Raw genomic sequence first — 57,671 nt, 5'->3', positions numbered from 1 at the left:
CCCCCTAATTACACTAAACGCTCAAATTAATGAGATTGGTGTTTTTCTTGGTGGAAGCAACTTTGTAGGTGATGTTGGTAAAACAAACTATATCGCTCCTGAAAAGTTAGCTTTTGGTATTTTGTATAAATGGAACAAAAGTCCAAGACATTCTTACCGTTTTTCATATACACAATCTACTGTTACAGGAAACGATCGTGAATCTGAAGAAACAGGGCGAAGCAATCGAGGTTACAGATTTGAAAACAATGTTAAAGAACTTTCTGCCGGTTTAGAATTTAATTTTTTTGATTTTAATCTACATGATTATCATCCAAAAATTACTCCTTATATATATTCAGGATTAAGTTACTTCATGTATGATGAATTATATATTTCGGGAGGTCAAACAAGAAAAGATAAAAATTCAAGTTCAATTGCTATTCCTATAACGTTAGGAATCAAGTCAAATGTATCTCCTAATTTTGTTCTGGGCCTTGAAGTTGGAGCCCGTTATACCTTTACAGACGATATTGACGGAAGTAATCCTGGTAACGATGCCTTATCATCTTTACGATTTGGAAATTTAAATAATAACGATTGGTATGTCTTTACAGGTGTTACCTTAACTTATACCTTTGGACAAAAACCTTGCTATTGCGCAGAATAATAAAATGAACCTAATAGACTCTATAGACAAAACAAACTTACCTAAACATCTGGCCATAATCATGGACGGTAATGGTCGCTGGGCAAAACAACAAGGGTTCTTAAGAGCTTTTGGTCACGAAAATGGTACAAAATCAGTAAAAAAAACAATTACCACTTGTGCAAAACTTGGCATTGAGTATCTAACGCTCTATGCTTTTTCAACAGAAAACTGGAATCGCCCAAAATTAGAAGTTGAAGCTTTAATGAAAATATTAATCAATTCATTAAAAAAAGAACTTGGCACTTTACAAGAAAACAATATCAGGCTTAATGCTATTGGAAATCTTGATAAATTACCAAAAACCGCTCAAAAAGAACTTCAGGACGTTATTGATAAAACAAAAAATAATACGCGCCTAACGCTAACATTGGCTTTAAGTTACGGATCACGAGAAGAATTGGTAAATGCCGTTAGAATCATCAGTGATAAAGTTAAAAATAATATAATTTCAATAGACACTATTGACGATTCAATTATAAATGAGCATCTTTACACGCAAAATTTACCTGACGTAGATTTATTAATACGAACAAGTGGAGAACATAGAATAAGTAATTTTTTGCTGTGGCAGATTGCCTACGCAGAACTATATTTTACTAATGTCTTGTGGCCAGACTTTAAAGATCAAGATTTATATGAGGCTATTATTAGTTATCAAAAAAGAGAACGTAGATTTGGAAAAACCAGTGAACAAATTAAATAATTTTTTAGTGTTACAAAAAAGAATACAAATAGTCCTTACCCTACTTCTTTTGGGTAGTTTTTCACAAATAAAAGCACAAGAAAGAGTTCCTTTTGATCAGGGAAAAAAATACATTCTTGCTAAAGTTTCTGTTGTTGGTAAAATAAGCTTCAATGAACAAACCGTTGTTACCTTTTCAGGTCTTCAAAAAGGACAGGAAATAGCCGTTCCCGGTGAAGAAATCAGTGGTGCAATTAAAAAACTGGGCAAACTTGGACTTTTTGATGAAATTGCTTTCTACGTAAATAAAATTGATAATGATAGTATTTATCTTGACTTAAATATTGTTGAACTTCCTAAACTAAACGAGGTAAAATTTGTTGGTATCAAGAAAAGTAAAGTCGAAGGATTAATTAAGGATAACAATTTAACCAAAAATAAAATTGTAAACGAAAACTTAATTACAACGACCAAAAATTATATTGAAAATAAATATAAAAAAGAAGGTTATTATAATACAAAAGTTACTATTACAAATACACCTGCTGACACTACCGGTGGAAATCAGGTCAATATGCTTGTTCGCGTAGACAAAGGCGATAAAGTAAAAATTAGTAAAATTGACTTCATTGGCAATGAAAAGCTTACTGATAATCAGTTAAGAGCAGCAATGAAGGACACTAAACAAAAAAACTTTCTGCGCATTCTAAAAAAGTCAAAATTTATTCCTGAAAAATACAAAGCCGATTTAGAAAAGGTTGTTGCTACTTACAAGGAAAAAGGATATCGTGATGCCCGTATTATTTATGATTCTGTTACCTATAATAAGGAGAAGAATATGCTGGCTATAAAAATCAATATGGAAGAAGGAAATAAATACTACTTCGGAAATATTAAATTTTTAGGAAACACAGTATACTCAGATCAACTTTTGAACCGTTATTTAGGAATTAAAAAAGGTGAAACCTATAATGGCGTTTTACTTGAAAAAAGAATTGCTGATAAAACAAAACCAGATGCAGAAGATATTACAAACTTATACCAAAACAACGGTTATTTGTTTTCAAACATCAATGCTGTAGAGGTAAGAACAGTTAATGACACTATCGATTTTGAAATTAGAGTTACCGAAGGTCCTATCGCTTATTTTAATAAAATATCAGTTGTAGGAAATGACAAAACAAACGATCATGTTATTTACCGTGAATTAAGAACTAAACCGGGAGAAAAATATAGTAAAGAACAATTAGTTAGAACTATTCGTGAAATTGGACAATTAGGATTTTTCGATCCTGAAGCTATCGATCCAAAATTCAAAAATGTTGATGCAGCTGCAGGAACTGTTGATATTGAATATCACGTAGTAGAAAAAGGATCAAGCCAGGTTGAACTTCAGGGTGGTTACGGTGGAGGTGGTTTCATTGGTACTTTAGGGCTTTCGTTTAATAACTTCTCTGTAAGAAATATATTTAAGAAAGAAGCTTATAGGCCTTTACCAATGGGGGATGGTCAAAAAGTATCTCTTCGTTTACAAGGAAGTACATATTTCCAGACGTATAGTTTATCATTCTCTGAACCATGGTTTGGAGGTAAAAAACCAGTACAATTTAGTTCATCTATCTCTTATAGTACGCAATTTCTTAATAATTACATTACCAGAGACGTTGATAAGAGCAAAAGTTTTAATATTTTTACAGTCCAGGTTGGACTTGCTAAAAGGCTAACAGTGCCGGATGATTATTTTGTGTTATCACAATCTATCAGTTATCAGCATTATGATTTAAATAATTATAATACAGGTTTATTTACCTTTGGTAACGGAGCGTCAAGAAACTTAGCTTATACTATCGGAATTTCAAGAAGTAATAAAGGGGTTAACCCAATATTCCCAACTTATGGTTCTGAATTTAGTATCTCTGCAAAAGTGACACCTCCATATTCATTGTTTAATGGAATTAACTATTCAGATTTACAAAATCAAAAGGAGTATAAAACGAAATATACAGGAACAGAAGTAATTTCAGGTGCAGATGGACAGCCAATTAGCCCTGGAGATTACACAAAAACTGAAACAGTAAACGGAACATCCGGTACTGTAGGTGTAGGATCTGATTATGGAAGCGCTGACACTGATGTTGGAAAAGTTGACCAAAAGAAATACAACTGGTTAGAATACTATAAAGTTAAATTTAAAGCAGACTGGTATACTAAAGTATATGGTAAATTAGTTTTAAGAACATTAACTGAATTTGGTTTCTTAGGAGCGTATGATCAGTCAAGAGGTGTTGTACCTTTCGAACGTTTTTATTTAGGAGGAGATGGAATGGCCAACTATTCTATGGATGGTAGAGAAACTATTCAGTTAAGAGGTTACCCAAATAACTCATTAACGCCGGTGAATTCAGCCGGAGATCAAATTGGAGCAACTATTTATAATAAATTCTCAATGGAGTTACGTTATCCAATTACGTTAAAAGCATCAGCATCTATTTATGCTTTGACCTTTTTGGAAGCAGGATCATCATATCCAACTTTTAAAGATTATAACCCATTTGATTTAAATCGTTCTGCCGGTGTTGGTTTACGTGTATTTATGCCTGCATTTGGATTATTAGGTATTGACTTTGGTTATGGATTTGACGCTCTGCCAGGATCTGTTACAAATAAAGCAAATGGATGGGAAACACACTTTATCATTGGACAACAATTTTAGTGTATTTTTTAGTACAAATTTTATTACATTTGGCTAAAAATTTCAAAATAAAGTAATGTTATGAGAAAACAATTTTTATTTATATTTTTAGCCTTGGTTGTAGCTTCTACAAGTCAAGCGCAGACAAGGACGACTAGGATTGGCTACATCGACATGGAATATATTTTAGAAAATGTTTCCGATTATAAGGAAGCAAAAGCCCAATTAGAGCTAAAAGCTCAAAAATGGAAACAAGAAATAGAAGCCAAAAAACTAGAAATCAATAAACTCAAAGAAAATCTTAAAGCCGAAAAAGCTTTACTTACTAAGGAGCTTATTGATGAAAGAGAAAGCGAAATTAAATTTCAGGAAGATGAAATGATGGACTATCAGCAAAAGCAATTTGGTGCTGATGGAAATTTAATTCGACATAAAGCAGCGTTAGCAAAACCTATACAAGATCAGGTTTTTACAGCTGTTCAGGATATTGCAGAAGCTAAAAACTATGATTTTGTTTTTGACAAGTCATCTGATTTAACAATGCTTTTTAGTAATAAAAGATTTGACATTAGTGATCAGGTTATACGTGTACTAAACAGAACTGATAAGCGAGAGCAATTGACTAAAAAACAATTGAAAGAGCAAGAAGTTAAAGAGAGCCGGGAAAATGCCATTGACGAAAATCCTGAAATGGCAGAAAGACAAAAGGTATTAGATGAAAGAAAGGCTGTAAGAGAAAAATTGATCGAAGACAGAAGGCTGGAACAAGAAGCTAAGAAAAAAGAATATGAAGACAGAAGAAAAGCGATCTTAGCAGAAAGAGAAGCCAAAAAAAATGGCACGGTTTCTGAACCAGCTAAAACAGAAGAAACAAAAACTGATGCTACAGCAAAACCTTCTTCAACAACAACCGAGCCCGCAGCTACAACAACGACACCAACAAATACTGCCGCTGACGCAGCAGCAGCCAAGGCCGAAGAAAGACAGAAGATTTATGAACAGCGAAAAAAAGAGTTAGAAGACAGAAAGAAGAAAATTTTAGAAGAACGAGAGGCTGCTAAAAAAGCAAAAGAAGCCGAAACACAGAAAACAAATACGACCAATAATTAATTAATATTTTTTTAAAAATGATGAAACAAATCAAAACTTTACTAATTGCTGCGATACTAGTTTTAGGAGCAAGTAACACAATGAATGCACAAGCTAAGGTAGCTCATGTTGATGTTAGCGAGATTATGTCGAAAATGCCTGCAATGCTTGATGCTCAAAATCAACTACAAAAATTAAGTGGTACATACGATACTGAATACAAAAAAATGGTTGATGAATATCAAGTAAAAATCAAAAAGTATGAGGCTGAAGCTGCTACTGTAACTGAAGCTGTAAACGGTGAGCGTTCTAAAGAAGTTCAAGACATGCAAAAAAGAATTGTTGACTATAGAGACAATGCACAAAAAGAACTACAACAAAAAGAAACTGACATCGTAAAACCATTAATGGAAAAAGTAAGAGCTTCTATCCAAAAAGTTGGAAAAGCTAAAGGTTTCCAATATGTATTAGATGGTTCTACTCTTTTATTAGCTGATGGTCCAAACATTACTGCTGATGTTAAAAAAGATTTAGGATTCTAAGAAATAATCTTATTATTAAAATGGCTCAACTTTTTAAGTTTGAGCCATTTTTTTTACTTCTATAATTTTATTTTTACTCCTCCGTTAATAGTAAAATCTTCTGTATATATGCATCTCCATATATCACCAAAAGTTGGTGCACTGTGCGGATCATTTACAACTCATTTATAGTTACTTTGTTTAGTATCTGTAAAATTCTTAAAGTTGAAAAAGAAAATTTTTACCATAATATTTTTTCAACCATAAATCCAAATTCCCAGTAAGCAGGAATTTTGTATACCATTGTATAAAAATTGCTCATCTGTAAAATATCCTTCCAATCCCATTTTAAAATTATTCTCTTTCTCGTAAATCAAGGCCAGATTAACTTTATTTATCGGCATTAAAGACAAAACCTGATTCGCTGTTAGATACTTCGCTTTTGCATCAGTAAAAGTATAAGATGCTTTTGAAATTGAAAACCAAATTAATTTCATGTCACAAAAACAACAAAATATCCAAGTATTTCTCAACAAATAAAAAAAGGAGTAATAAAACTCCTTTTGTACATTATGATTTTCTTAAATTCCCGGGCATAGAGTTGTTACTGGAACACAATCCCAAAGTAGATTCCCGTTACTATCTTCCCCACGATAGCAAACTTTACCAACCGGACAATAAGGAGCGCTTCCACCATTAATACTTTTAAGTTCTTCTTTTGATAATTTTTCGCAATTTTTAATAAATTTCATAGTTATAGCTATTTAAGGTTAATTGTAAATATAGTACTTTTTTTACATTTTCTTAACCGTTTTATTTAGCATCTAAATTGTAGAAAAACATAGAAATATGTAACTTTGTTCTATGACAAACAACAATCCTATAGGCGTTTTTGATTCCGGTATTGGAGGAACTTCCATTTGGAGCGCCATTCACGAACTACTTCCCAACGAAAAAACCATTTATTTAGCAGACAATAAAAATGCTCCTTATGGCCAGAGAACCAAAGAAGAGATTGTTGCTTTAAGTAAAAAAAATGTTGACTTTTTAATCGAAAATAACTGTAAACTAATTGTTGTTGCCTGCAATACTGCAACCACAAATGCTATTAGGGAACTTCGTGCTGATTATGATATTCCTTTTATTGGGATTGAACCGGCAATAAAACCGGCGGCCAATAATTCGAAAACCCAGGTTATTGGAATTTTAGCTACACAAGGAACTTTGAACAGCGAATTGTTTAATAAAACAGCCGAAATGTTTCAAAACACAACCATAATTGAACAAGTAGGTCATGGATTGGTGCAGCTTATTGAAGATGGAAATTTGAATTCTCCTGAAATGACTGATCTGTTAGAAACTTACTTGCGACCTATGATTGATGCAAATATTGATTACCTGGTTTTGGGCTGCAGTCATTATCCGTATTTGATTCCTCAGATTAAAAAAATTCTTCCGGAGCATATTCAGATTATTGATTCCGGAGAAGCGGTTGCTCGACAAACTCAAAATGTGCTGCGCGAAAAAGTTGGTTTTTCTGATGAAGGAGAAAGCGAACCTGTATTTTATGCAAATGCAAATCCTTCTGTTTTAAAATCAATTTTGAATGACAAATATGAAGTAATACAAAAGGATTTTTAAGTCACTATTCTATTTTTCGCTTGACGAACCAAATTCCGTCTAAAGACAAATTAAGGGATATTTTATGATAATTTTCTTTTATCAGATTTTCTGAAACTTTTCCTTTTTGTCCATAAGAATAGGAAATATTTAAGGCAGAAAAAGTATTTTCTATTGGTAATGTAAGCCCGATAGAAATTGATGCGTTATTAACTCTTTTTCCATCAACTTCAAGGTAACCGGTGTCAAAATTGGCTCCTGCAGCATATTGAACCCGATCCCAATATCTTCTGATATTCTTTTTGGCGCTATATGTAAATCCAAGTGCAAATCGGTCCTGATTAACAAAATCTCCGTATAACTCAGACTGATTGGTATTCTTCCAAAGGCTTTTTTCATAATCTGCAGTCATATTTAGATTATTCTTAAAACGTTTGCTAATTCCAACTCCTATTTCTAAAGGCATATAATAATCATCTGCATCTGAAGCAACATTCGATTCTACCGTAGAAACAACCTCATTGGTTAAAGTTTCGACACTTTGCACTTTTGAAGCTTTAACCTTTGTTGGCAATTTAAAAGTGGATGCAACCGTAAAAGTCGAATCAATTTGATATTGAGTGCCTAAAGTTGCGCGTAAACCACTATAATCTGTTTTTTTACTAATACTTGTAATAGAATTTGAGATTAGATAACTCCTGTCATCTGTTGTATTACCAAACAAAACAGTAGCTGAAGCTCCAACGGATATTTTTGTTCCAATTCTATAACCATAAGAAAAATCAAAATTATTTAATCCGCCAGAACCCGCCGCTGTTAAGTAATAATATTCCTGACTATCTGAGATAGGCAATTTTAAATTTGAGATTTTAAATGTCGCACTTGAATATGGTCGCAAAGCCACACTAAATCCTGATTTTTTTGTAACCGGAAAAGCAAAAGCAATATGAGAAAACTGAAAATTATTTCGTTTTTCAGATCTTGATCCGCTTTCATAAGTTGTTGCGATTGCTTTTCCTCCGATATCAAACATAAAATGATTTAGAGGCAAGTAAGCTAATGAAGCAGGATTTAAATTATTGATAAAGAGATCTGAAGGCAATGCTATTCCTGATGAACCAATAGATGGAATCGAACCAAAATCAGAGTCATACAAACTTCCTACACCATATAATGAATAAGGAGAACTTGAAATACTTTGAGAAAATGCAGTTAGCGACATTAGAATGAAGCAACTTAAAAAAATTATTTTATTTTTCATCTAATATGAGATATAATAAACTTTTAGTTGAATTTTATTGTTTGCGTGCTTTTGGTCTCCTAAAACAATTCTGTCTACAGATTTAGAAATTCCGGGCAATGTCAAAATAAGAGAAGATTTTGAATCGGATGTTTTCCACATTTCTTTTTGAAGAAACCCTCCTATCGGAATTGTATAACCAACATTTTCATTGAATTCGTCACTTTTTTGATTTAATGTTCCATACACAGTACTTCCTGCAGAATTTAATAGCGTGGCGCTAATTCTGTTCAAATTATCGGCTACATATACACGCAATGAATCTTCTAACGGATATTGTTCTGAATAAGAATTATTAACCGGTTTTAAAATCAATTGTGCATCGACAATTGCGCCTTTTTCTGAAATGTATTTGAGCTGCTTTATATTTGGAAAATCAATCCGGCAGGCCACTCCTGCTCCTGATTGAATATACCCTTGCCTGTCTGTTAATGAACTGGATAATTTACTGCTCGAAATGGGTAAATTTTGAATTACCGTTCCGGTTTTATCTGAGGAAATAGAGTTGAACTGCTTTGAAACATCTGCAATGGTAAAGTCTATATAATAAGAAGTTTCATCGTCGCTCTGATATTTGGAATAATACATCCTGACGACACTTGTAGTGGCATTAAAACCAATTACACTCGAAGAATTATCAATATTAGGAACCAAAACAAGTCCTTTTAAATATTCTGTTAAGTTTGTTAGCCCCGTAATCTCTCTTTTTTTAATTTTCTGGAAAAGCTCACTTCCAAAAGTAGCATCCATTTGAATATTAATCGAATCTTTTTCTGTTGGTCTGGGTTTATAGGCTATAGTTCCAAGACTTTCGGTTCCATAACTTAAAGTCGAGTTATTATAAAAACTATCATCGTCTGTATTTGGTTTTACTGTCTGAGTAATTCTATGAATATCAAACGTTTGAACTTTTGTTGTATCTCCATAATAGTAATTATCATATTTTAAGATCATCGAAATAGAATCGAAAACATAATTTACAGCTTCAGTATCAGAACCTGTACTTTCAAGAGTATAAGAACTTCCTGCTAATTGAAAATAGCTGTTTGATTTTATTTTCCCGAATAGAGGATCTTCATAATTACCAATTAAAATTCGGCTTTGACTTGAGGTTACAAGTGAATCAAAGTTTATGGTAGACATTTCGACCGTTACGGTATCAATTAAAATTACTTTATTGCTTACCGCCAAATAATCAGACCCAACAACAAACTCTCCGGCATCTGTATCAGTACCGCATGAAATCATTGTAAGAGCAAAAACCAACATCAATATATACTTATGCATAATCTTATTTTTTGAACAAATATAAAATGCACACTTCTGCACTACACTATAACATATACAGTCTTGCCTTTTTAGCCTATAAATAGCAAAAAATCATCTACGATAGGTTTCGCCAAACAAATAATTGGTTCAGCCATAAAAAAGGGTATTTAGTCTATCAAAAAGAGCCATACATATATCTTCTTTTTTTTAAAACCATTAGGCACCTACTTTTGAACCAATAATTAAGTAATGAAAATAAGGCTTTTAATAGGTTCTCTTTTTTTGATTTCGTTTTTGAATATGAAAGCTCAGGAAAAATTTTCAGTAAATGCAAATTTGAAAACAGAGCCAACAGATAAAATAGATTTTAACGAAACCGGTATCGGTATATCATTCAGTACAGCAATCAATTCGAAAAACAAAATAAAGAACACAGTAGAATATTCGAATTTGAGGGTGAATTATGATATTGGAAGTTTTGAGGCATTTGAAACTCTGGATAAATTTAGTCAGTTGAAGAATAAATTTGAAATTTCACACGAAATTTCAAATACTAAACTGAATCTTGCTTTGACACCAACGGCAAATTTTCAAAAGACTCTTGATTTTTCTGATGTAACGCTCTTAGGAAGTTTTGAAATAAGTCAGCAGTTAAATTTGAAGACCAATATAAATGTTGGAGTTGCAAGAACAGCAATATTTGGTTATCCGCAATTCCTGCCCACTTTATCCGTACAATATAAAGTAAACGATAAAAGTGCATTGATGATTGGATTTCCGGATTCGAAGATTTCGTATTCTAATAATATTCGAAATGCATTTAGCCTGACGAATAGTTTTAATGGTACTTTTTATAATCTGGATCATACGCTTATTGCTAATAATGGAACAAAAATTAGCACATCGCAAATGACATCTGCTTTTGAATATGAAAGAAACGTCGATAAAAATTGGTTTATAAATTTTAATGCAGGTTACGATTTTAATAAAAAATACAATATTCTCGATAACGACAATCATAAGGTTTATGATTTTAATACCGGAAACGGTTACATTTTAGGCATTGGCATCAAATACAAACAATAAATAAATTTAATACACTATGATGAATAATTTAAAAAATGGAATATTATTCGCGGCATTATTTTCGACCCTCTTTTTTATAGGGTGCAGTAATAGTGATGACGATGATGATTTAATAGGAAACTGGATTAAAAAATCAGCATTTGATGGACCAGCAAGATCTAGTGCCACTAGTTTTGTTATTGGTGATTATGCTTATATAGCAACAGGCTATACAGGAGATGAGTATTTAAAAGATTTATGGGCTTATAATTCAACTGGTGACTATTGGGAACAAAAGGCAGACTTTATTGGTATAGGAAGAAGTTCGGCTTCTAGTTTTACACTTAACGATAAAGGTTATGTTGGAATTGGTTATGACGGAACAAATAAACTGAAAGATTTTTACCAATACGATCCAACAAGTAATGCATGGACTCAAAAAACTGACTTTGCAGGTACAGCGCGTTACGCAGCGGTAGGTTTTCAGGTAGGCGGAAAAGCTTATATTGGAACTGGTTATGATGGAAATTACTTGAAAGATTTTTATCAATACGATGATCAGGCAAATACATGGACCCTTGTAAATGGTTTCAGCGGAAACAAAAGACGTAATGCAACTGTTTTTATAATTGATAATAAAGCTTATCTGGCAACCGGAATCAACAATGGTGTTTATCAGGAAGATTTTTGGCAATTTGATCCTGCTACAGATGTCTGGACTCGTAAAAGAGATATCGATCAGGATGATGACGATGATGATTCATTCAATGATGATTATGCAATTGTCCGTTCAAATGCTTCCGCTTTTTCAATGAACAATTTAGGTTATATTGTTGGTGGTGAAAGTGTAAAAACAGTTTGGGAATACAATCCTACAACAGATCTTTGGGTAGAAAGAACTCCAATGGAAGGTGCTACAAGAACCGATGCAGTTGGTTTTGCAATTAACAACAGAGGGTTCTACATGTTAGGTAGAATAGGTACTACTTATTTTGATGATGCATGGGAGTTCAAACCTTTAGAGGAACAAAATGACGATGATAATTAATATGAAAAAACAATTCTTCTGGAGTAAAATCCAGAAGAATTTATTGTTTCTTTTTCTGCTTTTGCAAATTACAGCCTGCACAAGAAGCGAAACACTCAAAACGGAATCTTTCAAAACAATTTCGGGCTGGGGATATTCAATTGCTTACAAAAACAAAACAATAATCAAACAATCTATTATTCCTGTTATAAACGATACAAAAAGTTTTTCGACAGAAGAAGATGCATTAAAAGTAGGGAATCTGGTGGCGCAAAAACTCAAAGAGAATAATTCGCCAACAGTAACGAAAAATGATTTAATTTTATTAAAAATAAAATTCTAAATGAACATAGGCAGCATCAAAAATACCAGCTCAAACAAAATTTTATTCCATAGTATTATATGGACTTTCTTTATCCTGACATCATTGATTCAGTTTTATGAAAGCCCTTTCAGGATCAATAACGATTTTTATGTACAATGGGCCACGGGAATTATTTTGTTCTATCTCAACTATTTTTATTTGGTGCCTGCCCTTCTTTTAGAAAAAAAATACTGGCTTTATTTTGCCTTTGTTTTTGCTCTCATTTTTATTTTCATGGTTATCAGGATCAATTACTTTATTCCTGAATTTAACCATGTAAGACCTGCAAATATGCTCCCTCCTAAAATGATGCCTCGTGATCCGCATGATTTTATTAGAGATGGCAGACATGTAGTCATGATGAGAAGACAGCCTTGGTTTTTTAAAATTGCACCTTCACTTTTCTATATTTTAATTATTACGATAAGTGCTATTATTAAAACACTAACTGAATTTTATAACAATCAACAAAACAAATTAATTGCCGAAACGCACAGAACAAATACTGAATTAATTTATTTGCGAAAACAAACCAATCCGCACTTTTTATTCAATTCTTTAAACAGTATTTATTCATTGGCACACAAGAAATCTGATTTGGTCCCTGATGCCATCGTAACATTATCAGAATTAATGCGCTACATGCTGTATGAAACTGATAATAAAACGGTGGCTTTAGAAAAAGAAATCAATTACATTCAAAACTACATCGAATTACAAAAGCTCCGCCTTAATAATATCGAAGACATTGTTATCAATGTTCACGGAAATACCAAAAATAAATTTATTGAGCCTTTGCTATTAATTTCATTTGTAGAAAATGCTTTTAAATACGGAACCGATTATAAAGGAGCGGCTCATGTAAAAATTAAGGTTTTTATATTAGATGATAATCTGGATTTCTGGATAGAAAACACCATTGAAAATTACGTTAAAGATCCTGATAATTCAGGAATTGGCTTAGTAAATATTCAAAACCGATTAGATTTGCTTTACCCAAATGCGCACGAACTTACTATTACACAAGACAATCAATATTACCGCGTGCACTTAAATTTAAAACTAGATAAAATTCAAACAGCAATAAGTTAATAATAAGGATTATGGATAGAAAAAAATTCATTCGAAATAGTATTTTAGGAATTGCTTCATTAGCAACAGCTACAAAAATGTTAGAATCTTGTTCTAAAAGCGACAATGACGATAATACTTCTGCTGATGGAAGCTGTACCGTTTCTCCTTCTGAAACCAAAGGTCCATTTCCTATAAAAACACCAAGTCAGTTAGTTTTAGAAAATATAAAATCAGACCGAATTGGGGTCGCATTGCTGATCAATTTAACTATTGAAAACCAAAACAAAGATTGTGCACCATTAGAAGGTGTTTTAGTTGATGTTTGGCATTGTGATAAAGACGGAAATTATTCTGAATACGGAGGAACTTCCATGCAGCAAACAGATTATACTTCTGTCCATTTTTTAAGAGGAAGACAAACTTCAGACGCAAATGGAGAAGTTTCGTTTATTTCAATTTTTCCAGGCTGGTATCAAGGTCGTGCTCCACATATACATGTTGAAGTTTTAAGTGCTTCAGGCTCTTCATTATTGGTAACGCAAATCGCTTTTCCTGAAAATGTTGCCAGTGAAGTATATTCAAGTACAAATTATGCTTCTCATGGTCAGGCTGACACTTCAAACACATCAGACAATGTTTTTTCAGACAGCTTATCTGATGAATTAGGTACTTTAACAGGTAATTTGACAGATGGTTACACATTAAGTAAAACCATTACTGTAAAAGCATAATTTTATGATAATAGAAAGGTAATTTATGATAATTTTAAAACTTAATTCACTGGTTTGAAACTACTTTTGACTGCCAAAACAAATTTAAAAATCTAATTCCGAGCAAATGAAATGTGTAATTATAGACGATGAACCTTTAGCGGTTGAATTATTAGAAGATTTTGTTCGAAAAGTAGATTCCCTAGAATTGGTAAGTACTTTTAACAATGCGATTGACGCCGTTTCCTTCATCAATCAAACCAATATAGATTTGATTTTTCTGGATATACAGATGCCCCATTTTTCGGGAATTGAATTTTTAAATACTATTGAAAAAAAGCCATTAATTATTTTTACAACTGCCTATTCAGACTATGCTGTTGAAGGATTTAATCTGGGCGCAGTTGATTATTTGGTAAAACCAATTCCGTTTCATCGCTTTTTAAAATCAGTAGTAAGAGCACAGCAAATTTTTAATCCAACAGCCACAGTTCAGGCCATTTCAGAAAACACTACAGCTCCGGAATTAGAACAGGATTTTATGTTTGTCAGGGCTGAATACGAAAATGTAAAAATGAATTTTGCTGATATTTTATTCATCGAAGGTTTAAAAGATTACGTAAAAATATATACTACAGATAATAAATTTACTTTAACCTTAATTAGTTTAATCAAATTAGAGAATCTGCTTTCCAGCAAAGGCTTCTCAAGAATTCACAGGTCTTATATCATCAATATAAAACACGTCAAATCTATCCAGAAAAATAAAGTTTTGATAAGTGACAAACGGATTCCGATTAGTGAAAGCTATAAAAATAGTTTTTTTGAAAGGATCAACTTATAAAGTTTAAAATTCCAAAATAAAAATAAATTCCAAATTCCAATTGAAGTTTGAACTTTCTGATTGGAATTTGGAATTTTTATTTTTTGGAATTTATTCATTCTTGAACCATCCCGAATACATAACGTAATTATTAGAAATTCGCTCAATTTCGCCTGCAAAATCTGATTGGTCTATATCTTTTACCTTTTTGGCCGGAACTCCTGCCCAAATACTTCCTGAAGTTACAACCGTGTTTTGAGTTAAAACAGCACCGGCAGCAACAATAGAATTACTTTCTATCACGCAATTATCCATTACAATAGCGCCCATTCCTATTAAAACATTGTCATGAACCGTACACCCGTGAACTATTGCATTGTGACCAATTGAAACATTATTTCCAATAATGGTTGGATGTTTTTGATAAGTACAATGAATAATGGCTCCGTCCTGGATATTTACCTTATTCCCTATTTTAATGAAGTGAACATCACCACGAATTACAGCATTAAACCAAACGCTGCAGGAATCTCCAAAAGTAACATCGCCTACAATAGTTGCGTTTTCAGCAACATAACAATCTTCAGGTATTACCGGAGATTTTCCGTTTACAGATTTAATTAGCATAATAAAAAAGTTTTAATTAATTGCCGGACAGTTACAATCGTAACGTTCCTTTGTACAAAATAAATTGATTCCTAAAGTAATCTGGTGATAAGCACCTGTATCAAATTTCACATCTCCCGTAACTTGCGAATAGGTATAAGCAAACATGAAATTTTTATAATTTACACCTATAATTGGTGTTATATATTGCAATTTTTGAGATTGTACGCCGTTTCCTAAACTGTATTGCGCGCCGTCAAAACTTCTTCTGTACGACAATGCCGCCCAAAGACTTCCAAAGTCCATATTCTTGTATGCTTTTAAATTCATATCAAGAGATTTCTCTTTTGTCTGATCAAATAACTGAAACAAAACAGAAGGTTCCCAGGTGATGTTTTCGTGTTTACCAAAAACATATCCTACGCTCAATAAAAACTTTCTTAAATTATCGCTTTCATAATCTGTATAGATTTCCCTTCTGGTTTCAAGCAAACCCTGAACAGTCGCATGAGCATAAAAATCCATATAGTTATAGGAAGCCCCTACATCAACATTAAAATAAGAATCTTTTTGAATCGCACCAAAAACAATAGGATCAAAAGTAGTTCCGAATTGTGTTTCATCCAATTGATTCTGAATAACTCCCCCACTAATACCAAACGAAAGCTGATTCAAATCTATTTCATCTCTCGAAAACATAATATGATGTGCGTAAGTAAGTTTCAGCCCTTTTTGAGAATGATATCCGTTTTTATCATTAAAAACAATAATTCCGGCTCCTGATCTTTCGCCAATTCTTCCATTAAAACTTAACGTTTGAAGTGAAGGTGCTTCATCCTGACCAAACCATTGCTTTCTCGCGGTCAATCTTATCTTGGCACAATTCGCCGCACCAGCCATCGAAGGGTGAATTAAATAATAATTATCCGACAAATAATCAGAATAAACAGGCAGCCCTTCTTGAGAATAACAAAAAAAAGAAGTTAAAAAGACCAAATATAAAACTCTGATTTTAAACATAATAAAGGTAGTCGTATCGAAATAAATTAGAGACTCTGGAATTTTAGTACGATTAATTTGAAAAGAGTCTTAATTATTTTATTAAAAAATCAAATATAGGTATTAGTAGAAAATAACTTTACTAAATTTGTAAAAATTTAAATCATGACGAAAATCACTATAAAGGAGACTCAAAATCCGACTATTTTAAAATTTGAATTTGAGGATTTTATTACCCAAAATCAAAATTTTGAATTTAAAAATATTGATGAAGCCCAGGCATCACCATTGGCACAGCAATTATTTTATTTACCGTTTGTAAAAACAGTTTACATTTCCGGAAACTTTATAGCTATAGAAAGATATAGCATTGTAGAATGGGACGATGTAAAAGATGCTGTAGCAGAACAAATTGAAGCTTTTGTGGCAAAAGGCGGCGTAATTATTAATATCGACGAAACCAAAACAAAAAAACAGCCTATTACGGTTTATGGAGAAACAACTCCAAACCCATCGGCATTAAAGTTTGTGGTAAGCAGAATGTTGACTAAAAATCCGGTTGAATATAAAAATATCGATCAGACGGCTTCTTCTCCTTTAGCAAAAGAATTATTTAAATTTCCTTATGTGAAAGAAGTTTTTATTGATGAAAATTACATTTCAGTAACAAAATACGACATCAACGACTGGCAGGAAATTACATTAGAAGTAAGAACATTCATTAAACAATTTATTGAAAATGGAGGAACTGTTTTAGATGAAAATTTAATTGAAGTTACTACAAAAAATGATGTTACAAAAGATGAAAATTTTGATAAATTAGATGTTACTTCACAACAAATCATTAACATTTTAGAGGAATACGTAAAACCTGCAGTTGCTGCCGATGGCGGAAATATTGCATTTGACTCTTATAATGAAGATGATAAAACAGTAAAAGTAATTTTGCAGGGAGCTTGCAGCGGATGTCCATCCTCTACTTTTACTCTAAAAAGCGGAATCGAAAATATGCTGAAAAGCATGCTAAATGATGAAGCAATTAAAGTTGAAGCTATAAACGCATAATTATAACTTATTATAGTTAGAAAAAAGCATCTCAATTGGGGTGCTTTTTTATTTGTATCTATCTAATTATCAGTAAATTATTTTTAAATTAATATCATAGTGTAATAAAATTGGTTAATATTGTATTCTAAACTAATCAAAACCAGAAAACTATGGGATTAACTTCATTTTTTAAGAATTTATTTGGCTCAGCCAAAGAAACAAGTGTTGATTTAGCCAATAAAGCAGAAGACGCTTTTGAGCAGGCAAAAGAAGAAGCCGCCCCGTTAATCAATAAAGCGGAGACTTTTGCTGAAGAAACTTTTGCAAAAGCAAAAGAAGTTTCAGAACCAATAATTGATAGTGCCACAGAGTATGTCAGTCAGGCTAAAGATATTGCAAGCGAATTTGTTGAAAAAGCCTCTGAATCAATTAGTGATGTGATTGATTCTGTAAAAGAAAAAGCTAGTGAATTTACCGGTGAAGCTAAAACTACGACTACAAAAACTATTGTTGATTTAAGCGAAGAAACAACAACTACAACAGAAGAAATTATCAATAAGAAACCCGCGACAGAATAACAATCGACATTTATTTCTTATAAAAGGAAATATCTATATATTTGCAAAATCTAATACCACCTTCTCTTTTGGGAAGGTTTTTTTATTCTTATAAAATGGACATCAATTCGAACCAGATTGGCAATTACGCCACCAGATTTATCGAGGTATTACTCGACTATTCTCCTAAATTAATTTCAGCAATTTTAATCTTATTTGTTGGTTTGTACGCCATACGATTGATTAACCGAATCATTAGAAAGGTAATGATTAAGAGAAATCTAGACCCTACATTAACAAAATTTCTTGCTGATATATTGCTTTGGGCATTACGCGTTTTATTATTTATAACATTTATTTCAAAACTCGGAATTGAAACATCTTCATTTGTTGCTATTTTAGGAGCAATGGGTCTTGCGGTGGGTTTATCATTGCAAGGTTCGCTTTCTAATTTTGCCGGCGGAATGCTTATTATTCTCTTTAAACCTTTTAAAGTTGGGGACACTATTGAGGCACAAGGTGTTATTGCGACGGTTCTCGAAATTCAGATTTTTGTAACAAAAATGCTTACGGGGAATAACCAAACGGTTTTTGTGCCAAATGGCGCTTTATCCAACGGAACAATTATTAACTATTCAATGCAGGGGGAAAGAAGAGCAGATTTGACTTTTGCTGTTTCTTATGATTCTGACATAAAAAAAGCAAAAGATATTTTGTTAGATATTTTAAATAAAAACCCAAAAGTGCTAAAAATGCCCGCACCAGAAGTTTTTGTTAAAAATCTGACTACAAGTTCTGTAGAGTTTGCGGTACGCCCCTGGGCAACAAATGCAAATTACGGAGCTGTTTTTTCTGAAACTTTAGAAAACTGCAAAACAGCTTTGGACGAAGCAGGAATTGCAATCCAGCCGTTTACACTTCAAAAATAAAAAGGTTTTTATTATTTTTTTGATGGAGGTGCCATCATAAAATCTTTCAAATAATAAGGTTCAAAATAAGCGACATCTACAGTGTCGCTTTTTTGATATTTATCAAAACTGATTTTACTCATAGCCGAAGCCGAAGGATATTTGATATCTTCTAAAAACACAAAATTCTCTTTTGTTAAAACCTGTTTGCATTTCTCGGCACAATCTCCAACAAAATAAATGGTTTCTGTAAAAGCTGCAAATGAATTTTCGTCAATAACTTCTGCCTGAATTTCTCTTTCAATTTCCAAATTAGCATTAAAAATCTCGCTGTAAACCTCCATTCTTCTGGCATCAAGCATCGGGATTATTTTTCCATCAGAAACTTTGGCCTGAGATGCTAAAGTTTGCAAAGTATCAACAGCAATTAACGGAATATTTAAAGCAAAACACAATCCTTTTGCTGCCGAAACTCCAATTCGTAAACCGGTATAAGATCCTGGCCCCTGACTTACTGCAATTGCATCTAAATCCTGAACTGAGATTTTGGCCTCTGCAATTATTTCTTCAATAAAAACGTGCAGTTTTTCAGCATGCGAATAGCCTTCTTCTGCAATTTCTTTACATAAAATAGTTTCCCCATTTTTTGCAATGGATACTGAGCAATTTTTTGTAGCTGTTTCGATATTGAGAATAAAAGACAATGTATTTATGTTTTAAAAGTTAATTATATATATGCTAGGCTGAAATATTTCCCGTATGGAACAAATATAATAGATTAATTTAAACACGAATTTCACAGATTTACACAAATTTTAATGGTTAACTTAGTTTGTGGAATTAATTTCACGAACGAATTAGTGACAATTCGTGAAATTCGTGTTTGTTTTATACTGTATCCAGACGACAAAATCCTTTAAAGATGTTTATTTCTTAGGTGTTTCGGCTTTTTTAAGCTTTACTTTATCACCAGAATTTAATTCTTTAGAAACAGTTGTATAAGGACCTGTAATAACAACATCTCCCGGTTTTAAACCAGACATTACTTCGATATTGGTATCATCCTGAATACCTGTTTTTATGATTTTAATTTTAGCTTTATCGCCTACTTTTACAAAAACACATTCGAATTTTTTATCGCTTTTCGGAGTTGCTTTTTTATCTTCGTTTGGATCTTCTACTTTAAAATCCTTAACTGCCGTTGTATCAGATTTTACTACAACAGAACTAATTGGCACAGCCAAAACATTCGTTTTTGTTTTTGTAATAATATCAACTGTAGCTGTCATTCCTGGTCTAAAAGGAGAATATGTATTTGGCTTACCTTCTAATAAATCCTGATATGATTCTTTTAAAATTCTAACTTTTACTTTAAAATTTGTAACCTGATCTGATGTTAAAGTTGTACTTGCAGAGTTAGAAATACTGGTTACAACACCTCTGAATTTCTTTTTTAAATAAGCATCTACTTCAACATTTGCTTCATCACCAATTTTGATTTTTACGATGTCATTTTCATTTACATCAACTTCAACTTCCATATTGTTGAGGTTGGCCACTCTTAAAAGTTCTGTTCCTGCCATTTGCTGCGTTCCTAAAACACGTTCTCCTAACTCTACATTTAATACTGAAATTGTTCCATCTGCAGGAGCGTAAATTGTTGTACGCCCAAGATTGTCTTTTGCTTCATTTACAGATGCCGAAGCACTTTGAACCGTAAAATAAGCATTCTGTTTAGTGGCTTTTGCAACTTCAAAAGAGGCTATGGCTTTATCCCAGTCAGATTTTGAAATAACACCTTTATCATATAATACCTTATTACGTTCGTAGCTTGCTTTTGCTTCTTTAAAAGATGCTTCAGACTGACTTAATCCAGCTTTACTTCCAGATAAATTAGATACTGAACGATTGTAACTTGAGGTATATAAATCGGGGTTTATTTTGACTAATAAATCACCTTTTTTAACAACCTGACCTTCTTTTACATTTAATAAAATAATCTCACCTGAAACTTCAGGTGAGATTTTAACTTCGATTTCCGGTTGAATTTTACCTGTTGCCGAAACTGTTTCGACAATAGTTGAGGCAATTACTTTTGTAATTTCTACTTCTTTACCTTCATCTTTATTTCCTATTACTCCTGATTTCGAAAGACCAACTAATATTGCAATGACAACTATTGCTCCTCCGACTAAGAAATAAACTGTTTTTTTTGACATAATAAATTATTTTGCGATAATTGGAACAATTGGAATTCCAAAGTAAAATTCAAGTATTTTTATTTTGAACATGTAATCGTATTTCGTTCTGATAACATCTGACTGTGCGTTTGTTAACAATGTCTGTGCTTGTGTAAAATCAAATGAATTCATCAAACCTACATCATACTTTTCTTTTGCATAGTTATATGCCTGCTGTCTGGCTTCTAAAGTTACAGTAGAAGATTCATAAGCATTCAAAGCTCCTTTAGCATCTGTAAAAGCAGTATAAACGTTACGTTGCAAATCTAAACTTTTTTGCTCTAAATCTATTTTAGATTTCTCTAAAGTTACTTTACTTCTTTCAACATTATTTCTAACAGAAAATCCGTTAAAAATTGGAACATTCAATTGAAAACCAAAATTATGTCCTTTATTATCACTAAACTGATCCAAAACAGGATCCGGAGCTACATAAATAGGGTTATTATTGGCATCAACTCCCGTAAGTCTGTCACTATAACTGGCACTGGTACTAAATTGATAAAAACCTCTAAGTGTTGGCTGATAAGCGCCTCTTGCAATTGCAACACTTTTTTCTGCAATCTCAAGATTCGTTTGTGCTAATTTCACCTCGGTTCTTATTTCTTTGGCTTTATTGTAAATATCAATTGGGGTTTGTGCCATGATATTATTCTCATCCTTAGCATTTGTGTCGTCAATTACATCAAAATCTGCAAATTCTTTAAGTTGTAAAAGCTGAGCTAAACTTAATTTAGAAATTAACAAACTATTTTCGGCAACGATAATTGCCTGTTGATCTGTTGCAACTGTCGCTTTCAAATCAAACAAATCGCCACGCGGAATTGTTCCTGCGTTGACCATTTCTTCAGATCTTGCAAATCGTTTTTCATCAATCGCCAATTGTTCTTTTTTTACTTTTAAATTTTCTTTGTTGAAAAGAATTTCTAAAAACGCATTAGCAACATTCAACGAAATATCTTCCTGCATTTTCAACAATTGATATTGCGATGCAATTATGGAAAGTTTAGCTCTTCTATAAGCATTTTGATTTTGTAAACCTTTGTAAATATCAACACCAGCGTTTACGCCTAATGATGAATACTGTGTGGTTTGAGTTGTAGCAATATTGGTAACCGGGTTAACGTTCAAACCAATATTCCAAGAGTGTGAAGCACTCCCGCTTACTGATGGAAGATAACTCCCTAAAGCACCTTTTTTATCAATATCAGCACTTTTTACATCTAACTCAGATAGTTTAATTGTGATATTATTGTCTAATGCATATCTCACGCATTCTTCAAGTGTCCATTGCTTTGGTTGTGTCTGAGCAGATAAACCTAACCCAAATAACAAAGCAACAATCAGACTATTATATTTATTTATTTTCATATTTTTAAGATGAAGCATAGCAAAGACACTACGCAAATTTAACATTTTTTAAAAACCAAAAGAACCTTTACACTTTCAGATTATTTTTTTTCTCCTTCGCCTTCAGTAATCAAACCCTGATTCCAGATTTTAATTTTATCCGAAGCTTTAATTCCACTTTTAATCTGAACATAAATTCCATCACTAACTCCTAAAACTAAATCTCTTTTTTGAAATTTTTGTGGAGCAGTTTCTATTTCAACATAAGGTTTTTGTGTTTTTTTGTCAAATTGCACCAATGATTCTTTGATGGCCAAAACTTTATCTGCTTTTTCTAAAATAATAGAAGCATTTGCACTTAAGCCTGCTCTGATAAAAGTAGCATCTTTATTTTCTAAAGAGGCTTTAATTTCAAACTGAATAGCACCATTTTCTACTACTCCTTTTGGCGCAATATCAGTAAGAACAGCCGTAAATTTTTTGTTTTCAATAGCTCCAACTGTAATTTCAATTGGCATTTGAACTTTTATTTTTCCAACTTCAGATTCGTCAATTTTTCCAATAAAAATCATTCTCCCAACATCTGCAACGCTGGCAATTGTCGTTCCTTCATTAAAGTTATTACTTTCGATAACCTGATTTCCCACTTTTACAGGAACCGCCAAAACCATTCCGTTTACTGTTGAGCGAATCAAGGTATTTGCATAACTTCCTAAAGATGTTGTTGTCCCTGTTTTTACAATATCCAGACTTTGTCTAGCAGCCTGATAATTTTGTTTTGCCTGCGTGTAAGCCAATTGTGCGGCATCAAAATCATTGGCAGAAATAACATCTTTATCAAATAATGTTTTTTGTCTTTTATAAATTTTCTCCTGATTGTCTAAAGCAATTTTCGCTGTCTGTACCTGATTTTGAGTAGAACTCACATTGGATACATTGGCAACAACCCTGATTTTTGCGATCATATCTCCGGCTTTGATTTTTTCGCCTGCTTTAATATAAACCTGCTCGATAATTCCTGAGATGTTTGGCTTGATTAGAACCTCTTCATCAGGCTGAATATTACCCGTCGCAATTGTACTTTTTACGATCGTTTTAATTTCTGCTTTCTCCGTTTTAAATACAATTGGAGACTCTTGATTCTTAGCGTATAAATAATACAGCGCGCCAAAGAAAACTATAGCAATAAAAATTAAAATGGTTACAGTTACTCCTTTTTTCATTTTGTTTTGGTTTAATTCGATTATTTTTGATTGATAATTTTATTCTGTTCGTAAAGCATCTACGGGCTTTACATTAATTGCGGTTTGAGCCGGAATAAATCCTGCCAATAAACCAGATCCCACTAATATTAATAAGGCAACAAATACAACTCCTAAATCAACACTCGGATTCGCAAACATCGTATCGTTGCCCGGTGGCATCGAATCTAAAGCCATATTTAAAAGTGCTATAAGCCCGGTTGCAAAAGCAATTCCGAACATACCGGAAATAATAGTCAGGAATATTGATTCTGATAAAATTTGTCCGCGAATAGCCGCTGGCGTTGCTCCCAGAGCCCTGCGAATTCCAATTTCTTTGGTACGTTCTTTAACTACAATAAGCATGATATTCGAAATGCCAATCACTCCTGAAATCAACACTAAAGTTCCTACAAAATAAGCAATGATTTTTAATATATTAAACAAACTTTGCACTTTATTAAACTGCTCGTATAAATCAAAATTTCCAACAGCTCTGTCATCTGCAGGATTTACAGAATGCAGTGCTTTAATTAATTCTAAAATTTTGGGTTTTAGGTCTGTAATCGAAGTTTCATCTTTTGCTGTAATGGCCATCCATCCTACTTTATCACCATAATTAAATGCTTGTTGAAAAGTAGTAAACGGAATAAAAATATTTTTTTGTTCCTGTTCTGCATTTCCGCCCTGCTGTTTAGAATTGTAAATTCCAACAACCATAAAATTGATGCCATTTATTTTTACATAACTGCCTATTGTTTCTTCTTCTTTACCATAAAGTTCACTAATAACTCCTTTACCAATAATGGCAACTTTTCTTTTATCATTAATATCCTGCTGATTTATAAAACGTCCTTTAATGATATCCATAGGCTGCTGTTTGATCAGCTCCGGATAATCACCATAAATTGTAAAAGAAGAAGTCTTAGTTCCTCGCACCACATTATTAGTACCGTTAAAATCTCCCAGCTGATTTCTTGGAGAAACATACAGCAAATCTGGCAACGCCGCTTTTAAAGCAGGAACATCGCTATTTCTAAAGTCAAAACGACGTGTTTTTGGTAAGCCTTTATATGCTTTTGATGTCGTTTGACTCCACATAAACATGGTGTTTGTGGCAATTCCGTCAAAACCTTTTTTTACACCATTTTCCAGGCCTTTACTTGCAGCCAGTAAAATTACCAGGATAAATATTCCCCAAAAGACACCAAACGCAGTTAAAATCGTTCTGAAAACATTTGCTGTTAAAGCCTGTAAAATCTCGTCCCAATTATCTTTATTAAACATAGTTATTCGTCTCTAAGTGCTACAATAGGTTTTATTTTGGCTGCTCTGTATGCAGGAAAAAATCCTGCCAGTGCTCCTGCAAATACAAGTAAAACAAGTGTTGTTAAAGCCACACTAAAGTCTACTTCGGGATTTCTAAAATATTCACTCTGCACCATCGGCCCTACAAACTCCAGCAATAACAAACTTGCCAATAAACCTGTAAAACCAGCAATAGTGGTTATAAAAATTGATTCGTGAAGTATCATAGAAATTATCGAAAATGGAGAGGCCCCTAAGGCCTTACGAATACCTATTTCCTTTGTTCGTTCTTTTACTACAATAAGCATGATATTACTTACACCCACAACACCTGCAATTATGGTAAAAATACCAACCCACCAAAAAAACAATCTGATATATAAGTTTAAATCATAAAACTGTTTAGCGTCTTTAACCGAATTATAGGCATTTATTCCACCATCATCTTCCGGAGCAACAACATTTTTACTCTTAAGTAAATTTTTTAAATCCTGAGTAAATTTTTCAGATTGCGCCAAAGCCTCATCATAATTATTTGTCTTTTTTAAAGTAAAAAACAAATTGCTTATTTTATCTCCTCCTCCAAAAGTTCTCTGCACAGTCGTTTTAGGCAAATAAGCTCTTGTCTCTTCTCTTTCTCCACCCGGATCTGTAAAAACTCCTATTACTTTAAAGTTGATATTATTAATTAAAATTTCTTTTCCAATTGCATCACTATCTTTAAACAGATCTGTTTTTACCTTCATTCCAATAGTCGCTACTTTTTCATTATTAGCCAGATCTTTGGCATTTACAAATCGTCCCTGAACAATTGTAAGATTTTCAATTCCGCCATAATCAGGATCTACACCTCTATATTGATAACTTCCTGATTCTTTACCATAGGTAAAATTGGCACCCCAAAAATTAAAAGTTGACGCTCGCAAATCGAGCTTATCATCAAATTTCTGAACTGATTGTGAATAATCACTATTGCGAAACTGAATTTGTCTTCCGGGATTTAAACCTTTATATTCTTTTGTAGTTGTACCAGACCAAACTTCAATGATCCCGGCAGCATCGCGCTCAAATTGTTTTTCAATTCCGTTTTGAAGTCCTTTTCCGGCTCCTAACAGAATCACTAAAATAAAAATACCCGAAGCCACAGAAATCCCGGTAAGAAATGTTCTTAACCGGTTTTTAGAGATTGCCTCAAATATTTCCTGCCAACGCTCTATATTAAACATAAGATGAAGCTCTAACTTGTTCTACCTTTTTATCATCGATAATTAATCCATCTTTCAGGACTACATTTCTTTTGCACATTGCAGCAATATCAGGTTCGTGAGTTACGATCAAAATGGTTTTACCCTCGTCGTTAATTCCCTGAATAAGTTCCATAACTTCATACGAAGTCTTAGTATCCAAAGCACCTGTTGGTTCATCTGCCAATAAAACTTTTGGATTTGATGCCAAAGCCCTAGCAATCGCCACACGTTGTTTTTGACCTCCGGAAAGTTCGTTTGGTAAATGGTGCGAGTGAGATCCTAAACCTACTTTTTCCAGATATTTCATGGCAATTTCGTAGCGTTCTTTTCTTTTTATTCCCTGATAATATAAAGGCATTGCTACATTATCAAGAGCCGTTTTATAATTAATCAGATTAAATGACTGAAAAACAAATCCTAAAAATTTATTTCGATATTTTGAAGCTATTGTTTCGTTTAGTTTTTTTATTGGTGTTTTGTCTAAAACATAACTACCAGAATCGGCCTCATCCAAAATTCCTAAAATATTAAGAAGCGTCGATTTTCCAGATCCCGAAGATCCCATAATCGCAACTAACTCGCCTTCTTCTATATTAAAATTTATTCCTTTTAACACATGCAGCGTAGAACTTCCCATTTTATAGGACTTATGCAAATCTTTGATTTCGATCATGATATTGTTAAATTTTAAGACAATAATAATATTTTTATTAAGTTTTTTATGGTAATAAAAAGTTAATAATTGTGCGATACTATTTCAATAAGACTCAATTTATTGTCAAATGTTACACTTTTTTACAATAATATAATTGTTTTCTTAATTTTGCATTACTAAAAAAATCTTAACGATGAAGTTTTCTTCAATACTATCAGTATTTATAGCACTTACAACACTTGTTAGCTGTTCAACATCTCAAAAGTTAGAAACATTAAAACCAGAACCAGACGACGCAAGTCCTTTAGTTTACGATGCAAACCCATCATTTATTAATTTACCAATAACAGTAAAACTTCATGATATCGAAAATCAGACGAATACACTTTTAAATGGATTAATTTTCGAAGACAATAATATTGAAGATGATGATATTGAAATGAAAATTTGGAAACAGGCCCCAATAAAAATTCAAAATGATGCAGCAAATCCGGATAAAAAAATAAAAACTATTTTACCCTTAAAAGCCACAATTAAATATCGAATTGGCACCAAAAAACTAGGGGTAGAACTTTATGATACACGCGAGTTCAACTTAAATGGAGTAATTACTTTATCAAGTGAAGTGGCTTTAACCAATTGGAAACTAAACACAAAAACAGAATTTAAATCTCTCGATTGGAGTGAAAGCCCAACCATGACAGTTTTTGGAAAAAACATGCCTATTACCTATTTGGTAAATCCTGCAATTTCTATTTTCAAATCGAAAATTGAAAAAAGCATCGACGATGCCATCGAAAAATCTATGGATTTTAAACCTAATGTTTTATCTGCTTTAGAAAAAATCTGTACTCCATTTAAAATGAATGATACTTATGAAAGCTGGCTGCGCATTGTTCCGGTTGAAGTTTATTCGACCAATGCAAAGCTAAAAAACGATTTATTTTTATTAGACATGGGAATGAAGTGCAATATGGAAACTATTATCGGAAAACAACCAGACTCTAAATTCAATGCCAGTAAAATTGTTTTAAAACCTGTAGCTAAAATTCCGAATCAAATTTCAGCTAATATTGCTGCTATTTCCACTTATGCCGATGCATCAAAAATAATGACTACTAATTTTGCGGGTCAGGAATTTGGTTCGGGAAGCAAAAAAATTACCGTTAAAAACGTTGCGATCTGGCATAAAAATGGCAAAATGGTAATTGCATTAGATGTTTTAGGATCTGTAAATGGAACGCTTTATTTAAACGGAGTTCCACAATATAATGTTCAAACCAAAGAAATTTACTTCGACAAATTAGATTATGTTTTAGACACCAAAAGCAAACTAATGCGTACTGCCAGTTGGTTAGGACAAGGTTATATCCTAAAAAAAATGGAAGAAAGCTGTCGTTATTCTATTCAGCCAAATTTAGAAGAAGGCAAAAAAAACATGGCAGCTTATCTTAAAAACTATTCCCCTTTACCCGGAGTTTTTGTTAATGGAAAAATGGAAGATATTCAGTTTGATAAAATCCAGTTAACCAATCAGGCTATTATTGCTTTTATAAAGATAAACGGAACGGTAAATGTTTCTGTGGATGGATTGAAATAGAAATATCAAATAATCTAAAAAGAAAAAAGCAGTATAAAATTTATACTGCTTTTTTCTTTTTAGATTGATACATTCTGTAAATCAGATAACCTATAACAGCGACCAATAAATAAGGAACCACCATTAAATAAACGATTCCATCATTTACAGCTTCTGCTTTTTTAACATTTGAATCTCCTGCAAGCGCTGCACGACACATAGCGCATTGAGCGTTTGCACTCAGAGAAAAGAAAATAGAGAATAGAACATAGAGGCATTTTGATAAAAGAGAACTTTTAAATTTGCCTTCCACTCTATTTTCTTTATTCTTTATTCTATTTTCTATTTTATACATAATAAGGAGAAATCATTAAATAAACCACTACGCCTGTAACTGCAACATATAACCAAAGCGGGAAAGTGATTTTTGCTATTTTTCTATGTCTGTCAAAATTTTCTGCAAGTGCTCTTACATACGTTATTAACACCAAGGGAATAATTGCAATAGATAATAAAATGTGAGTTACTAAAATAAAGAAATATACGTATCTAATAACTCCTTCACCACCAAATTTGGTAGAATCAGAGGTCATATGGTAAGCTACATACATAACTAAGAAAGCAACTGATAATGAAATAGCAATAGTCATTAAACGTTCATGAAGTTTACGTTTTCCGTTTTTAATTGCGATTACAGCCCAAACCAAAACGATAGCTGTAATACCATTCGTTGTAGCATAAATTGGAGGTAAAAATGACAAAGGTTCAATATTATAACCAAAATCTTTTAATTTTACTCCAAATAAGATAGCAACCACTACCGGAATTATAATTGAAACTGCAACAATAAACTTGCTAAATTTTTTTTCTAATGAACGATCTTCCATTTCTATTCTTCTAATAATATTTTAATGTCTTGTTGAATGTCTCTAACACCTTTTTTATCTAATCCATCATAATATAAAATTGGATTCCCAAATTCATCCTTACGACAACGAATATTTCCATCTTTATCAATTAAGGCAAACAAACCAGAATGTTCAAAACCACCGTTTACTTTAGCGTTTTCACCGGCATATAAATTAAAACCTTTGTTAGACAAATCCATAATAACCGCTTTATCACCTGTCAGGAAATTCCAGTTTGAAGATTTTACACCTAATAATTTAGCATGATCTTTTAAAACTTGCGGTGTATCATGATTAGGATCAATTGTAATAGAAACAATTCCGAAATTAGGGTTTCCAAAAAAAGTCTTTTCGATTTCTAACATGCTTAAATTCATTTTTGGACAAATAGAAGGACATGTAGTAAAGAAAAACTCCAATACATAAACTTTTCCTTTATAGGTTTCATTTGAAATTTTAACGTTGTCCTGATTTGTTAATTCAAATTTTGGAGCAGGACCAATAGTTAACAATTTTGCATCAGATTTATCAGTTTTCAAACCTACATTATCCAATCGGTTTCCTTTTACAACTTCACCGTTTTTTATTCTGTCTACAATTTTTGGCACAGCATAAATTCCGAAAATTAAAATGATAAATGAAATTCCGATATATGATTTATTTTTAAACATTATGATTGCTATTTAAAGTTGTTTAGTGGCATTATGATTCTTTTTTAGAGCAGCACGATATTCGTATAAAATGATTTTAAAATCATCAAGCATTTCATTACTTAATTCAGATGGATGAAAAGTATCATAACCTTCCTTATACTCTTCTGTACTGTCTTTATTCTCTTTATTTGCCCCTTTTCTGCCTCTTAAGTTTCTTTCCTTATCAACTATATAAACATTTGAAGTTCCTAAATTAGCATCCAGTTTTCCTTTTAAATGTAACTGATTGTAGAATGTTTTGATTTCTTCCGGAGAAGCAAAAACAAAATTCCAGCCTTTTACATCTGTAAAAGGTTTTAATGCGTCTAACACTTTTTGGGCTTGCTCTTCGGTTCCGAGAGGGCAAAGTATTACAAACTGAAGATCTTCAAAACCATTGTAACGTTTGTATATTTTTTCATTTAAGTTGAAATAGTTACCACGATTATTTAAAATTTCTGAACCTGAAAAACCTAAAACCGTTATCTTTTTATCAAGTGAAACTTTTTTTCCATTTAAAGATTTCCAATCACCAAAATCTGCAATCTTTGGAGTTATTGTAGGCAGTTTAGAAAAACTATTAACCCCGGAAGCAAAAAACAAATAGGCAACAATTGGCAGAACAAAAAGTACAAAGAGAACTATATTTTTTTTCATTGTATTAATGGAAGTTATTGAGATACAAAAATAAAAAAATCCCGATGTTATCGGGACTCTTTTCGAATTAATATCATGTTAAAAATTCCATTTAATAGTAGAATCTTTAAAAACCCCATAAATATAATGTCCTTCTGTCAACAGAATAAACAATAAATATAAAACTAGGAATATAACTGGAGAAACAACAGACCATCTAAGGCTGCTTTTTTCACCTTCCATGTGCATAAATGCCCATACTATATAATATGCTTTGAAGATTGTCAGGATATAGAAAATCCAGTTTAACAAATTCAAACCAATAAAATGATTAAATTCTAATGATGCTGGTTTTAAAATACCAAGGATAACTTCTACTGTAGTTACTACTGATAATAGTCCGAAAACAAACCAGATTCTTTTTGTATTTGATACGTGCTCGTGTGACATAATGATAAAATCTAAAATTAAACTAAGTAGAAAACTGTAAATACAAATACCCAAACTAAATCGACAAAGTGCCAGTATAAACCAACTTTCTCTACCATTTCGTAGCTTCTTCTTTTCTCGTAAGTACCTAATAAAACATTAAAGAAAATAATGATATTAATGATAACTCCAGAAAATACGTGGAATCCGTGGAATCCTGTAATGAAGAAGAAGAAATCAGCAAACAATTTACTTCCGTATTCGTTTCTAGTTAAGTTTGCACCTTCTACAACGTATTTTGCAGTATTTAAACGAGACTCAGATTCTGCTCTTGTTAAAACTGTTTTTTTCTTTGCTGCGGTAAGCGTTTCTGTTCTTATCAATAAATCAGGATGTGCTTTAAAACCGGCCTGAATTTCAGCTACAGAATATGTAGGCTGCGTTTCAGCATCTTCCATAAACCATTTTTCTTTGCTTCTTGTTAAAGCTTCTCTTTGCTCCGGTAATTTTACAGCAAACTCCTCAAGAGCTACTCTTTTACCATCTTTATCAACGAATTGCAATAAACTTCCACCTGCAGTTTCAACTGCACCATATTCTCCTTTAATGAAGTTTTTCCATTCCCATGCTTGAGAACCAACGAAAATTAAACCTCCAATAATAGTTAAGAACATATATACAGCAACTTTTGTCTTTTTCAAGTGATGACCTGCATCAACAGCTAAAACCATTGTTACAGATGAGAAAATCAAAATAAAAGTCATTAAGGCTACATAATACATAGGAGCCGAAACGCCATGCATAAATGGGAAGTGAGTAAACACTTCATCAGCCAAAGGCCAGGTTTCAATAAATTTAAATCTAGAAAAACCATAAGCAGCAAGGAATCCAGAGAATGTAAGGGCATCTGATACGATAAAAAACCACATCATCATTTTACCATAACTTGCTCCTAATGGCTGGATATCTCCGCCTCCCCAAGTTTTTTCGTCGTTATTTGCAGTAGTAACTGTCGCTTCCATAAAAGATATTCGTTAAAAAGTTCCCAAATTTACGTTTTTTTCTTATTTAAAGAAATATAAAAATAAAAATAAATATACCCATAATAAATCCAAAAAGTGCCAATACATCGCACCTAGTTCTATACCAAGAGTTTGAGTCGAATTGTATTTTTGTTTAAAATGATTATAAATTATAATTAAAAGTGAAATTAATCCTCCAGCCAAGTGCAATAAGTGCGTCACCGTTACTACATAAAGAAAAGTTGTAGTAATTGAGCTACCTTCTCCTGTAAAATAATATCCGCTTTCCACAATTTGTCCAAAACCTGCAAATTGCAAAACCACAAATAAAATCCCTAACGCTAATGTCCCTAAAAGAAAAGCTGTTGTTGCGCTTCTGTTATCTTTCTGAATCGCTTTTTTTGCCAAATAAAAAGTAACACTACAACCCAAAATTACAGCTGTGCTATAATAAAATGCGATTGGTAATTCAAAATTCTTCAACCAATCTGCTCTTGATTTACTTACTACAAATGCACTTGTAAGTCCAGCGAACATCATGGTCATACTTACCATTGCAAATAACAAAATCAGTTTTGCCGATTTTGATTTTTGTACCTGTTCTTCGCTTGTTGTCATTGTCATTTCCATAACTATCTTAAAAATTTATCTACTATAAACACAATTTGCAGCAACGAAATATACGAAACGCTTACCAGCATTAATGTTCTCGCAGCTTTTGCAGTTCGCAATTGATATAATCGTATTGCATAAAATAACATCCACAATCCCAATAAAAAAACTAAAACTGCCGCAATTGGCGTTATAAACAATTGTCCTGTATATCCTAAAACCGGCAACAATGACGCTATTATTAACCAAATGGTATATAAAATAATCTGCAACGCGGTTCCTTTGTCTTTTTTACCTGTTGGAAGCATAAAGATTCCTGCCTTTTCATAATCTTCATATAAAAACCAGCCAATTGACCAGAAATGAGGGAATTGCCAAAAAAACTGAATTAAAAACAAAGTCCCAGCTTCTATTCCAAAATCTCCTGTAGCTGCAACCCATCCCAACATAAACGGAATTGCACCCGGAAATGCACCCACAAAAACCGATAACGAAGTTACTGTTTTTAAAGGTGTATAAATACTTGTATATAAAAATATCGAAATTGCTGCAAACATTGCCGACTTTGCATTAATGGTATAAAGTAAAGCGATACCAATAACGGTAAGTAAACTTGCTACAATCAAAGCCATTGTTGGAGACATACGTCCTGAAGGAACCGGACGATTTTTTGTGCGATCCATCAAAGAATCGATATCTTTTTCTATTACCTGATTAAAAGCATTTGAAGCTCCAACCATGCAATATCCTCCAATAGACAAAACCAGCAAAACACTCCATTGAAAAGGGTGCTCTTCATTTACTCCCAATAAATATCCAGCTATTGAAGAAAACAAAACACTAATAGCCAAACCAGCTTTAGTGATCTCTTTGAAATCCAGAAATATCGATTTTAATGAAATTGTATTTTTTGTAGCGTTCAAACCTTGATTGTTTGTATATTTTTTTGAGTGGTGCAAATGTACAAATTAGATTGTAGAATCCTGAACTATAAAATTAGATTTTTTCAATAAAACCTTTACAAAATAAGGACTTGTACATTTTTAACACTATTATTTCGAAAAATCTTATTAAATGCTAGTAATCAAAATACCAATTAAAGACATCAGAACGTAATCCGATGGTAAACCATGTTGTACTTTGTTTAAAAGTAGTTGCTGTTTCTTGCGTTGGATCAAAGTTTCTGTAAATAAAACTTCCAAATAATTTTAAATTAGTCATCGGATTTATTAAGTATCCTCCTTGAATGTCAGCAATAAAAACACTTGTTTTATTACCTTGTCCTACCTTTACTCCAGTATCATATGGGCGCTTCTCATCATAACTCTTATAAATATTTCCACCATAATTAAAGCTGTTCCCCGCAGTATCAAAATCTAAACCTCGTGTTCCCATTGTAAATTTAGCATCTCCAAAAATACGTCCTTTATGATAACGACCAATTGCTACTAATTCTTCGAAATTACCTCCCCATTGATGCCCGATACTTTGGTTATTATGACCATAATTTGTAATGACAGCGCTATGCTCGTAAACGTAAGGGCGCACATGATTATACTCAAGCTGTAACAATAAATCTTTAACTTTAAAAGCATTAAAATATTTAGCCCCAAGCTGATATCCGAATTTATTTTTCCAGCTCTGCTCTCCGGCTCCCATATCAGAAACTGAAAATTCATCTAATAAAAACTGAGCGTAAAAATTAACATCGTTATTCCACTTGTATTTAGCAGTCATCCCTAAAAGCGCATTTCCACTTCTTGAAGAAGATGCAAACTCAACAGAACGATAAAATATAATAGGGTTTACAAAATTTACATCAAACCCTCTATTATTTGTATCTGTCCAAACTACTGATTCAAAGAAACCAAAATTCAGTTTATTTGAAACGTTCCAGCTTAAATAATGATTCGCCATATACTTAGACGCATAGGTTTTTTCTACAGTAACATCTGGGCGCACATCTTTAAGCCACATATAAGTATTGGTGTATTTTATTTTCCAGAAAGTGGTATTGATTTTAAAATACGGATAGGGGCTCGCTCCATCACTTTCAAGCAACGAACGATATCCGTCTCCAATAAAATTTCTTCCATAACCTAACTGAAAATCAAAAATTTTACTTGGCGCAAAAGTAATATTAGCTTCTGCTAAAGGAAAATCGTAAGCATCACTTTTAAATCTTTTCCCAATGCCCATTCCTGGAATAATAGCAGGATTCCCTCCTGAAGGCTTTAAGCTTTCTGCATAATCATTATAATAACCTGCAAATCGGCCCTGGCTTTCAAAAACAGTTGTTGTAAAATTAATTTGTTTTCCTAAACCTCCTCTAAAATTTAAAGCACGTGTATTTACAAAAGTATAAGAAGCATCAAGATCTGAAGCTTTACCCATTTGCAAATCAAGAATAGGATTTAGTGCTATCCAATAATCTTCACCCTGAATCTGAACTAAATTTTGATTCCAAAACTTTCTTCCCAACCAGGTCGAAACATTTTTTTGAAGTGATTCATTTACGGCTTTTAAATTATAGTATTTTGAAACCTCAGCATAAGTATAAGGTTTTGAAGCAGTATGATTGTTACTTCCAACCTGATTCATTGCGCCATCAAACTGCGCATAATAACTATGTGAAAACGGAATATTTAAATGACTTTCAAATTCAGGATTATTATATTTTTTATACACAATACTATCCAACTCAGTCATTGGTTTTTCGAGTGGTTTTTCAATTTCGGCTGCAGCCAAAGCTTCTGCTTCAATTTGATCGGCACTTTTTAAAGGAATGGCAATCGAAATTGTATATTTAGAATATGTTGGCTTTCCACTATATGATGAAGGTTTAATTTTCGGAAATATACCAAAAACACGCTTAGCTTCTTCTGATAAAGCTTCGTTCTCTGCATTAACATAAATTACTTTAAATTCACCGTTAACATCTACTTCAAAAAGCACTTTTACTTCTCCCTGATAATTTGTTTGTTTTAAGTTTTCAGGAATTTGAAAATTATGATAAACAAAATCCTGAACTTCTTTATAAAAACAATTTTCTAATTTTTTTGATTGCAAATTTTCACAATTAGGAAAAACAGGAAATTGCTCTGTTGCAAAACCAGGCTTAACAGAACTATTATTCCTTTCCTGAGAAAGGGCCACTAAGGAAGAAAGGATAAGAATAAAAGATAAAAAATTCTTAACGGTGTAAAATTTAATTTTCATTTAATATTGATTTGGGGTATTTCCTCCGTCTACAATTGTTTTTGCTGCCGAAGTTCCAATTCGCTTAACTCCTAAACGAATCATTTCTATTGCTTCATTATATGTCCGAACACCTCCGGCTGCTTTTATCGGCAACGGTGAAGCATTTTCTAGCATCATAATTACCGTTGGAATTGTCGCTCCGTTTGGCAAATCATTTTCAGTTTTAAAAAAACCGGTGGAAGATTTTACAAAAACAGAAGCATAATTTTCTTCTTTGAAATTTGATATAACAATGTTTTTTATCAAAGCCGAAAGCTGAATAATTTCTTTATCTGTCAAAGCTGCGACTTCAATAATCCATTTTACTGTTTTATTGTGTGCTAATCCGATTTGTGTACATAATAAAACTTCCTCTTTTACTAATGACAGATTTCCGTTTTTAAAAGCTTCATAATTACATACAAAGTCTAAATCATCTGCTCCATTTTCAATTGCTGCATTTGCTTCTTTGATTTTGGTTTCTATATCTGATTTACCTTCCGGAAAATCGATAACTGTCCCCACAAGTAAAGCCGAATTTGCTTCTAGAATCATTTCTTTTGCCAAACTTACATATTCCGGACGAATCATGATCAGTTTAAAATTTTCGTTAATGGCTTCAGAAATTGCTTTTTTAACCACGATAAGATTTTCTGCTTCCGAAAGTCCGGCTTGAGAGGCAGTTTTTAAGTATGTTGAATCTAAATATTGCTTAACATTCATGATTTTTAGATACATGTGGAATTTCGACAAAAATACATTTAAAATTCAGAAAAAAAACCTCTTTTTGAATCTTGCCTTTTTGGCAATAAAAAAAACCCACCGAAGTGGGTCTTTATTTTTATATTCTATCGATTTGCTTTTTTAAAGCTATGGCTGTAAAAAGACCTATTGTAGCTCCAATCGTATTTGCTAAAATATCTCTAACATCTGCCGCTCTTGTTGTTGTAAAAACACTTTGCAAAATTTCGATTGTAATTCCGAAAAAAACCGAAAATATGAACGAAATCAAATAAGCTTTATAATCATCAGGAGCTTTCCCTTTTAATTCTTTTTTAAAGAATAAAATCCAGGAAATTGTAAATCCAAAATGAAAACAAAAATGTACAATTTTGTCAATATTTGGAATATTTGCTACTGCAGGAAGATTACTTGAATCTGTCAAACAAAAATAAGTGATAATTCCGGAACAAATAATTGCCCAAAGAAGCAATAGCTGTTTAGGCACCGATAAGTTGTTTATAAGCTTCGTCAGATAATAAAGTATCTATTTCTGATGCATCAGCAATTTTTATTTTAATCATCCATCCAGCTCCATAAGGATCAGAATTTACAGTTTCCGGAGCACTTTCTAAACTATCGTTAAAAGCAATAATTTCTCCTGTTAAAGGCAAAAACAAATCCGAAACTGTTTTTACAGCTTCAACAGTTCCAAAAACCTCGTCTTTATCAAGTGTCTGGTCTAAAGTCTCTACTTCAACATACACGATATCTCCTAATTCTTTTTGAGCAAAATGAGTAATTCCTACTGTTGCTACATCTCCTTCGATGCTAACCCATTCGTGATCTTTTGTGTACTTTAAATTTGCTGGTATGCTCATAATAGTATGTTTGAAAATTGATAATTTAATAATTTAGGCACAAATGTAATAATCTTCTAATGAAATCCCCTTTAGAAACTTAAAATTAATTTCCGAAATTATATCGAAGCGTAAAGCCTGAACGAATGTTCGTTAACGGAAACGATGTTGAAATTACCGCTTTCGAGAATGAATGATCATAATAGAATATTGCGGTTAAGTTTTTACTAAACGAATAATCAGCAGTAAGTTTTAAAGACCAAATATTTTGACCCGCTGCCAACTGATTGTTGTCGTAATCTAAATATCGAACCAAAGTTTCATTATTTCTAAAAGAAAAATCAGCTTTTATATTGATGTCACTTTTAATGATCCCGGTTGGATTATCTGCAAGTCTTGAAGAGAAAATTACATCTTTAAAACGATATCCTAATCCCACTACATATTCAATTCCTTTTACTTCCGTCAATAAATTATTATCAAAACTCATCGATAAAGCTCTGTCTTTTTTGATTTCAGTTAACAATCGTAAAGAACTTTTCAACTCAAAATCTACCCGAATAAGCGGACTAAACTGCTCTACCAAGTTGACGTTTGACATAATCGTTTTATTAAAGAAGTTTGTATTTACGTCCTGAGTCGGATTGAGTACAGGATCTGCTATTGCTTTATCATAATCAAAATTAGACCTAAATTGGTTTATTGTATACGAAGCTCTATAATTGTGCTGCAATGAGAAACGTTTGAATTTATCTTTAAAAAATTTGTATCTCATTAAACCGTTGTATTTTATACTCCAGTTTGGAATTGGGAAATTTCTAAAAATGCCTGTCGATGTTTTCTCAGCATCACCTCCTGTGTACGCAGCAAGGAAAGCCGGTAATAATACAGCCTGATTACTTTTTCCGTAGCCTATAGGATATCCTTGATTAGATTCATAAATCTCTCTCTGTTTTTTATACGGATCTTCTGCTGCAGGATCTGTTGGTGCCGCCGGAATATCATTAACATCATATCTAGGTATTGCATTTCCTACCCCATAATGATCCTCTGCCAAACGATTTGCTATGATTAAACGATTACTTCTAAAATCATCAAATGCAGCAGATTGGGTTTCATTACTTGTAGAAAAAGCTGTTCCTATCATAACAGTCGAAATCGAAAACATTCCGTACGTATATGGAGACAGAGGTGTATAATTTCCATCTACCACGCTATATTGTTCTGATGAATTTTCAGAATAAGAACGATCCATCGTTAAATCGATTTTTAAGTCTGGCAACAAATCTATATTAGTTGTTACTTTTAACAGTTTGCTTGTTACTTGTGTAAAGTTTTGATTAAACTCATCATAAGTGGTTAACCATCCGTTTTTGGCAGCTTCATATCGTACATCATCCTGACTTCCAAAAACGAATCCTAAAGATGGTTTTGAAGTCCCTAAGAAACCAACACTTGGTGTGTATCCCGGTAAAACAGTACCACTATTTTTAGTGTAATTGATCTGAATGTTTTTTACACTTGTCAAAATACCAATTAAGCCATCATAAAAAGGACTGCTGCTCGTAACAGGTTTTGCCGTATTCACAATTTTTTCTCCCGGTTTTGGTGGTGCTACAGCTTTAGGTTTTGCCGTTTTTTTACCCCCAGGTGTCAAACCTAAATACTTATACAACGTATTCATATTTAATGTTGTTGTTAAAGTATTTGAATTCGCATTCTGGATAGTATTACCCAAATCAAATACATTACCATTATCATCAGTGTATTCAGAAAAAGCTGTTGAAGAACGCTGCCAATTATAGTCTGCTGTATAAGAATAACTAGCTTTTACAAAACTAAATATTGGAATTTTATTAATCGGAATATCATAATTCAATACCAATTGCTGCATGTGTTGATTTGGTGTTCCGATATCCCAATAGTCATCCCAAATATTAAAATCTTCTTTTGGGGTGTTATCATCATTTAAAAAATTCCTAACAATATTATTAGACGCTGCTGTATAATTTAATTTTAATGATTTTGTAAGGTTATAACCAAAACCGTATTGATAATTAAACGCGAAATTTCTTCTGTAAAGTGGATCAAGACCAATTCCCTCAACTTCGACTTCTCTATATTGCTGGCGATTGCTTTGTCTTAAAATATTAGTATTAAAAGTAATATTAGAAGGCAAATAATTAAAATTGAAGTCACTTAAAATTTTCCAATACTCACTTTTCTTCATGAATTTGGTTTGTTTAAAAGGCACTACTTCTTTAGGCTGAAAAGTATAAGCATAGTTTATTGCCGTATTTGACTGCTCATCTTCGTAATCTTCTACTTCATAATCATGGCGTTCAACCTGATTGTAAGATTGTGAAAACGTTAAATTCTCAACATCGTAAATACGCTGTTTTTGTTCTGGAGCCCTGTCTTTTCTTACTCCAATAAAGTTGATACTTTTTCTTTTGGTATAATCTACAGCGCGTGTTCTGATATTATCTTTTTCTGCCTGATCAGTTGTTTCTCTTAACAATTGATCTAACTTAATATCCTGATTAAAAGGATCGTATTCTGGCGTAATAACCTCTTCTCCGATAGCGTAATTAAATGGCAAATTAATTCCCCATTTTGGAGGAAGCAGTTTTCCTAAATTTAAATTAGTTACAATGTTATATTGCTGAATATCTTCACGATCTCTCTCGTTGGCACCTTGTTCTAATGATCCAAAACCAATAGTACTCTTTTTACCCGTTGCCGAAATAGTCGCAAAATCAGCCATATTGGTATCGATATTTAATATCGCAGCCATACCGCCTTTGTTATCCAAATCAGACATACGAAGTTCATTAAACCAAACTTCTCCTTTAATATCTTTATGATCTGCCCTACTTTTTACACCAACCATTAAATTTCGAACCAAACCAAAGTTAGGATTTCCTTTTATCCCTAATCGCAACGCACCATCTCCATCTCCTCCGTCAATTGTTGCATCATCATCTGGGTAATAGATTCCATTTATATCTCTCTTATCAGAATTAATATCGACACTCATTGCCTTAATTTTCATTCTGGTCAATAATTCAAGTGCAAGATCAATATCATTTTCTTCCAGCCAAACCTGATCTGCGCCTATTGAACATGATCCTCCGGTTCTTGTTACTTTTAAAGGAATTTCGACTTGGTAAAAGTTTTGGGTAAAGTCATTTCCAAAACGAATAAAACCAACCATTTCATCATCTAATAATGTATTTTCGTTTGGCAATGATTCAGCGTGTAAAAACATTTTTAGTTTTTTGTACTGACGCATATCAACACTTACATTTTTAAAAACTGCTCTTGAATCTTGGTATTGTAAACCTGAACCTGAAACTCGTAACGCTAATGATTGTTCGTTTTGATTAATAACTGTATTGTTATTGTATAATTGTTCTCTTTGTACTCCTGGTGGAATTACATAATTTACCGGACATTTTGTACCGTTTTCCTGAACGTTTACTGCTAAAACATCAAAGTCTGTACCGTCATCATCCTGATTTGTATCGTTTGCGTCAAGAGTACTTGTATATCTTCTCCACTCTCCTCTAACTAAATCTAAAGCTCCAAAACGAACTGTCATCTGATCATTAAAACCTGTCATGAACATACGCATAAATCGAATAGATCTAAAATCTGTAATGTTTCCGATTGTATTTTGAGGCTGAGCAACAGGAATTTTAAACTGAATCCATCTTGCATTTGTTGTAGCTCCATTTGGCAGCTCAATATTACTTACTTCACGAATATCGGTGATGTAGTTTTGTCCAACCTGCATTCCTGGTTTTAAATCAATACTATATTCATAATAAGCATTAATCGTGTTCATTGTATTATCACGGTTAATATCCTCAACATCCGGCAATGTTGTAGAACCACGATTTGGATCATCTATACTAACAGGAGAGTTCCCTTCTACTCCATTATATTTTTTATAACGGTCCAGAACTCCTCCTTCGGTATTTAAATAATAGGTATAATCATCTGCCGCAGGGTCAGCTTCTCCTGCATAATTCGTGTACACAGATCCTTCTTTAGAATTTGGTAAACCATCCAGACCTACGTCTTGATTTTTACGATTATCGGCATTTGTATCAAAGGCATAAATTAAGGATTGAGATGCCGGAACATCTCCCCAAATTGGCTGAGGGTTTACTAAAACCTGACCTGGGCCTAATCCGTTTTCATACTGTTTCCTTCCGTCTTTTAATACATCTTCAGAAACTTCACCTAAGTTGAAATAGATTTTACCGGTGTTATTTGTTTGTGCTTCACCATTTCCAACATAAGGATCCAGTACCCAAAACTGTATGTATTCAACATTTCCCTGCTCAAAATTAGTTGAGTTTAAAGAACGCATGATTCCACCAAAATTAGAAGTTGCCGGATCTGAATTGAAAGTTGGGTTATTGTTATATGGTCCTCTTTCTGAAGGATAATAACTTAAATCCAATGTATTTATTACTTGTATCTGGCCTTGAGCAATATCTGTGTTTGGATATAATTCTCTACTATATATTCTTCTTGTTGTATTTAATGATAAATCATCGTTTGAAATACCAGATGGTTTTGAGGAATAAAACACTGGATCAATCGTATACCATGACAATTTTGCTCTTTTAAAACCATAATCTAATGTACTTGAACTGGCATTAAAAGTATTATCGTTTATTGAATTTAAAAATGGCGTAGAAGCCAAACTCCATGCATAAGCCGAACGCATATCAATAGTAGATTGTGACCCTTCAAAATCATCAATATAGATAGTTGCCTCTCCTTCAAAATCACTGGCTTTTGGAGCATCTGGTTTTAAAAATGCAATTTCTCCCCGAACAGAAAGATTAGAAGGAACATCTGTATCTATATTTGGAAGTTTATTTACTAATCTTGTAAAGAAAGGAACTTCGGTTGAAAAATTCCCATTAAAACCAAAAATGGTATTATTTACGGATTCCTGACCATAACTTGATTTTTGAGTAAATGGTCTTTCTGTCATTTTTAGGTAAGTTCCTCCAACAACAAAATTTTCCGAAATTTTATGTTCAATATTGAATCCCATAAATCTTCTGGTTTGTTGTCCAAAGATTGAATTGTTTTCTAAAGAAACTTCAATTGGTGTATTTGACGCCTGAAGTGAAGGATCAAGAATCTGAACTCTTCCTAATTGATAATCGACACTATAATCAATGCCTTCAACAAGAACTCTTCCTGCAGCCGTAACTACAACAGAACCCTGAGGAACATTGAATGCACCAATAGGAATACCATTACTTCCTGAAGATTTATATTTTCCTCTCAATAAAAACTTATTTTTATCACTGTCCTGTAAAGCTCCCGATTGTGTGTTTCTATACATATTTCTAAACACATATTTCTGCTGATTCGCATTATATGTACTTGGATCATTATAGTTTTCACCTGAACCTGTATTTTGTAGTTTTTTAAATATCAGTTCCCCAAATGGTTCTTTGGTGGTAAAAACAATTCGGCCATTTTGAACATCTACTGTTATTCCCGGAATATAATCAAAGAAACCATCACCTCCTGTTTGCGGATCATTATTATAATTTAATCGGTCAAGATTAAACACATTTAATAATGGTGTCTGGTCTACTTTGTTATCTCCAGTTGGATTTGAAGGAAAGTTAGTTCCCGCAACTGGTGATATATAATTTATAGGAGATGGATCTGTATAAAGAATATTCAACCTGAAATCGTCTTGTTTTATTTGATAGGCTTGTGGAATTTGATACACGTTTTTCATCATCAGGTTCCAAACCGGATTCTGAACGTTGGTCAAACTACTTTTCAGCATTTTTAAAATCAAACTCTGTGTAATAACGGCCTGATTAGAGGTGTTGTTTCCTGTAACCACAGTTGCATCAACACCATCACTACCAAATTCTCCAACTTGATACACCTGGCCTCCAACTGTATACTCAAAGGCTACCGCAAGAATTTCATCATTAGCCAAACGCTGTTGCAATGAAATATATCCTAATTGCGCATTAAAAGTATATTCGTTTGTAGTCAGCTTTCGGGCATTTTCTAAAACGGAATAATCTGTTCCTTCACTTACATTCGCATTATTGAAACCTGATTTTGCTGTTACAATTTCTCTAATGTTTGAATTTAAGAATGAACCTGCCTGCCCAATAAGTTCAGGGTCATATTTGTTGTTATTGTTATCTGTTGGCGAATCTATTGGATTGTTAAAAAATCCTGCTGTTGGATTTGTAACAACAATTTCATTATCAGGAATACCGGTTAATTGCCCTTCTCCTAAATCCTGAAGTGCAATAACATTTCTTAAGTTATTGTTCGTTGTGCTTACCCTGTTTTGTTTATTGGTAACCCAAACTTCTAATCTGGTAATTTGAACACGGCTATCTATAAAAGGATAGTTCCTTAATGAGGCATCGTACTTGTTTCTAAAGTACTGCGAAAGGAAGAAATGTCGATCGTTATCATAGTCTAATGCATAAAGATCAAAATTTTGAACCGTTCCTCCACCTTCTGCAACTATACTTTTTGTTTGTGATTTTTGTTCTGAGAAAACTCCTGTAACTGTCGTCTTTCCAAATTGCAATTGCGTTTTCACACCAAATAAGCTCTGAGCCCCACGAATCAGGGAGCTGTTTAATGGCATGCTAACATTACCAACTTCTACTTTTTGAATAATATCATCTTCAGAAGGTGTGTAAGCTAATTTAAATAAGTTTTGAAAGGCAAATGTAGATTGTGTATCATAATTAGCATTTACTTCTAATCTGGTACCTACTTTACCCATTAAACTCATACTGATACGCTGATCAAAATCAAAAGTAAGACTTGATCTGTTTCTTGGAGAAAATGAAGGATTATCCTGCTTGGTATAACGAACACCCAAGTCCATTTCTACAGATCCTGTAGGTTTTACATCAATTGTATTACTACCGAAGATGCTTTCGAAAAGACTTGAATTGATATAATATCTTGGCAGTAAATCTTTCTTAGCCGCCTCACTTCCAGTCTTTTTACCATCAATAGCATCGGATTTTTTTCTAAAATAATCTCTTCTTGATTCTTTTAAAACTAAATCTTCGTATTCTTTTGGTGTTAGAATAATAGGGTAATTTATAGAGAAACCATCTACAGAATTTGTATAAATATATCGATCTGTAATTGGATCGTATCTATATGCCGAAAGAATACTTGGAGGATCTGCGAGTTCTACTTTACCTGTAGAAAATTGAGTTTTAGTTGTATCTTGAACTGTTTGATTTACTTGCGCACGCAAAACATTCCCGCAAAACAAAACAAGTAAAAAAATACAAATTTTACGCATAGAATTAGTTTAACTTAATGAGTTTATAAGCTTTTTAACGCCTTTTTAATGATGGTTTCTACAGTAGCCTCAGGATCTTCTTTTACGATCTTCTCTACTACTTTTTCAGAAGTCTTTCGAACAAAACCTAAAACTTCCAAAGCAGATAACGCTTCATCTCGATTTGTATTGTTTTGAACTACCGAAACTTCATCTAAATCGTACAATTTTAACACTTTTTCTTTTAAATCAAGTATTACTCTTTGTGCTGTTTTGTTTCCAATTCCCTTAATAGACTGGATTATACCTACATCTCCTGAGGCAATTGCGTTTATAATTTGTCTTGGTTCTATAGATGATAACATTGTTCTGGCAATGTTCGCACCAATGCCTGAAACCGAAAGCAGCATTCTAAATATCTCACGTTCTGATTTTTCGACAAATCCGAATAAAGTATGCGCATCTTCTTTTATCAGAAGATGCGTATACAATTTTATAAAATCAGCATTAGGAAGTAGTGAAAAGGTATGTAAAGATATATTTATGTGATATCCTACACCTCCACAATCTATCACAACTTCGGTGGGATTCTTTTCCACCAATTTCCCTTGCAAATGTGTTATCATAATTTAATTTAAAGCCCCAAATATAACAATAATTGCAATAAAAATACGACAAAATTATTGTTAAATTAAAATATAGTTATTCTCTGGCAAGTTTGTTTTTTTTATTTTCTTTTTCCTGAGCATCAATTACTGCGATTGCAGCCATGTTAACCATTTCTTCTACGCTTGCACCTAATTGAAAAATATGGACCGGTTTGCCCATACCCATCATAATAGGGCCAATAGAATTTACTTTATATAATTCTTTTAATAACTTATAAGTAATATTTGCCGATTCTAAGTTAGGGAAAATTAAGGTATTAACTTTTTTACCTGCTAATTTAGAGAAAGGAAATTTTTCCTGAAGCATTTCCGGATTCAAAGCAAAATCTGCCTGAATTTCTCCATCAACAATCATTTCAGGATGATTTTTATGTAAATAAGCTACAGCTTCTCTTACTTTTGACGCTCCAGGACTTGTAGATGATCCAAAGTTTGAAAATGACACCATTGCAATCACTGGTTCTACACCAAACATTTTTGCTGTTTTTGCTGTCATAATAGCAATATTCACTAAATCCTCAGAAGATGGATTTATATTTATTGCTGTATCTGATAAAAACATTGGTCCGCGAGATGTTAACATCATGTTTGCGGTTGCGACAAGTGACGCTCCGTGTGCTTTGTCTATTAATTGCAACATTGGTTTTACAACACTTGGATAACTTCTTGTATGACCTGTTACCAAAGCATCTGCTTCGCCTGAGTTTACCATCATGGCTGCAAAATAGTTTCTTTCGCGCATGAATTTTTGAGAATCAAGAAGCGAAACTCCTCTTCTTTCTCTTGTTTCCCAATATAAAGTGGCAAATCTGTTTCTTCTTGCCTCTTCTTCAGTAGTTTTAGGATCGATGATTTCAATATCAGCATCAAAACCTAACTCTTTTTTAAGTCCTAAAATAATCTCTTTATCTCCTAATAAAATCGGAAAACCAATTCCGTCTTCATGAACAATCTGCGCTGCTTTAAGAACGTTTAACTGATCAGCCTCTGCAAAAACAATTCTTTTTGGATCCATTTTTGCACGGTTTGTCATTAAACGCACCATTTTATTATCGTTACCCATACGCTCACGAAGTGCATCTTCATAAGCTGCCCAGTCTGTAATAGGATTTTTTGCAACTCCAGATTCCATTGCAGCTCTTGCAACAGCTGGCGCTACAATTGTAATCAAACGAGGATCAAATGGTTTTGGAATGATATATTCCTGACCAAAACCTAATTTTGTTGCTCCGTAAGCTACGTTAACCTGCTCCGGAACTGGTTCTTTTGCCAAAATAGCCAAAGCCTTAACAGCAGCCATTTTCATCGCTTCGTTAATTTTTGTAGCTCTTACATCCAGCGCTCCTCTAAAAATATAAGGAAAACCAAGAACATTGTTTACCTGATTAGGAAAATCAGAACGTCCCGTAGCCATAATCACGTCTTTACGCGTTTCTACAGCTAAATTATAATCGATTTCCGGATTTGGATTTGCCATTGCAAAAACAATCGGATTGTCTTTCATTGTTAATAACATTGCCGGCGTTAAAATATCTCCCGAAGATAATCCGATGAAAACATCAGCTCCGTTTACGGCTTCTGCCAATTCAATTTTGGCACCGTCAATCGCGTATTTTAATTGTAATTCTGATAACGAAGGATTGTCTTTTGTTAAAAGTCCTTTACTATTAAACATCATTATATTCTCGACTTTTACGCCTAACAAAACATATAAATCAGTACATGCAATCGCAGCCGAACCTGCTCCTGAAACTACGACTTTTACATCTTCTGCTTTTTTTCCTGCCAATTCAAGCGCATTAATCAATGCTGCCGAAGAGATAATTGCCGTACCATGCTGATCATCGTGCATTACCGGAATATCCAATTCTTCTACCAATCTTCTTTCTATTTCAAAAGATTCCGGCGCTTTAATATCTTCCAGATTAATCCCTCCAAAAGTTGGGGCAATATTTTTTACAGTCTGAATAAATTCTTCAACATTTTCTGTATTTACTTCAATATCAAAAACGTCAATATCAGAGAATATTTTAAAAAGTAATCCTTTCCCTTCCATTACCGGCTTAGAAGCTTCCGGACCAATATTTCCTAATCCTAAAACAGCTGTACCGTTTGAGATAACGGCAACTAAGTTTCCTTTTGCTGTATATTTGTAAACGTCTTCTACGTTTGCTGCAATATCTAAACATGGCTCTGCAACTCCTGGCGAATAAGCCAAAGATAAATCTCTTTGTGTTGCATATTTTTTTGTTGGAACTACCTGAATTTTTCCTGGAGTTGGTTCTGAATGGTACAGTAACGCCTCTCTTCTTTTACTCTCTTTGTTCATTGTTTTTTGCTTTTATTCTAGCTTACAAAGATATAAGTCTTCACTTAAAATGGCGTGTTTTTATAGCTTTCTTTTGTTAAAAAGAAAATTGAGGTAATAAAAAAATAGCCCAAATTATGTTGGACTATTTAATTACTAGGTGTCTTTTTTATTTATTTTATTGTGAAATATAAGAATTCAAGTGATTAATTGTGTCTTTTTGAATTTCTATAATTGCTTTAACAACGTCGCTTATAGAAATTATTCCGACTACAATTTCATTTTCTAAAACCGGTAAATGTCTGATTCTTTTTGTACTCATCAGTTCCATGCAATCTTCAATATTATTGGAGAGTTTGACAGAAAAAACATGGCTTTCCATAATTTCATGAACAAAAGTTTCTTTGGATGATTTGTCCTTTAAAACAATTTTTCGAGCATAATCCCTTTCAGACAAAATACCTTTTAAATCAGATCCGTCTATGACAAGAATAGCTCCGATATTTTTTTCGCCCATTACTTTCAATGCTTCAAAAACAGTTGTTGTTGAACGTACTGAATACACATTTCTCCCTTTTGTGTTTAATATTTGTTCTACAGTCATATCTGAAAAATTTAGTTCTATAAAGTTAGAAAAAAATAAACATAAAAATCATTCAGCCTCATTTTTTAACCCATAAATATCTCATTTTAAACATTATACATCGTATTTTTGAATTTAAGAATTTTCCAACAAAGAATAGAATCATTTTCAAAGTTTTTTTGCGAATAACACACCGCTTTTGATTAAACTTAGTTTTTACAAATAAAAAAGCCCTTTTCTAAAAATCTAGAAAAGGACTTATATTGATAAATTTATTTACAAATAAGTAATAATAAATTCGCTTCGTCTGTTTTGCTGATGTTCTTGCTCGGTACATTTTACACCATCGGCGCAACGGTTTACCAATTTGGTTTCTCCGTATCCTTTTGCTGCTAATCGGTTGCCGTCGATTCCTTTTTGAATCAGCCAATTTTTGGTAGATTGTGCTCTTTTTTCTGAAAGGACCATATTGTTTTCTGCAGATTGCCTACTGTCTGTATGAGAACGAATGTCTAATTTTAATGTTGGATACTGGTTTAAGATATCAACAATTTTCTGCAATTGTGGTTCTGAACTTTTTTTAATCGTCGCTTTACCCAAATCAAAAAAGTTCATCGGAATATGTAGTAATTTCGCCAGATCTGTTCCTACTTTAATAGATTTAATTATTACAGGATTAACTTTAGTGGTTTTAACAACTACTTGTTTTGCAACCAAAGGTGTAAATTTCTTTTGGATAGCAATTGCCAAAGTGGTTTTTCCATTTATTCTTTTTAATGCTATTGGAACTTCCTTAATTTCATAATCTGTTTTGGATGTTTTTATGAAATATTTTTTACCGCATTTTACATTTGGAAAAATATAATTTCCGTTTTGATCTGAAACTACTTCTGCAACAAATTGATAGGCTTCATTAAATAATGACAATGTTACATTCGAAAGTGTTTGATTTGTTTCCGCATCAGTAACAGTTCCCATTAAATCCTGCTCACAAACTAGTTTTCGAATTTCTGTAAATCTGTAAACATCATCAAGTCCAAGACTATTTTCCCTGTTTGAAGAGAAAAAACCATTTCTGTTTTTACTGTTAATTATAAATGCAAAATCATCTTGTTTACTGTTTATTGGTTCTCCAAGGTTTTGTACTTCTTCAAATGAACCATCATTGTTTATTTTTGCAACAAAAACGTCAAGTCCGCCTAAACCTGGGCGCCCATCACTGGCAAAATAAATTTCGTTATCATTTGATATAAATGGAAATGTTTCCCTTCCTTCGGTATTGATATCTGCGCCTAAATTTTCGGGTTTTCCATAAGTTCCATCATTATTGATGCTTACTTTAAATAAATCAGACAATCCCAATGTTCCCGGCATATCTGATGCAAAATACAAGATCTTTTCATCAAAACTCAATGCAGGATGCGCAACGCTGTATTGATCGCTATTAAAAGGAAGTTCCTGCACGTTGCTCCATTCATCATTAATTAAAATTGCTTTATAAAGCTTTAGCAATGTAACTTTATTTTCGCTTTGACCTCTTTTACCTTTTATAGAATTGTTTTTGGTAAAATACATCGTTTTTCCGTCTTTTGTAAAAACGGGTGTCGATTCGTTGAATCTTGTTTTTAAACCTTTTTTATGAAAAAATACAGGATTGCCAATACTTCCGTCTGGCATTAAGTCTACAGAATATAAAGCAGAAATAGATTTATTTGTCCATTTAAAGTTCTTTTTTATGATTCCGCCCGTATCTCTGGCAGAGGTAAAAACGAGTTTATTATCTATAAGCGCACTTCCGTAATCAGAATCTTTAGAATTAATTCCGGCATCGGCAATTTCATATCGCCCTGAATTTGCTTTAATATCATCTAAATAATTTCTGTTTTTCTTAAACAAAACTCCTCTTTTGTCCAAAGGCGCTTTTTCACTAAAAATATCCAAAATTTCATCTGATTTAGTATAATTCCCAGCCGATTTTAAGCATTGAGAATATCTATACAAATACTCTGCTTCCTGATTTCGATTGATCGCAAATAATTCCTGATAACATTTTAAGGCTTGTTTCAAATCACCGGTAAAGTAATACGAGTTGCCCAGTTTCTGAAACACATTTTCTTCGGTACTTCCTTCTTTTATCGCATTTTCGTAAAATTTTATTGCATCAGCGTAAGCATAATTATTATACTTTTTATCTGCCTGCCTTACGCTTAAACTTTGAGCATTTGCATTAAGAAAAAAATTAAATAACAAAAAGGTATAAAGTAAATTTTTAATCTTCATATTTAAATTGCTTAAAAGAATCTTGGTGATGTCATTCTATTATAATTATTTAAAAAGTCAAAGCGCAGGAAAATTTCATGTGAACCTGAATTGTATTTTCGTAAATTAGTAGTTTCATGATCGTAACCATACCCGATGTACAAACCATTTGTAACCTGAAAACCTGCCAACGCACTTACTGAAGCGCTCCAGCGATAAGCAAGACCTACAACAAACTTATCATTAAACATAAAATTGCCCGAAACATCAACCTGCAAAGGCGCTCCTTCTACCATTTTTGTTAATATGGCAGGTTTGAATTTTATATACTCTAAACGATCTAAATTAAACACATAACCCGCTATAAAATAGTAGTTAATTTTGTCTTTAAAAATGGCAATATCATTATCATTATAGCGATTTGTCTGAATAAAATTAGGAACAGATAATCCTAAATATGCTTTATCAGAATGCCAATAAATACCGGCGCCCACATTTGGAGTAAACTTATTTTTTAAGTCTTGAAATTGCGGATCATCCTGATCTTCAAAACTTAATTTGTTTAAATCAATATTAAAAAGATTTGCTGTTCCTTTTATACCAAAGGAAAGTTTAGCCGATTCGGAAGTTTGAATACTATAAGAGAAATCAGCCGACAATGTATTTTCGTTTGTTGGCCCGATTTTATCATTTACCAATGAAACTCCCAACCCTAATTTCTTATTATTTAATGGTGTATTTATAGAAAAAGTACTCGTTTCCGGAGCGCCATCAAGACCAACCCATTGCGTACGATATAAACCAAAAACACTTAAAACGCCTCGTGATCCTGCATAAGCCGGATTAATTTCTATGGTATTGTACATGTATTGTGTATATTGTGCATCTTGTTGCGCTGAACACACAACTGAAAAAAACATAAAAACTAAAATTAATTTTTTCATTTAATAAGTTTTAAAAACGGCTTAGCTAAACTAAGCTGCATATTTTTTTATTTATTGATATATAAGTAACCTGATTTTTCATGTTGATTTGACTCACTGTCTCTATATTTCAGAATATAGAAATAAGTCCCAACAGGTAATCCTTCTGATTGTTTCATGGTTGTTCGTCCTGCAGAATATCCAAAAAAAGCTCTGTCTTCGTTGTTATAGTGATCGATATCAAAAACTAAAACTCCCCAACGGTTGTATATTTCAACTGTATTATCAGGATAACATTCTAAGCCCTGAATATAAAATCTCTCATTTTTACCATCTCCATTTGGAGAGAATCCATTAAGAACTGTTATCTGACAACCATTTAATGGTAAAACCGTAGGTTTATCTTCCATGTTATTAGAATCATCTGATTTATCCTCAACTACAACTCCTGCTGCACTTTTTCCTCGCACAATTGCCTGATTGCTTACACTTCCAACATTAATATCACTTTGGTTTATCTTATAAAGAGCTGTAAAATTATTTTCATCAGATTCGTTTACACCTAAATCAATTGCATCTCCTGAAAGTATAATTCCTGGTAATAAATCCGAAACTATAATTTTCATTAAAGGAACATTTCCTGTATTTGTTATTTTGAATTTATAGGTAATTGTCTCTCCAGCATTTGCATATCCGTCTTTATTTTCGTCATTGAAAATTGCTGTTTTAATAATTGCAATTGCCGGAACTTCAACAAAAACACTTAATGTTGCTGTAGCACAATTTGTTGAATTTATTTTTTTGCAGATTTGGTATGTTAATATATAACTTCCTCCAGGTGTATTTGGTAATACATTTACCGTTCCGTCTGAATTAAATTCAAAATAAGGATTTGGTGTATTTGAAATCACAACATCTGATTCATTTACAGGCAAACCGTTTAATAGGTCATTATCTAAAATATTGATGAAAGCTAATTGCCCATTAATTCCGTCTACAAAAACTTGTCCATCATTATTAGCAACAATTGACGTTGCAGGAGTAACTGGCATAACTGCATTAACTTTAACACGCACAACAGCCTGACTGCAGTTTTTTGGATCTAGTTTCTCACAGATTTGATAGGTAAGTTCATAAGTTCCTGAAGGTGCGTTTGCTCCTAAATTTACTATTCCATCAGCACCTAGGGTTAAAAAGCCTGTTGGATCTGCCGTTACAATTGTTAAGTTTAGATCATTTGGTACTACAGCAATTCCGTTGTTTGTATCATTTTCAAAAACATTCACAAGAACCTGAGGCAGTTTTGATTCCACAACTGAAGGAATTACATCAGGATTTGCCTGAAGTCCATCGCCTGTAACCACAATTATTGAAGTCGCACTATCACAGTTTGTCGGGTTATTGATCTCACAAATTTTGTATTCTACATTATAATTTCCTGCCGGAGTATTTGTCGGCACGGTTACGGTTCCATCTGCATTCAACACAAATCCTGTTGGAAGCGTTACTGCTGAAAGTTTCACTTCTCCAGGATTTGTTCCGATAACAACCGGATTTCCGTTTAAGGTATCATTGGCAATTAACGATTCTGTTGTTCCACCAAGAACTCCATTAACTACAGCTGTTGTTGTTTCTTCAACTGCATTGATAACTGGTGTGCCAACTGTTACTTTTACTGAAGCCGAACTGCAATTTGCCGGATTTAGCTTCTCACAGATTTGGTAAACGATTTCATAAATTCCTGAAGGTGCATTTGCTCCCAAGGTTACGGTTCCGTCAGGGTTTAAAGTTAAAAATCCTGTTGGATCTGCTGTTACTATTGTTAAGTTGACGTCATTTGGCACAAGAGCGATGCTGTTGTTTGTATCATTGTCAAAAACATTTACCACAGTTTGTGGCTGGTTTGTGGCAACTACAGAAACTACTGCATCAGGGTTTGCGATTAATACACCGCCTGTAACCACAATTATTGAAGTTGCACTGTCACAGTTTGTCGGATTATTGATCTCACAAATTTTGTACTCTACATTATAATTTCCTGCCGGAGTATTTGCCGACACAGTTACGGTTCCGTCTGCATTTAATACAAATCCTGTTGGAAGTGTTACCGCTGAAAGCTTTACTTCTCCTGGACTTGTTCCAATAACAACCGGTGATCCGTTTAAGGTATCATTGGCAATTAAAGATTCTGTTGTTCCGCCAACAACTCCATTAACTACAGCTGTTGTTGTTTCTTCAACGGCATTGATAACTGGTGTGCCAACTGTTACTTTTACTGAAGCCGAACTGCAATTTGCTGGGTTTAGCTTCTCACAGATTTGGTAAACAATTTCGTAAGTTCCTGAAGGTGCATTTGCTCCCAAGGTTGCGGTTCCGTCAGGGTTTAAAGTTAAAAATCCAATTGGGTCTGCTGTTACAATTGTTAAGTTTAGGTCATTTGGTACAACAGCGATGCCGTTATTGGTATCATTGTCAAAAACATTTACCACAGTTTGTGGCTGGTTTGTGGCAACTACAGAAGCTACTGCATCAGGGTTTGCGATTAATACACCGCCTGTAACAGTAACAATACTTTTTACAACATCACAATTAGTTGGGTTTGTAATTTCACAGATACTATATTCTATTTCATAATCATTTTCCGGAGTATTCGCTGCAACCGTTACTGTTCCGTCTGAGTTTAAGGTTAATCCTGTTGGAACGGTGATTCCGGTTAATTTAACTTCTCCTGGATTTGTTCCGATTACAATAGGATTTCCGTTTAAAGTATCATTTGTAATTACTGATTCTGCTGTCGTTCCGCCTGCATTTCCATTGATTGAAGCCGTAGTTTCGGTTACCGCATCAATGGCTGGTTTTCCAACTACAACCACCGAGATTACAGAATCACAGTTTGTTGGGTTGGTAATCTCGCAGATGCTGTATTCCACATTGTAGTTTCCGGCAGCGGTATTGGCTGCAACTGTTACTGTTCCGTTTGCGTTTAATGTCAATCCTGTTGGAACCGTGACACTTGTTAGTTTTACTTCTCCGGGATTTGTGCCGATTACAACCGGGTTTCCGTTTAAAGTATCATTTGTAATTACTGATTCTGCTGTCGTTCCGCCTGCATTTCCATTGATTGAAGCTGTAGTTTCAGTTACCGCGTCGATGGCTGGTTTTCCTACCACAACCACTGAAATTACAGAATCACAGTTTGTCGGGTTGGTGATCTCGCAGATGCTGTATTCAACATTATAGTTTCCGGCAACAGTGTTCGCTGCAACTGTTACTGTTCCGTTTGCATTTAAGGTTAATCCTGTTGGAACGGTGATTCCGGTTAATTTAACTTCGCCGGGATTTGTTCCGATAACTACAGGATTTCCGTTTAAAGTATCATTTGTAATTACTGATTCTGCTGTCGTTCCGCCTGCATTTCCATTGATTGAAGCTGTAGTTTCAGTTACCGCGTCGATGGCTGGTTTTCCTACCACAACCACTGAAATTACAGAATCACAGTTTGTCGGGTTGGTGATCTCACAGATGCTGTATTCAACATTATAATTTCCGGCAGCAGTATTCGCTGCAACCGTTACTGTTCCGTCTACGTTTAAGGTTAATCCTGTTGGAACGGTGATCCCCGTTAGTTTTACTTCGCCAGGATTTGTTCCAATAACAACCGGATTTCCGTTTAGGGTATCGTTAGCTGTTAACAATGCTGTTGTTCCTCCTGTGTTTCCATTGATTGAAGCTGTAGTTTCAGTTACCGCGTCGATGGCTGGTTTTCCTACCACAACCACTGAAATTACAGAATCACAGTTTGTCGGGTTGGTGATCTCGCAGATGCTGTATTCTACGTTATAGTTTCCGGCAGCAGTGTTCGCTGCAACCGTTACTGTTCCGTCTGCGTTTAAGGTTAATCCTGTTGGAACAGTAATTCCGGTTAGTTTAACTTCTCCGGGATTGGTTCCGATTACAACCGGGTTTCCGTTTAGGGTATCGTTAGCTGTTAACAATGCTGTTGTTCCTCCTGTGTTTCCATTGATTGAAGCTGTAGTTTCAGTTACCGCGTCGATGGCTGGTTTTCCTACCACAACCACTGAAATTACAGAATCACAGTTTGTCGGGTTGGTGATCTCACAGATGCTATATTCAACATTATAGTTTCCGGCAGCGGTATTGGCTGCAACAGTTACTGTTCCGTTTGCTTTTAATGTCAATCCTGTTGGAACCGTGACACTTGTTAGTTTTACTTCTCCGGGATTTGTACCAATTACAACCGGGTTTCCGTTTAAGGTATCATTTGTAATTACTGATTCTGTTGTCGTTCCTCCCGTGTTTCCGTTGATTGAAGTCGTAGTTTCTGTAACAGCGTCGATAACTGGAGCAACAACTGTAATTTTAACTGATGCTGTACTGCAATTAGTTGTATTTGATTTTTCACAAATCGTATAATCAAATGAATAAGTACCAACAGGAGTTTGTGGATTAACTGTTACTGACCCAGTAGTCGTATTAAAAGTTAAAACAGAAGGTAAAGTACTTGCTAAAGTAAGATTCACATGGTTTGTAATTACAGTATTACAGTTTAAAAGATCATTACTTAAAACATTTGAAACAGCAACTCCTCCTGAAAATCCATTAAATGAAGATATAATATCATCATTTGCTTTAATTGGACCTACTACTTTTACCGTTTGTGTACACGTTTGCGTATTTCCCGAAGCATCTTTTGCTGTCCAGGTTACTGTTGTAACGCCAATTGGAAAGCTCGATGGTGCATTATTGGTAACTGTGATTGTGCCTGTACAGTTATCAGTTGTTGTTGGTGTTCCCAAAACAACTCCCGTAGCAGCGCAGGAATTAACATCGGCTACAGCCGTAATATTCGACGGACAGGTAATTGTTGGTTTTTGGTTATCGTTAACTATTACTGTTTGTGTACACGTTTGCGTATTTCCTGAAGCATCTTTTGCTGTCCAGGTAACCATAGTAATTCCGATTGGGAAACTTGATGGTGCATTATTGGTAACTGTGATTGTTCCTGTGCAATTGTCAGTTGTTGTTGGGGTTCCCAAAACAACTCCCGTAGCAGCGCATGAATTAACATCGGCTACAGCCGTAACATTCGACGGACAAGTAATTGTTGGTTTTTGGGTATCGTTAACTGTTACTGTTTGTGTAAACGTTTGCGTATTTCCTGCAGCATCTTTTGCTGTCCAGGTAACCGTAGTAATTCCGATCGGGAAACTTGATGGTGCATTATTAGTAACTGTGATTGTGCCTGTGCAGTTATCAGTTGTTGTTGGTGTTCCCAAAACAACTCCCGTAGCAGCGCATGAATTAACATCGGCTACAGCCGTAACATTCGACGGACAGGTAATTGTTGGTTTTTGGGTATCGCTTACTGTTACCGTTTGTGTACACGTTTGCGTATTTCCTGCAGCATCTTTTGCTGTCCAAGTCACCGTAGTAATTCCGATTGGAAAACTTGATGGTGCATTATTGGTAACTGTGATTGTGCCTGTGCAGTTGTCCGTTGTTGTTGGAGTTCCTAAAACAACTCCCGTAGCAGCGCATGAATTAACATCGGCTACAGCCGTAACATTTGACGGACAGGTAATTGTTGGTTTTTGGGTATCGCTAACTGTTACCGTTTGTGTACACGTTTGTGTATTTCCCGAAGCATCTTTTGCTGTCCAGGTTACTGTTGTAATTCCGATTGGGAAACTTGATGGTGCATTATTGGTAACTGTGATTGTGCCTGTACAGTTATCAGTTGTTGTTGGGGTTCCCAAAACAACTCCCGTAGCAGCGCATGAATTGGCATCGGCTACAGCC

Annotated in this window: 48 protein-coding genes (1 of these 48 running past the window's edge); 16 read left to right on the top strand and 32 right to left on the bottom strand. The window is 33.5% G+C overall.

Going from position 1 to position 57,671, the window contains the following annotated elements:
• The 5 genes in view from RT99_RS15550 to RT99_RS15530 are tightly spaced (at most 60 nt apart) and all read left to right on the top strand, a layout consistent with a single transcriptional unit that may run on beyond the window.
• On the top strand, window positions 1-649 hold the 3' portion of the coding sequence (locus RT99_RS15550) for a DUF6089 family protein (RefSeq protein ID WP_042565680.1). The gene continues 35 nt to the left of window position 1, outside the view; only the last 649 of its 684 coding nucleotides appear in the window; its start codon lies off the left edge, out of view; its stop codon occupies window positions 647-649.
• A gap of 4 nt (window positions 650-653) precedes the next feature.
• A complete protein-coding gene (locus tag RT99_RS15545; protein ID WP_042565727.1) occupies window positions 654-1,394 on the top strand; it encodes an isoprenyl transferase in 741 nt (246 codons plus the stop codon).
• Window positions 1,327-4,086 (top strand): outer membrane protein assembly factor, encoded by a 2,760-nt coding sequence (locus RT99_RS15540; RefSeq protein ID WP_042565679.1) that lies wholly within the window; start codon window positions 1,327-1,329, stop codon window positions 4,084-4,086. Before RT99_RS15545 ends, RT99_RS15540 begins: the two co-directional genes overlap by 68 nt.
• A gap of 60 nt (window positions 4,087-4,146) precedes the next feature.
• Window positions 4,147-5,175, top strand: coding sequence for an OmpH family outer membrane protein (locus RT99_RS15535; RefSeq protein ID WP_042565678.1), 1,029 nt, complete (start codon window positions 4,147-4,149; stop codon window positions 5,173-5,175).
• Window positions 5,176-5,192: 17 nt separating this feature from the next.
• A complete protein-coding gene (locus tag RT99_RS15530) occupies window positions 5,193-5,696 on the top strand; it encodes an OmpH family outer membrane protein (RefSeq protein ID WP_207384896.1) in 504 nt (167 codons plus the stop codon).
• Between the two features lie 236 nt (window positions 5,697-5,932).
• On the opposite strand, the gene RT99_RS25580 is transcribed toward RT99_RS15530, so the two are convergent.
• Both RT99_RS25580 and RT99_RS25155 read right to left on the bottom strand, forming a co-directional pair.
• On the bottom strand, window positions 5,933-6,172 hold the full coding sequence (locus tag RT99_RS25580; RefSeq protein WP_042565677.1) for a hypothetical protein: 240 nt from the start codon (window positions 6,170-6,172) through the stop codon (window positions 5,933-5,935).
• An 84-nt stretch (window positions 6,173-6,256) separates the two neighbouring features.
• Entirely contained in the window at window positions 6,257-6,427 is a 171-nt protein-coding gene (locus tag RT99_RS25155; protein WP_117614823.1) for a bacteriocin, read from the bottom strand.
• 112 nt (window positions 6,428-6,539) lie between these two features.
• Between RT99_RS25155 and murI the strand changes: the two genes are divergently transcribed.
• Window positions 6,540-7,316: a glutamate racemase gene (gene murI, locus RT99_RS15520; protein WP_042565676.1), complete on the top strand. Its 777-nt coding sequence runs from the start codon at window positions 6,540-6,542 to the stop codon at window positions 7,314-7,316.
• A gap of 4 nt (window positions 7,317-7,320) precedes the next feature.
• Here the strand turns inward: murI and RT99_RS15515 are convergent, their stop codons facing one another.
• Window positions 7,321-8,556, bottom strand: a complete 1,236-nt coding sequence (locus tag RT99_RS15515; RefSeq protein ID WP_042565675.1) for an aromatic hydrocarbon degradation protein — start codon at window positions 8,554-8,556, stop codon at window positions 7,321-7,323.
• The gene (locus RT99_RS15510) at window positions 8,557-9,882 is read right to left on the bottom strand and encodes a DUF4270 family protein (protein ID WP_042565674.1); all 1,326 of its coding nucleotides are present in this window, start codon (window positions 9,880-9,882) and stop codon (window positions 8,557-8,559) included.
• 231 nt (window positions 9,883-10,113) lie between these two features.
• Here RT99_RS15510 and RT99_RS15505 point away from each other — a divergent pair, with 231 nt between their 5' ends.
• The 6 genes from RT99_RS15505 to RT99_RS15480 all read left to right on the top strand — a co-directional run bounded on the left by RT99_RS15505 (window position 10,114) and on the right by RT99_RS15480 (window position 14,948).
• Entirely contained in the window at window positions 10,114-10,950 is an 837-nt protein-coding gene (locus tag RT99_RS15505; RefSeq protein ID WP_042565673.1) for a DUF6268 family outer membrane beta-barrel protein, read from the top strand.
• Between the two features lie 19 nt (window positions 10,951-10,969).
• The gene (locus tag RT99_RS15500; RefSeq protein ID WP_042565672.1) at window positions 10,970-11,977 is read left to right on the top strand and encodes a kelch repeat-containing protein; all 1,008 of its coding nucleotides are present in this window, start codon (window positions 10,970-10,972) and stop codon (window positions 11,975-11,977) included.
• Between the two features lies 1 nt (window position 11,978).
• Window positions 11,979-12,299: a DUF4907 domain-containing protein gene (locus tag RT99_RS15495; protein ID WP_242607215.1), complete on the top strand. Its 321-nt coding sequence runs from the start codon at window positions 11,979-11,981 to the stop codon at window positions 12,297-12,299.
• Window positions 12,300-13,412 (top strand): sensor histidine kinase, encoded by a 1,113-nt coding sequence (locus RT99_RS15490; RefSeq protein ID WP_042565671.1) that lies wholly within the window; start codon window positions 12,300-12,302, stop codon window positions 13,410-13,412.
• Window positions 13,413-13,423: 11 nt separating this feature from the next.
• The gene (locus RT99_RS15485) at window positions 13,424-14,125 is read left to right on the top strand and encodes an intradiol ring-cleavage dioxygenase (RefSeq protein WP_042565670.1); all 702 of its coding nucleotides are present in this window, start codon (window positions 13,424-13,426) and stop codon (window positions 14,123-14,125) included.
• Window positions 14,126-14,231: 106 nt separating this feature from the next.
• The gene (locus tag RT99_RS15480) at window positions 14,232-14,948 is read left to right on the top strand and encodes a LytTR family DNA-binding domain-containing protein (RefSeq protein WP_042565669.1); all 717 of its coding nucleotides are present in this window, start codon (window positions 14,232-14,234) and stop codon (window positions 14,946-14,948) included.
• A gap of 90 nt (window positions 14,949-15,038) precedes the next feature.
• Here RT99_RS15480 and RT99_RS15475 read toward each other — a convergent pair whose 3' ends face one another.
• Window positions 15,039-15,554: a gamma carbonic anhydrase family protein gene (locus RT99_RS15475; RefSeq protein WP_042565668.1), complete on the bottom strand. Its 516-nt coding sequence runs from the start codon at window positions 15,552-15,554 to the stop codon at window positions 15,039-15,041.
• Window positions 15,555-15,566: 12 nt separating this feature from the next.
• On the bottom strand, window positions 15,567-16,553 hold the full coding sequence (locus RT99_RS15470; protein WP_042565667.1) for a type IX secretion system membrane protein PorP/SprF: 987 nt from the start codon (window positions 16,551-16,553) through the stop codon (window positions 15,567-15,569).
• A gap of 144 nt (window positions 16,554-16,697) precedes the next feature.
• Between RT99_RS15470 and RT99_RS15465 the strand changes: the two genes are divergently transcribed.
• The 3 genes from RT99_RS15465 (at window position 16,698) to RT99_RS15455 (ending at window position 19,065) form a co-directional block, all read left to right on the top strand.
• On the top strand, window positions 16,698-17,597 hold the full coding sequence (locus RT99_RS15465; protein WP_042565666.1) for a NifU family protein: 900 nt from the start codon (window positions 16,698-16,700) through the stop codon (window positions 17,595-17,597).
• A 152-nt stretch (window positions 17,598-17,749) separates the two neighbouring features.
• Window positions 17,750-18,157: a hypothetical protein gene (locus tag RT99_RS15460; protein WP_042565665.1), complete on the top strand. Its 408-nt coding sequence runs from the start codon at window positions 17,750-17,752 to the stop codon at window positions 18,155-18,157.
• 95 nt (window positions 18,158-18,252) lie between these two features.
• Window positions 18,253-19,065, top strand: a complete 813-nt coding sequence (locus RT99_RS15455; RefSeq protein WP_042565724.1) for a mechanosensitive ion channel family protein — start codon at window positions 18,253-18,255, stop codon at window positions 19,063-19,065.
• An 11-nt stretch (window positions 19,066-19,076) separates the two neighbouring features.
• Here RT99_RS15455 and tsaB read toward each other — a convergent pair whose 3' ends face one another.
• From tsaB to RT99_RS15420, 7 genes are all read right to left on the bottom strand, one after another.
• Window positions 19,077-19,748, bottom strand: coding sequence for a tRNA (adenosine(37)-N6)-threonylcarbamoyltransferase complex dimerization subunit type 1 TsaB (tsaB, locus tag RT99_RS15450; protein ID WP_042565664.1), 672 nt, complete (start codon window positions 19,746-19,748; stop codon window positions 19,077-19,079).
• A 222-nt stretch (window positions 19,749-19,970) separates the two neighbouring features.
• Window positions 19,971-21,263 carry an efflux RND transporter periplasmic adaptor subunit gene (locus RT99_RS15445; RefSeq protein ID WP_042565663.1) on the bottom strand — a complete coding sequence of 431 codons (1,293 nt, stop codon included), beginning with the start codon at window positions 21,261-21,263 and terminating at the stop codon, window positions 19,971-19,973.
• Between the two features lie 6 nt (window positions 21,264-21,269).
• Window positions 21,270-22,655 (bottom strand): TolC family protein, encoded by a 1,386-nt coding sequence (locus RT99_RS15440; RefSeq protein ID WP_042565662.1) that lies wholly within the window; start codon window positions 22,653-22,655, stop codon window positions 21,270-21,272.
• Window positions 22,656-22,735: 80 nt separating this feature from the next.
• Window positions 22,736-23,857 carry an efflux RND transporter periplasmic adaptor subunit gene (locus RT99_RS15435; protein ID WP_042565661.1) on the bottom strand — a complete coding sequence of 374 codons (1,122 nt, stop codon included), beginning with the start codon at window positions 23,855-23,857 and terminating at the stop codon, window positions 22,736-22,738.
• A 39-nt stretch (window positions 23,858-23,896) separates the two neighbouring features.
• Window positions 23,897-25,162, bottom strand: a complete 1,266-nt coding sequence (locus RT99_RS15430; protein WP_042565660.1) for an ABC transporter permease — start codon at window positions 25,160-25,162, stop codon at window positions 23,897-23,899.
• Window positions 25,163-25,164: 2 nt separating this feature from the next.
• Window positions 25,165-26,409 carry an ABC transporter permease gene (locus tag RT99_RS15425; protein WP_042565659.1) on the bottom strand — a complete coding sequence of 415 codons (1,245 nt, stop codon included), beginning with the start codon at window positions 26,407-26,409 and terminating at the stop codon, window positions 25,165-25,167.
• The gene (locus RT99_RS15420) at window positions 26,402-27,103 is read right to left on the bottom strand and encodes an ABC transporter ATP-binding protein (protein ID WP_042565658.1); all 702 of its coding nucleotides are present in this window, start codon (window positions 27,101-27,103) and stop codon (window positions 26,402-26,404) included. The genes RT99_RS15425 and RT99_RS15420 overlap by 8 nt, the downstream gene beginning before the upstream one ends.
• Before the next feature lie 175 nt (window positions 27,104-27,278).
• Between RT99_RS15420 and RT99_RS15415 the strand changes: the two genes are divergently transcribed.
• Window positions 27,279-28,685: a DUF4403 family protein gene (locus RT99_RS15415; protein ID WP_042565657.1), complete on the top strand. Its 1,407-nt coding sequence runs from the start codon at window positions 27,279-27,281 to the stop codon at window positions 28,683-28,685.
• A gap of 40 nt (window positions 28,686-28,725) precedes the next feature.
• Here RT99_RS15415 and RT99_RS15410 read toward each other — a convergent pair whose 3' ends face one another.
• From RT99_RS15410 to RT99_RS15320, 19 genes are all read right to left on the bottom strand, one after another.
• Window positions 28,726-29,019 (bottom strand): hypothetical protein, encoded by a 294-nt coding sequence (locus RT99_RS15410; RefSeq protein WP_042565656.1) that lies wholly within the window; start codon window positions 29,017-29,019, stop codon window positions 28,726-28,728.
• Window positions 29,012-29,551, bottom strand: a complete 540-nt coding sequence (locus tag RT99_RS15405; protein ID WP_042565655.1) for a DUF420 domain-containing protein — start codon at window positions 29,549-29,551, stop codon at window positions 29,012-29,014. Before RT99_RS15405 ends, RT99_RS15410 begins: the two co-directional genes overlap by 8 nt.
• A 2-nt stretch (window positions 29,552-29,553) precedes the next feature.
• The gene (locus RT99_RS15400) at window positions 29,554-30,243 is read right to left on the bottom strand and encodes an SCO family protein (RefSeq protein WP_042565654.1); all 690 of its coding nucleotides are present in this window, start codon (window positions 30,241-30,243) and stop codon (window positions 29,554-29,556) included.
• Window positions 30,244-30,255: 12 nt separating this feature from the next.
• Window positions 30,256-30,921, bottom strand: coding sequence for a hypothetical protein (locus RT99_RS15395; RefSeq protein ID WP_042565653.1), 666 nt, complete (start codon window positions 30,919-30,921; stop codon window positions 30,256-30,258).
• 78 nt (window positions 30,922-30,999) lie between these two features.
• Entirely contained in the window at window positions 31,000-31,350 is a 351-nt protein-coding gene (locus tag RT99_RS15390; RefSeq protein ID WP_042565652.1) for a cytochrome C oxidase subunit IV family protein, read from the bottom strand.
• A gap of 17 nt (window positions 31,351-31,367) precedes the next feature.
• On the bottom strand, window positions 31,368-32,351 hold the full coding sequence (locus RT99_RS15385; RefSeq protein ID WP_042565651.1) for a cytochrome c oxidase subunit 3: 984 nt from the start codon (window positions 32,349-32,351) through the stop codon (window positions 31,368-31,370).
• 42 nt (window positions 32,352-32,393) lie between these two features.
• The gene (locus RT99_RS15380; RefSeq protein WP_042565650.1) at window positions 32,394-32,981 is read right to left on the bottom strand and encodes a cytochrome c oxidase subunit 3; all 588 of its coding nucleotides are present in this window, start codon (window positions 32,979-32,981) and stop codon (window positions 32,394-32,396) included.
• Window positions 32,982-32,983: 2 nt separating this feature from the next.
• A complete protein-coding gene (gene cyoE / locus RT99_RS15375; protein ID WP_042565723.1) occupies window positions 32,984-33,886 on the bottom strand; it encodes a heme o synthase in 903 nt (300 codons plus the stop codon).
• 154 nt (window positions 33,887-34,040) lie between these two features.
• A complete protein-coding gene (locus RT99_RS15370; RefSeq protein ID WP_042565649.1) occupies window positions 34,041-36,182 on the bottom strand; it encodes a hypothetical protein in 2,142 nt (713 codons plus the stop codon).
• A complete protein-coding gene (gene deoC, locus RT99_RS15365) occupies window positions 36,183-36,926 on the bottom strand; it encodes a deoxyribose-phosphate aldolase (protein WP_042565648.1) in 744 nt (247 codons plus the stop codon).
• 118 nt (window positions 36,927-37,044) lie between these two features.
• Window positions 37,045-37,431 (bottom strand): VanZ family protein, encoded by a 387-nt coding sequence (locus tag RT99_RS15360; RefSeq protein WP_042565647.1) that lies wholly within the window; start codon window positions 37,429-37,431, stop codon window positions 37,045-37,047.
• Entirely contained in the window at window positions 37,424-37,804 is a 381-nt protein-coding gene (gene gcvH, locus RT99_RS15355; RefSeq protein ID WP_042565646.1) for a glycine cleavage system protein GcvH, read from the bottom strand. Before gcvH ends, RT99_RS15360 begins: the two co-directional genes overlap by 8 nt.
• 85 nt (window positions 37,805-37,889) lie before the next feature.
• On the bottom strand, window positions 37,890-45,131 hold the full coding sequence (gene sprA, locus RT99_RS15350; RefSeq protein ID WP_042565645.1) for a cell surface protein SprA: 7,242 nt from the start codon (window positions 45,129-45,131) through the stop codon (window positions 37,890-37,892).
• 23 nt (window positions 45,132-45,154) lie between these two features.
• Complete coding sequence (gene ruvA, locus RT99_RS15345) at window positions 45,155-45,736, bottom strand: Holliday junction branch migration protein RuvA (protein WP_042565644.1); 582 nt, start codon at window positions 45,734-45,736, stop codon at window positions 45,155-45,157.
• 76 nt (window positions 45,737-45,812) lie between these two features.
• Entirely contained in the window at window positions 45,813-48,107 is a 2,295-nt protein-coding gene (locus RT99_RS15340) for an NADP-dependent malic enzyme (RefSeq protein WP_042565643.1), read from the bottom strand.
• A gap of 157 nt (window positions 48,108-48,264) precedes the next feature.
• The gene (locus tag RT99_RS15335) at window positions 48,265-48,690 is read right to left on the bottom strand and encodes a CBS domain-containing protein (RefSeq protein ID WP_042565642.1); all 426 of its coding nucleotides are present in this window, start codon (window positions 48,688-48,690) and stop codon (window positions 48,265-48,267) included.
• 255 nt (window positions 48,691-48,945) lie between these two features.
• Window positions 48,946-50,949 (bottom strand): OmpA family protein, encoded by a 2,004-nt coding sequence (locus RT99_RS15330; RefSeq protein WP_042565641.1) that lies wholly within the window; start codon window positions 50,947-50,949, stop codon window positions 48,946-48,948.
• Window positions 50,950-50,960: 11 nt separating this feature from the next.
• Complete coding sequence (locus RT99_RS15325; protein WP_042565640.1) at window positions 50,961-51,872, bottom strand: type IX secretion system membrane protein PorP/SprF; 912 nt, start codon at window positions 51,870-51,872, stop codon at window positions 50,961-50,963.
• Between the two features lie 47 nt (window positions 51,873-51,919).
• Window positions 51,920-57,671 (bottom strand): HYR domain-containing protein (locus tag RT99_RS15320; RefSeq protein WP_042565639.1); only part of this gene is annotated, 5,752 nt, incomplete at its 5' end.

This window comes from Flavobacterium sp. MEB061 (assembly GCF_000834715.1).
Taxonomy (GTDB): Bacteria; Bacteroidota; Bacteroidia; order Flavobacteriales; family Flavobacteriaceae; genus Flavobacterium; species Flavobacterium pectinovorum.
The sequence above is the reverse complement of the archived record's forward strand: the minus strand, read 5'-3'. Positions and strand labels throughout refer to the sequence as shown.

Coding starts and splice junctions, on each gene's coding strand:
- RT99_RS25155 (WP_117614823.1), bottom strand. CDS start 6,427: ATGAAATTTATTAAAAATTGCGAAAAATTATCAAAAGAAGAACTTAAA.
- RT99_RS15530 (WP_207384896.1), top strand. CDS start 5,193: ATGATGAAACAAATCAAAACTTTACTAATTGCTGCGATACTAGTTTTA.
- RT99_RS15400 (WP_042565654.1), bottom strand. CDS start 30,243: ATGTTTAAAAATAAATCATATATCGGAATTTCATTTATCATTTTAATT.
- ruvA (WP_042565644.1), bottom strand. CDS start 45,736: ATGATAACACATTTGCAAGGGAAATTGGTGGAAAAGAATCCCACCGAA.
- gcvH (WP_042565646.1), bottom strand. CDS start 37,804: ATGAGCATACCAGCAAATTTAAAGTACACAAAAGATCACGAATGGGTT.
- RT99_RS15385 (WP_042565651.1), bottom strand. CDS start 32,351: ATGGAAGCGACAGTTACTACTGCAAATAACGACGAAAAAACTTGGGGA.
- RT99_RS15475 (WP_042565668.1), bottom strand. CDS start 15,554: ATGCTAATTAAATCTGTAAACGGAAAATCTCCGGTAATACCTGAAGAT.
- RT99_RS15480 (WP_042565669.1), top strand. CDS start 14,232: ATGAAATGTGTAATTATAGACGATGAACCTTTAGCGGTTGAATTATTA.
- RT99_RS15545 (WP_042565727.1), top strand. CDS start 654: ATGAACCTAATAGACTCTATAGACAAAACAAACTTACCTAAACATCTG.
- RT99_RS15335 (WP_042565642.1), bottom strand. CDS start 48,690: ATGACTGTAGAACAAATATTAAACACAAAAGGGAGAAATGTGTATTCA.
- RT99_RS25580 (WP_042565677.1), bottom strand. CDS start 6,172: ATGAAATTAATTTGGTTTTCAATTTCAAAAGCATCTTATACTTTTACT.
- RT99_RS15510 (WP_042565674.1), bottom strand. CDS start 9,882: ATGCATAAGTATATATTGATGTTGGTTTTTGCTCTTACAATGATTTCA.
- RT99_RS15325 (WP_042565640.1), bottom strand. CDS start 51,872: ATGAAAAAATTAATTTTAGTTTTTATGTTTTTTTCAGTTGTGTGTTCA.
- sprA (WP_042565645.1), bottom strand. CDS start 45,131: ATGCGTAAAATTTGTATTTTTTTACTTGTTTTGTTTTGCGGGAATGTT.
- RT99_RS15535 (WP_042565678.1), top strand. CDS start 4,147: ATGAGAAAACAATTTTTATTTATATTTTTAGCCTTGGTTGTAGCTTCT.
- RT99_RS15455 (WP_042565724.1), top strand. CDS start 18,253: ATGGACATCAATTCGAACCAGATTGGCAATTACGCCACCAGATTTATC.
- RT99_RS15440 (WP_042565662.1), bottom strand. CDS start 22,655: ATGAAAATAAATAAATATAATAGTCTGATTGTTGCTTTGTTATTTGGG.
- RT99_RS15505 (WP_042565673.1), top strand. CDS start 10,114: ATGAAAATAAGGCTTTTAATAGGTTCTCTTTTTTTGATTTCGTTTTTG.
- RT99_RS15465 (WP_042565666.1), top strand. CDS start 16,698: ATGACGAAAATCACTATAAAGGAGACTCAAAATCCGACTATTTTAAAA.
- RT99_RS15395 (WP_042565653.1), bottom strand. CDS start 30,921: ATGAAAAAAAATATAGTTCTCTTTGTACTTTTTGTTCTGCCAATTGTT.
- RT99_RS15390 (WP_042565652.1), bottom strand. CDS start 31,350: ATGTCACACGAGCACGTATCAAATACAAAAAGAATCTGGTTTGTTTTC.
- murI (WP_042565676.1), top strand. CDS start 6,540: ATGACAAACAACAATCCTATAGGCGTTTTTGATTCCGGTATTGGAGGA.
- RT99_RS15405 (WP_042565655.1), bottom strand. CDS start 29,551: ATGGAAGATCGTTCATTAGAAAAAAAATTTAGCAAGTTTATTGTTGCA.
- RT99_RS15430 (WP_042565660.1), bottom strand. CDS start 25,162: ATGTTTAATAAAGATAATTGGGACGAGATTTTACAGGCTTTAACAGCA.
- RT99_RS15330 (WP_042565641.1), bottom strand. CDS start 50,949: ATGAAGATTAAAAATTTACTTTATACCTTTTTGTTATTTAATTTTTTT.
- RT99_RS15500 (WP_042565672.1), top strand. CDS start 10,970: ATGAATAATTTAAAAAATGGAATATTATTCGCGGCATTATTTTCGACC.
- RT99_RS15490 (WP_042565671.1), top strand. CDS start 12,300: ATGAACATAGGCAGCATCAAAAATACCAGCTCAAACAAAATTTTATTC.
- deoC (WP_042565648.1), bottom strand. CDS start 36,926: ATGAATGTTAAGCAATATTTAGATTCAACATACTTAAAAACTGCCTCT.
- RT99_RS15415 (WP_042565657.1), top strand. CDS start 27,279: ATGAAGTTTTCTTCAATACTATCAGTATTTATAGCACTTACAACACTT.
- RT99_RS15420 (WP_042565658.1), bottom strand. CDS start 27,103: ATGATCGAAATCAAAGATTTGCATAAGTCCTATAAAATGGGAAGTTCT.
- RT99_RS15425 (WP_042565659.1), bottom strand. CDS start 26,409: ATGTTTAATATAGAGCGTTGGCAGGAAATATTTGAGGCAATCTCTAAA.
- RT99_RS15445 (WP_042565663.1), bottom strand. CDS start 21,263: ATGTCAAAAAAAACAGTTTATTTCTTAGTCGGAGGAGCAATAGTTGTC.
- RT99_RS15460 (WP_042565665.1), top strand. CDS start 17,750: ATGGGATTAACTTCATTTTTTAAGAATTTATTTGGCTCAGCCAAAGAA.
- RT99_RS15495 (WP_242607215.1), top strand. CDS start 11,979: ATGAAAAAACAATTCTTCTGGAGTAAAATCCAGAAGAATTTATTGTTT.
- RT99_RS15410 (WP_042565656.1), bottom strand. CDS start 29,019: ATGTATAAAATAGAAAATAGAATAAAGAATAAAGAAAATAGAGTGGAA.
- RT99_RS15380 (WP_042565650.1), bottom strand. CDS start 32,981: ATGGAAATGACAATGACAACAAGCGAAGAACAGGTACAAAAATCAAAA.
- RT99_RS15540 (WP_042565679.1), top strand. CDS start 1,327: ATGAGGCTATTATTAGTTATCAAAAAAGAGAACGTAGATTTGGAAAAA.
- RT99_RS15470 (WP_042565667.1), bottom strand. CDS start 16,553: ATGTTTAAAATCAGAGTTTTATATTTGGTCTTTTTAACTTCTTTTTTT.
- RT99_RS15340 (WP_042565643.1), bottom strand. CDS start 48,107: ATGAACAAAGAGAGTAAAAGAAGAGAGGCGTTACTGTACCATTCAGAA.
- RT99_RS15370 (WP_042565649.1), bottom strand. CDS start 36,182: ATGAAAATTAAATTTTACACCGTTAAGAATTTTTTATCTTTTATTCTT.
- RT99_RS15515 (WP_042565675.1), bottom strand. CDS start 8,556: ATGAAAAATAAAATAATTTTTTTAAGTTGCTTCATTCTAATGTCGCTA.
- RT99_RS15435 (WP_042565661.1), bottom strand. CDS start 23,857: ATGAAAAAAGGAGTAACTGTAACCATTTTAATTTTTATTGCTATAGTT.
- RT99_RS15485 (WP_042565670.1), top strand. CDS start 13,424: ATGGATAGAAAAAAATTCATTCGAAATAGTATTTTAGGAATTGCTTCA.